Origin of the sequence: Prevotella brunnea (assembly GCF_008016795.1) — a bacterium.
Classification (GTDB): domain Bacteria; phylum Bacteroidota; class Bacteroidia; order Bacteroidales; family Bacteroidaceae; genus Prevotella; species Prevotella brunnea.
This window is the reverse complement of record NZ_SDIK01000055.1, coordinates 1-52686: the sequence shown is the minus strand read 5'-3', so window position 1 is coordinate 52686 and position 52686 is coordinate 1. Positions and strand designations below refer to the sequence as shown.

Annotated in this window: 42 protein-coding genes, 1 tRNA gene and 1 pseudogene; 28 read left to right on the top strand and 16 right to left on the bottom strand. The window is 45.8% G+C overall.

Annotated features, from left to right (window positions below):
* Positions 1–403: 403 nt before the first annotated feature.
* The 8 genes from ETF27_RS07595 to ETF27_RS07560 all read right to left on the bottom strand — a co-directional run bounded on the left by ETF27_RS07595 (position 404) and on the right by ETF27_RS07560 (position 9519).
* Positions 404–2326, bottom strand: a complete 1923-nt coding sequence (locus ETF27_RS07595; protein WP_130830542.1) for a 4-hydroxy-3-methylbut-2-en-1-yl diphosphate synthase — start codon at positions 2324–2326, stop codon at positions 404–406.
* Positions 2327–2399: 73 nt separating this feature from the next.
* Complete coding sequence (purE, locus tag ETF27_RS07590) at positions 2400–2906, bottom strand: 5-(carboxyamino)imidazole ribonucleotide mutase (protein WP_130830543.1); 507 nt, start codon at positions 2904–2906, stop codon at positions 2400–2402.
* A gap of 10 nt (positions 2907–2916) precedes the next feature.
* On the bottom strand, positions 2917–3534 hold the full coding sequence (locus ETF27_RS07585) for a phosphatase PAP2 family protein (RefSeq protein WP_147785656.1): 618 nt from the start codon (positions 3532–3534) through the stop codon (positions 2917–2919).
* A 5-nt stretch (positions 3535–3539) separates the two neighbouring features.
* Positions 3540–5051 (bottom strand): RNA polymerase factor sigma-54, encoded by a 1512-nt coding sequence (gene rpoN, locus ETF27_RS07580; protein ID WP_147785655.1) that lies wholly within the window; start codon positions 5049–5051, stop codon positions 3540–3542.
* A gap of 45 nt (positions 5052–5096) precedes the next feature.
* A complete protein-coding gene (locus tag ETF27_RS07575; RefSeq protein ID WP_147785654.1) occupies positions 5097–5744 on the bottom strand; it encodes a hypothetical protein in 648 nt (215 codons plus the stop codon).
* A gap of 256 nt (positions 5745–6000) precedes the next feature.
* Positions 6001–6318, bottom strand: coding sequence for a hypothetical protein (locus tag ETF27_RS07570; RefSeq protein ID WP_025875786.1), 318 nt, complete (start codon positions 6316–6318; stop codon positions 6001–6003).
* Positions 6319–6978: 660 nt separating this feature from the next.
* On the bottom strand, positions 6979–7173 hold the full coding sequence (locus tag ETF27_RS07565) for a hypothetical protein (RefSeq protein ID WP_147785653.1): 195 nt from the start codon (positions 7171–7173) through the stop codon (positions 6979–6981).
* 63 nt (positions 7174–7236) lie between these two features.
* Positions 7237–9519: a hypothetical protein gene (locus ETF27_RS07560; protein ID WP_147785652.1), complete on the bottom strand. Its 2283-nt coding sequence runs from the start codon at positions 9517–9519 to the stop codon at positions 7237–7239.
* 966 nt (positions 9520–10485) lie between these two features.
* On the opposite strand from ETF27_RS07560, the gene ETF27_RS07555 reads away from it, so the two are divergent.
* The 6 genes from ETF27_RS07555 to ETF27_RS07535 all read left to right on the top strand — a co-directional run bounded on the left by ETF27_RS07555 (position 10486) and on the right by ETF27_RS07535 (position 16454).
* Positions 10486–11523 carry a leucine-rich repeat domain-containing protein gene (locus ETF27_RS07555; protein ID WP_181951344.1) on the top strand — a complete coding sequence of 346 codons (1038 nt, stop codon included), beginning with the start codon at positions 10486–10488 and terminating at the stop codon, positions 11521–11523.
* 66 nt (positions 11524–11589) lie between these two features.
* Positions 11590–11886, top strand: a complete 297-nt coding sequence (locus ETF27_RS11305; RefSeq protein WP_181951345.1) for a hypothetical protein — start codon at positions 11590–11592, stop codon at positions 11884–11886.
* Positions 11887–11928: 42 nt separating this feature from the next.
* Positions 11929–12612, top strand: coding sequence for a DUF4903 family protein (locus ETF27_RS07550; RefSeq protein ID WP_130830549.1), 684 nt, complete (start codon positions 11929–11931; stop codon positions 12610–12612).
* A 195-nt stretch (positions 12613–12807) separates the two neighbouring features.
* Positions 12808–14865 carry a TonB-dependent receptor plug domain-containing protein gene (locus tag ETF27_RS07545; protein WP_130830664.1) on the top strand — a complete coding sequence of 686 codons (2058 nt, stop codon included), beginning with the start codon at positions 12808–12810 and terminating at the stop codon, positions 14863–14865.
* A gap of 3 nt (positions 14866–14868) precedes the next feature.
* Positions 14869–15573 (top strand): HmuY family protein, encoded by a 705-nt coding sequence (locus ETF27_RS07540; protein ID WP_130830689.1) that lies wholly within the window; start codon positions 14869–14871, stop codon positions 15571–15573.
* Positions 15574–15581: 8 nt separating this feature from the next.
* Positions 15582–16454: a hypothetical protein gene (locus tag ETF27_RS07535; RefSeq protein WP_130830688.1), complete on the top strand. Its 873-nt coding sequence runs from the start codon at positions 15582–15584 to the stop codon at positions 16452–16454.
* Between the two features lie 589 nt (positions 16455–17043).
* Here ETF27_RS07535 and ETF27_RS07530 read toward each other — a convergent pair.
* From ETF27_RS07530 to ETF27_RS07520, 3 genes are all read right to left on the bottom strand, one after another.
* Positions 17044–17511: an RNase H family protein gene (locus tag ETF27_RS07530; protein ID WP_130830551.1), complete on the bottom strand. Its 468-nt coding sequence runs from the start codon at positions 17509–17511 to the stop codon at positions 17044–17046.
* A gap of 12 nt (positions 17512–17523) precedes the next feature.
* Positions 17524–19341 carry an arginine--tRNA ligase gene (gene argS, locus ETF27_RS07525; RefSeq protein WP_147785651.1) on the bottom strand — a complete coding sequence of 606 codons (1818 nt, stop codon included), beginning with the start codon at positions 19339–19341 and terminating at the stop codon, positions 17524–17526.
* 192 nt (positions 19342–19533) lie between these two features.
* Positions 19534–19809, bottom strand: a complete 276-nt coding sequence (locus tag ETF27_RS07520) for an HU family DNA-binding protein (RefSeq protein WP_130830553.1) — start codon at positions 19807–19809, stop codon at positions 19534–19536.
* Between the two features lie 198 nt (positions 19810–20007).
* Between ETF27_RS07520 and ETF27_RS07515 the strand changes: the two genes are divergently transcribed.
* From ETF27_RS07515 to secDF, 3 genes are all read left to right on the top strand, one after another.
* Positions 20008–20949: a rhomboid family intramembrane serine protease gene (locus tag ETF27_RS07515; protein ID WP_130830554.1), complete on the top strand. Its 942-nt coding sequence runs from the start codon at positions 20008–20010 to the stop codon at positions 20947–20949.
* Between the two features lie 36 nt (positions 20950–20985).
* Positions 20986–22128 carry an endonuclease/exonuclease/phosphatase family protein gene (locus ETF27_RS07510; protein ID WP_130830555.1) on the top strand — a complete coding sequence of 381 codons (1143 nt, stop codon included), beginning with the start codon at positions 20986–20988 and terminating at the stop codon, positions 22126–22128.
* Between the two features lie 273 nt (positions 22129–22401).
* Complete coding sequence (gene secDF / locus ETF27_RS07505; RefSeq protein ID WP_130830556.1) at positions 22402–25434, top strand: protein translocase subunit SecDF; 3033 nt, start codon at positions 22402–22404, stop codon at positions 25432–25434.
* 333 nt (positions 25435–25767) lie between these two features.
* Here the strand turns inward: secDF and ribD are convergent, their stop codons facing one another.
* Positions 25768–26784, bottom strand: coding sequence for a bifunctional diaminohydroxyphosphoribosylaminopyrimidine deaminase/5-amino-6-(5-phosphoribosylamino)uracil reductase RibD (gene ribD / locus ETF27_RS07500; protein ID WP_130830665.1), 1017 nt, complete (start codon positions 26782–26784; stop codon positions 25768–25770).
* Positions 26785–26810: 26 nt separating this feature from the next.
* On the opposite strand from ribD, the gene prmC reads away from it, so the two are divergent.
* The 13 genes from prmC (at position 26811) to ETF27_RS07435 (ending at position 41911) form a co-directional block, all read left to right on the top strand.
* Entirely contained in the window at positions 26811–27668 is an 858-nt protein-coding gene (gene prmC, locus ETF27_RS07495; RefSeq protein ID WP_130830557.1) for a peptide chain release factor N(5)-glutamine methyltransferase, read from the top strand.
* Positions 27665–28159: a regulatory protein RecX gene (locus ETF27_RS07490; protein WP_130830558.1), complete on the top strand. Its 495-nt coding sequence runs from the start codon at positions 27665–27667 to the stop codon at positions 28157–28159. Before prmC ends, ETF27_RS07490 begins: the two co-directional genes overlap by 4 nt.
* Positions 28125–28847 (top strand): ComF family protein, encoded by a 723-nt coding sequence (locus ETF27_RS07485; protein ID WP_240048153.1) that lies wholly within the window; start codon positions 28125–28127, stop codon positions 28845–28847. The genes ETF27_RS07490 and ETF27_RS07485 overlap by 35 nt, the downstream gene beginning before the upstream one ends.
* A gap of 34 nt (positions 28848–28881) precedes the next feature.
* Positions 28882–29514 (top strand): orotate phosphoribosyltransferase, encoded by a 633-nt coding sequence (gene pyrE, locus ETF27_RS07480; protein WP_130830559.1) that lies wholly within the window; start codon positions 28882–28884, stop codon positions 29512–29514.
* Positions 29515–29530: 16 nt separating this feature from the next.
* Entirely contained in the window at positions 29531–29944 is a 414-nt protein-coding gene (locus tag ETF27_RS07475) for an SRPBCC family protein (protein ID WP_130830560.1), read from the top strand.
* 193 nt (positions 29945–30137) lie between these two features.
* The gene (locus ETF27_RS07470; protein WP_147785650.1) at positions 30138–30713 is read left to right on the top strand and encodes a hypothetical protein; all 576 of its coding nucleotides are present in this window, start codon (positions 30138–30140) and stop codon (positions 30711–30713) included.
* 95 nt (positions 30714–30808) lie between these two features.
* Positions 30809–30894: transfer RNA gene (locus ETF27_RS07465), tRNA-Leu, on the top strand.
* A gap of 49 nt (positions 30895–30943) precedes the next feature.
* Entirely contained in the window at positions 30944–31936 is a 993-nt protein-coding gene (locus tag ETF27_RS07460) for a TlpA disulfide reductase family protein (protein ID WP_193557208.1), read from the top strand.
* The gene (locus ETF27_RS07455; protein WP_147785648.1) at positions 31936–33483 is read left to right on the top strand and encodes a YifB family Mg chelatase-like AAA ATPase; all 1548 of its coding nucleotides are present in this window, start codon (positions 31936–31938) and stop codon (positions 33481–33483) included. The genes ETF27_RS07460 and ETF27_RS07455 overlap by 1 nt, the downstream gene beginning before the upstream one ends.
* 760 nt (positions 33484–34243) lie before the next feature.
* Positions 34244–35860, top strand: coding sequence for a thiol-activated cytolysin family protein (locus ETF27_RS07450; RefSeq protein WP_130830564.1), 1617 nt, complete (start codon positions 34244–34246; stop codon positions 35858–35860).
* 119 nt (positions 35861–35979) lie between these two features.
* Positions 35980–38172: a C10 family peptidase gene (locus ETF27_RS07445; RefSeq protein WP_130830565.1), complete on the top strand. Its 2193-nt coding sequence runs from the start codon at positions 35980–35982 to the stop codon at positions 38170–38172.
* A gap of 408 nt (positions 38173–38580) precedes the next feature.
* Positions 38581–39315: a helix-turn-helix domain-containing protein gene (locus ETF27_RS07440; RefSeq protein ID WP_130830566.1), complete on the top strand. Its 735-nt coding sequence runs from the start codon at positions 38581–38583 to the stop codon at positions 39313–39315.
* Between the two features lie 514 nt (positions 39316–39829).
* Entirely contained in the window at positions 39830–41911 is a 2082-nt protein-coding gene (locus ETF27_RS07435; RefSeq protein WP_130830567.1) for a TonB-dependent receptor, read from the top strand.
* Positions 41912–42115: 204 nt separating this feature from the next.
* Here the strand turns inward: ETF27_RS07435 and ETF27_RS07430 are convergent.
* Together ETF27_RS07430 and ETF27_RS07425 are read right to left on the bottom strand one after the other, a co-directional pair.
* A pseudogene (locus ETF27_RS07430) lies at positions 42116–44547 on the bottom strand (TonB-dependent receptor).
* Between the two features lie 336 nt (positions 44548–44883).
* Positions 44884–45045: a hypothetical protein gene (locus ETF27_RS07425; protein ID WP_240048152.1), complete on the bottom strand. Its 162-nt coding sequence runs from the start codon at positions 45043–45045 to the stop codon at positions 44884–44886.
* Between the two features lie 216 nt (positions 45046–45261).
* On the opposite strand from ETF27_RS07425, the gene ETF27_RS07420 reads away from it, so the two are divergent.
* Genes ETF27_RS07420 through ETF27_RS07400 form a run of 5 tightly spaced genes read left to right on the top strand, consistent with a single transcriptional unit; the run spans position 45262 to position 50148 of the window.
* Positions 45262–46209, top strand: coding sequence for a lysophospholipid acyltransferase family protein (locus ETF27_RS07420; RefSeq protein WP_130830667.1), 948 nt, complete (start codon positions 45262–45264; stop codon positions 46207–46209).
* Positions 46210–46224: 15 nt separating this feature from the next.
* Positions 46225–47139 (top strand): glycosyltransferase family 2 protein, encoded by a 915-nt coding sequence (locus ETF27_RS07415; RefSeq protein WP_130830568.1) that lies wholly within the window; start codon positions 46225–46227, stop codon positions 47137–47139.
* Positions 47140–47148: 9 nt separating this feature from the next.
* The gene (locus ETF27_RS07410) at positions 47149–47922 is read left to right on the top strand and encodes a DUF5672 family protein (protein WP_130830569.1); all 774 of its coding nucleotides are present in this window, start codon (positions 47149–47151) and stop codon (positions 47920–47922) included.
* 22 nt (positions 47923–47944) lie between these two features.
* A complete protein-coding gene (locus ETF27_RS07405; protein ID WP_130830570.1) occupies positions 47945–49135 on the top strand; it encodes a glycosyltransferase in 1191 nt (396 codons plus the stop codon).
* The gene (locus tag ETF27_RS07400; RefSeq protein WP_130830571.1) at positions 49132–50148 is read left to right on the top strand and encodes a glycosyl transferase family 90; all 1017 of its coding nucleotides are present in this window, start codon (positions 49132–49134) and stop codon (positions 50146–50148) included. Before ETF27_RS07405 ends, ETF27_RS07400 begins: the two co-directional genes overlap by 4 nt.
* Here ETF27_RS07400 and ETF27_RS07395 read toward each other — a convergent pair.
* Positions 50129–51817 carry a phosphoethanolamine transferase gene (locus ETF27_RS07395; RefSeq protein WP_130830572.1) on the bottom strand — a complete coding sequence of 563 codons (1689 nt, stop codon included), beginning with the start codon at positions 51815–51817 and terminating at the stop codon, positions 50129–50131. The two genes, ETF27_RS07400 and ETF27_RS07395, sit on opposite strands and share 20 nt — an antisense overlap.
* A gap of 227 nt (positions 51818–52044) precedes the next feature.
* A complete protein-coding gene (locus ETF27_RS07390) occupies positions 52045–52338 on the bottom strand; it encodes a hypothetical protein (RefSeq protein ID WP_130830573.1) in 294 nt (97 codons plus the stop codon).
* Between the two features lie 62 nt (positions 52339–52400).
* On the opposite strand from ETF27_RS07390, the gene ETF27_RS07385 reads away from it, so the two are divergent.
* The coding region (locus tag ETF27_RS07385; protein WP_147785646.1) for a hypothetical protein at positions 52401–52686 on the top strand (286 nt) is incomplete at its 3' end.

Here is a 52686-nt window from a genome sequence, read left to right as displayed (position 1 = left end):
CGACGGCTTATTTCAACTATTTTATCATGGTCGAGAGATTTTATCAGCTGACCATATACCGGCTGTCCGAAGAAATGTGTACTTTTGCCCATGTTATCTGAGTTTGGAAACAAAAGCAAAGATAACAAAAAGGGCTGATACCTCGTGAGAAGTGTCAGCCCTAATTCATAAAAAATGTGGGATGTTTAGCGGACAGTAATAAATATCAATAAATAACAGCGGTGCTCTCTGAGGGTTTCTGTGAGCTTGTCGTTTTGGTGTCGTTTTCATTTTATGCACGCAACAAACTCTTGAGAAACTGTGGCAGAACAAAAACAAAAGCAGATGACAAAACTCATGGGCGACATGAGATGGTGTCATCTGCTTTCGTGTTTCGTAAGGCGGTATGAAAGAGAGTCGGAGCTTATTTCCGGTTCTTGTCAGCCAATTTCTCTCGGTCGGACTTTATCAGTGCCAGCAAACGCTCCACAGCCTCTTCCTCCGGGATGTTTCGTTCCACACATTCTTTCTTCCGATAAAGGCTGATTTTCTTCGGACCGGCTCCCACATAACCATAATCGGCATCAGCCATTTCGCCCGGACCATTCACGATGCACCCCATGATTCCTATTTTCAGTCCTTTCATGCCTTGGGTGGCTTCCTTTATTCGGGCAATCGTTGTGCGAAGATCGTAGAGTGTTCTGCCACAGCCGGGACAAGAGATGTATTCCGTTTTCACCATGCGCAGTCTGCCTGCCTGCAAGATACTGAATGCGGTTTGCTCCACGTCTGCCTGCGAGAGATTGCCTTCGTTCATCAGCCACAAACCATCGGTGAGTCCATCAATCATCAGTGCGCCCATGTCGGCAGCCGCTTCTATTTGGAACTGTTCTTTCGCCGACACCCCATCCGATGGCTCCGTGGTTACAGAATGTCTGTACATCTGTGCGAAGACCACCGGGTTGGTTGCGCCTGCCGCCATCATCCGGTGCACCAAGGCACGCTGTTCGGCAAGCCGGTTCTGATGATTGCTCACGCAGATGACCACCACTTCGGGATGGTATTTCAAACAAGTGAGAAACTCTTCCTCCGGTGTGCCATACTTTAAGACGAGAAACTTGATTTTAGATTTTACTGTTCCGATGAACGGGATGGCAGGTGTTGGGAAGATGGGGTAAACATTTGCCGGCGGAAGTTCGCCTTTCGTCGCCAACTCGATGTAATTGTTGTAATCGAGGATGTAGTTTTGGTTCTCCGACAATCGTTCCGGGAGCATGTCGTTTACATAGATGTAATCGGGACGCGGAAGGTTGGGAGCGACAACGGTCGGCATCTGCTTCCCAGTCGGAAGGTTGGCAATGACAACGGGAACGTTCTCGCCACCGATATTGCCGACGGAAAGGGTCTTTCTGCGCTGTGGATGCAGATAATCGAAGCCCTTGTAAACTTCGGCAGGCACGAGAATATGCCCTTGCTTTTTTCGGATGTGTCGCACGAGGTGGGCAGCAACGGGAATTTCCTTTTCCGGTTCTTCGCTCAGAGATACGCGAATGGTGTCGCCGATGCCATCGGCGAGCAACGCTCCGATGCCCACTGCGCTCTTGATGCGTCCGTCTTCGCCTTCACCGGCTTCTGTAACGCCGAGATGCAGCGGATAGTGCATATCCGCCTTATCCATCTCTGCAATCAAAAGGCGCACCGAACGCACCATGACGACGGTGTTTGAGGCCTTGATGGAGATGACTACATCATCGAACTGCTGCTGCTTGAAGATGCGGAGGAACTCCATACAGCTTTCCACAATGCCTTCCGGCGTGTCGCCGTAGCGCGACATGATTCGGTCGGACAAACTACCGTGGTTCACACCTATGCGCACTGCCGTGTGATGCTCCTTGCAAATCTTGATAAACGGTGTCAGCCGTTCCTCTATGCGTTGCAACTCGCCGGCATATTCCTCTTCGGTGTATTCCAAGTGCTTGAACGTTCGACCAGGATCCACGTAGTTTCCGGGATTGATGCGCACCTTCTCGGCATACAACGCTGCCACATCAGCCACGTTCGCATTGAAGTGCACATCGGCACAGAGTGGTGTTTTGTAACCATCGGTACGCAATTGTGCGCTGATGTGTTTCAAGTTCTCTGCCTCGCGCTTCCCCTGTGTAGTCAATCTCACAAGTTCTCCACCGGCGTTGATGATGCGTTCCGCTTGCACCACGCTCGCTTCGGTATCATCGGTTGAGGTGGTAGTCATGGATTGCAACCTGACGGGATTGTTGCCGCCGATGTTCAAGATGCCCACCTGCGCCACCGTACTCTTTCTTCTCTCGTAATGAAATAAATCTATCATGCTTTCCGCGTGCTGACCTGCCTGAATTGTTGAACTTTCAACCTACTCGCGCGGTAGAACTTCCGGCAGCGACTTAGCACTTAAACTTATAATCCTTGATTTCCGACAATTCTTTGTTTGCCTTTACTATCTTCTCGCCCAATTTGGACTTCCATGTGGCAACCTTTTTCGCCACTTCCTCATCGGCGAGTGCTATCATCTCTGCGGCAAGAATGGCTGCGTTTTGTGCTCCATTGACCCCTACTGTGGCTACGGGAATGCCGGGAGGCATCTGAATAATGGAGAGCATGGCATCCAGTCCGTCGAGCATTCCTTTGATGGGCACACCGATGACAGGCAGAGGGGTGGATGCAGCGATGACACCGGGCAGAGCTGCGGCCATGCCTGCTCCGGCAATGATCACTTTAATGCCTCGTTCTTGTGCCTCCTTGGCAAACTTCTCCACTGCTGCGGGGGTGCGATGCGCTGAAAGTGCGTTCACCTCGAACGGTATTTCGTATTGTTCCAACCACTTACAAGCCTTTTCCATGACAGGAAGGTCGCTTGTTGACCCCATAATAATACTAACTAAAGGTTTCATTTTTTTATGTTTAAATGATCATTATCGTAAAGAATGCACTCGCGATACCCAGAAAGAAACCCGCCGTTACTTGCATCAGCGAATGTTGGCGCAAGATAATGCGACTGGAACCGACAACTCCCGAGACGAGGACGGCAAGACAAAACCACCAAATGGGATTGAAACTGAGTATCATCGAGAAAGCCACCAATGCTCCCAAGACCCCACCTATGGCTGCCGTATGTGTAGAAATCTTCCACCAAACGTTGATGATGGCGCACAACACCTGAATCACCAATGCCACCACGAGTACCGATGTGATGAGATGAGGGAGGTGTAGCAGACTCATGATGTAGAAACAGCAGAAATAACAGAGAACGGATATGACGTAAGGTATCATTCTTCGCTCTTTCTGTCCCAACTGAATGAGTGTCCAACCGTAATATTGTCGATACATATGGATGAGTAATGTGGGGATGAGCACCGTGAAAAGATAGACCATCAGCACAAGCGAAATCTTGAATTGCCATGGGAATGTGCTGAGATAGGAGAAGCCAAAGATTGCCAGTATGCCCACAATGGGCAGATAGAATGGTGTGAATAACATGCTCACCACCCTGGCAGTCAATATGATTTGTTTCTCTCTCATGTTCTTTACTCTTTGCGCAGTCTTGCCACCGGAATGCTCATTTGCTCGCGATATTTGGCTATTGTGCGTCGGGCAATGGGGAAACCTTTCTCTTTCATCACCTTGGTCAAAGCCTCATCGCTGAGTGGTTTTTTCTTGTTTTCCCGGTCAATAACCTCTTTCAGTGCGACTTTTATTTTTCGTGTGGACATCTCTTCGCCTTCTTCCGTGGTGTAGCTGTCGGTAAAGAAGAAACGGAGAGGGAATGTTCCCCAACGTGTTTGTGCATATTTGATGTTGCTGACGCGTGAGATGGTGGAGATATCCAGTCCGGTTCTTTCGGCGATGTCCTTTAGAATCATGGGCTTCAGGTCTGCCTCATCTCCGTCTTGGAAGAACTTTCGCTGAATGTCGATGATGGTTTTCATCGTTAAGTAGAGCGTGTTGCGTCGTTTTCTGATTGCCTCTATGAAGCCTTGGGCTCTATCCACCTTTTCCTTTACATAGAGCAGTGCCTCCTTTGCCTGTTTGTTCATGCTCTGTTTGTTTTCCTTGTAGCCTGCCAACATTTCGTTGAAGCTCCGAGACACGTGCAATTCCGGCAAATGTCCGTGGTTGAGCGTGAAGCTGATGGTTCCGTCGTCCTCTGTATCTACGATGAAATCGGGCGTTATCTGTTGCACATTTCTTCCCATTGTCTCTCCCATGGAGGAGCCGGGCTTGGGATTGAGCTTCAAAATCTCGTTCTGCAAAGTCTTTACTTGGATGTCAGAGAGCGAGAGGGCACTCTTTATTTTGCCCCAATGTTTCTTTGTGAAAGCATCGAAATGGTTGGTGAGAATTTCCCGGATGTACTGATACAGCTGCTCATCGGCTTTCCATTGTCCGGTTTGCAGCTTTCGTTCTACTTGCAGGAGCAGGCATTCCTGTAAGGTGCGCGCGCCTATTCCGGGAGGGTCGAAGTCTTGCAGGATATGCAATGTGCCGTCTATTTCTTCCTCCGTGCAATCTATTCCGTGATAGATGGCAAGTTCATCGGCAATGATATCCAAATCTTTTCTTAACAAGCCGTCATCGTCGAGACTTCCGATGAGGTATTCCATTATGCCTCGTTGCTTTTCGGTCAGCACTCTTTCGCCCACCTGTTCATTGAGTTTGTCGATGAACGATGTGGTGTCGCCATAGACAATCTCCTCGTAGTCGGCATTGTAGTTTTGCCTACTGCCTTCAAAGGTGGGCAGGTCTTCATCGGACTGCAAACGTTCCAGCGCGGTGTCGAGTGCGTCTTGTCGTTCTTCCTCTTCCTGTTGCGAATCGAAATCATCGCCCGTCGTTTCTGCTGTTTCTGCGTTCTCGTCGAAATCGCTTTTCTCATCTCCCCTTTCCAAGGCAGGGTTGTCGTCGAGTTCGGCATTCACGCTCTCTTCCAATTCGGTCAATGGCATTTCGAGCAGCTTCACTTGCAACATCTGTTGTTGGGAGAGTCGCTGCACCTGTTGTTGCTTTTGTTCTTGTACCTGTATTTGTTCTTGAGCCATTATAACCTGAATTACGATGCAAAATTACGAAAAAAGAAACACATTCTATCTGAAATAATCGCGTAATTGCGCTGCCAAAGCCGAAAGTTTTTGTGGATTGTCGTTTCCATATCTGTTCCATATCTCCTGACAAGGAGGCAAAAGGGGTGAAATGAGTAAGTCGTCGCGGTTCAGATAGGGGTCGCAAAATCGGAAGACATCCATGATTTCGACTATCAATCTCGTGCTCAGTCTCATCATTTTCGCCAGTTCCCGCACCTCCGGGGTGGCTTCTGCCATCGTAATGGGGGTGAGTCGGAAATAGAGTTCGAGTATCATGATGAGCATTACCGGCTTCAGTGCCTTGTTTTGTGGCAGGGGCAGGAAATCGGTCTCAAAGGTATGCTTCTCGTCCACGTCCTTATAGAACAGTGTTGAATTTCCAAACCCTTTCATTTCCCTTAGCCGTTTCACGTCTCTTTTCAGCTTTTTAGGATTTTCGGCATAGGTGTCCCATATCAGTTGTATGACAGGCGTGCCACGTTGCCTCAACAAGAACTGTTGCTCGTAGAGATAGTGCGGAGGAATGTGCAGCTCCAAACTTACCTTTACCAAGTTTCTCGAGTACATGGGCTTCATGCCCACCGGCTCTCGTAAATACACTTGCAGCAGCAAAAGCCAGTATTCGTCAGACCATAAAGGATGCGTTGCCATAAGCAAAATAGGTATCTTCGTTTCAACGCAAAGATACCTATTTTTATTGTAAAGCCCAAATTTTTTATCGGTTATCTCTCCATGATCTCTCTCTTAAGGAACGCCGAATCAGAGGCAGGGACATTTGGGGGCAAAAGATACATTGTCATTCCTCTTTTGAAGAGCGACATACGCATAAAATAAAAAAGAATGTGTGGAAAGTAAGCGATAATGAAACGCGAGACCGTCTGCAAACGCCTGCCACAACTTCATGGAGCTAATTGGAAAGCTTTCTGAGTTTGGAGCGAAGTTTTAATGCTTTCTCAACCTCTTTCAGTTCTTTCTTACGCTGCTTGCGAAGTTTGTTCAGTTCTTTGTATTCTTTTTGTTTGGCTTTATATTCTTTTTTAGCGTTCTTGAACTCGTCTTTTGTCTTGTCGGCTCTACTTTTCACATCATCGTACTGCTGCCTTTTTTGTTCAGCCATTGCCTGAATCTGTTCCGCGGATAAGGTGCGATAGTTTATGCTTTGCGCGTTGAGTTGATTGCCACCAACGATGGTGAAGAATAATGCAAAGATGAAATATTTCTTCATGTCTTTTGTTGATTAATGAGCCGTAACCTCGATGCTGTTTTTTTCATGTCGCAAATTTGCTTTTGCTCCAAAAACAGCCCTTGTCGCGCCTCTTTCGATAAAATAGTGTTTCTGTTGATGTATGCAAAGATAGTCATTATAATGAATTAAACAGCGAAAAAGATACGTTTTTTTGCGAATAAGCTTCAATTTTATGATAAAAATCAAGCAAATGGAATTGCTATTGAAAAAAATCCTCTTGTCATCTTACCCGTGTATGGCAATGAAAAGTCCTTTATCTTGTCCCAATAGTGTTCTAATCACCATGAAATTACATTACAAAAAACTGCCTCCGAGGCGCACTTTGCAATCTATTGATAATCAGAACGATACGAATTGCGATTTAAAAGCTTAGCTTTTGCACTCCGATACATGACCTTTTGCAGTGCAAAAGGTAAGCTTTTGGAACGCAAAAGGTAAGCTTTTGACAGATGAATGAAGAATTTTTAGGACATTATCGAACTTTTCCCATGTCGTCGGGAAAACATTTTGCAAGATGCATCTTCACAAAAAGCAAATACAACAATACACTTGCATAACAGTTGAGGCAATAAAAAAGAAACAGTCCGGAAAGCTTGCATAAGCTTGCACCGGACTGTTTCTTCTTCTATTTATCGGAGTCTATGACTCAAGCGTTGTCTCTTTGGAGTCTATGCCGCCATCCCAGTTATCTCCGGATTCATCTATGGGGGTTGATGGTTCATCACCCACCTGACTATTAAGTGAATCTGCTGCCAATGGAGCCTCTGTTTCCATGCGGTATGTCATGGTTTGTGGCGCAATATATCTTTTTTCTTTTCTTGTCATGACTTTCAATGTTCTTAAAGTTTCTTATAAATACTTATAAACTATTCTCACATAGGTGCGTTACCGCATTCCTTAGTACTTCACTACCAATTTCTTTCCTTTGGCAATGTAGCAACCTGCCGGCAGTCCTTCGGTGGAAGTTGCATTCTTCCGCACGAGTTGTCCGCTGACTGTGTAAATATCGCCAAGCGGTTCTGCCTCTTCCACTGCCTCGATGCCATTGATGCTCGTTGGTGAAACAATGTTGTCATCCACCATCAGCCGGTAAGATTTGGCTCCGCTCTGTGTTTTGTCGTTTACTATCCACCAATGGAAGCCTTTCGACCATATCGGGGTCGTGCGTTTCCACCATTTATTGTCTTTCAAGGCAAAGTTGCCCACCTTCACGGCATTGTTTGTTTTCGTCAGTGTGCCTTCTATGTGTAGTTTTCCAAAGGTGTACTTCGTCTTTTGGTCTGTGGTCAGTGTGTTGATGATACTCGTCTCCGGCTTATCCATCGAAGTTCCTTGTATAAAATAGGTACGCATGTTGTCCGCCAATTGTTTTTCGACGCCGTCGTAGTCTATGTAATTCCGCATCCATGGACGCAGTGTCGGTTCCATGTCAGGTTTGATGAGACAAGGGGTATTAGCCTCTATCGCCACGGAGTCATAATGTTCCGCATCCATATTCACTTTCGAGAAATAAATGGTGTTGTCATCATCACCTTCCGCTTTTTCTCTGAGCACGGCAACCTCTGTGTTTGGACCAAACCCGACTTTCACTTGACCGCCGTTAAGCGTTACCGGCGACACAAAGGTGTTCCATTTGTGAGGTTTAAGGCTCGCATGGAGCAACAAAGTTTCATATTCCCGGTTCTTCATGTAGTCGATGTTTTCAGCATCCTCGTCAAGCAGGTAAGCACTTTCACCGATGTATTCCAACTTAAACTTGTCGAACGACAGCCAATACTGGTTCAATCTTGTGTTATCGTTCATGTTATCTGCCACAATACCGATATTCAGGATATGAGGAGAACCGGTTTCGTCTTCCCCACTCCATGGCAAATAGATGTAAAGTTCGTTAGGATATTTGCCTTCCTTGAACTGTGTGCCTGACCAAATGTAATCTCTGTTTGCTCCGTCCGTGAAATTATTTGTAGAGAAATCTTGATCGGTGCCGATTTCCTTCAATGGTTTCTTAACAAACGTTCTCGCCGGTATGCCGGATTCATCGACAAAAGGATTTTTATAGTCGTTCAGATAATTACCGTATGATGTATAATAATTCACATCAGGATCAGCCATAGGAACTTTATACACTGTTGTAGGCGACACGAAAGCTGTGAGATAAGCGGAGCTTTTCGTTCCGTCTGAATTTGTTACGGGGCGATAGAAACCTTGGCATGAAACTTTATACCAACCATCGAAAGGCAAATTGACAGCCTGAACGAACATACCCGATTTACCTGCCGTATGATTGGCTACGGAACCCGTTGCCCGGGTGACGTTCACACCCAGCAAATCGGCATATTTTCGTCCCATCTCAATTTTCTTGTTGGCAACAGAATAACTTTGAGCGTAATCAGGCAACAAGTCCTTGTTGAAACAATCAAGACGCTGATTGCCCTGCGTATTGATATTCATGTTGCCGCCACTCACCGTAAGGTAATATGGTTGCCAATCATGATACATGGGTTTCTCCCAAGAAAAGGTCGGTCTCCAGTCGCGTTGGAAATCAGGGTTGTTGATGTAAAATGAAGCCGACTCTCCATAATATATTCGCGTCCATAAATCGAACTCGCGTAAAATCTCGTGCAGCGGAACCAATTGCCATTGTGCGTAGTAATCATTGGGGTCTGCCTCTGTGCTCTCTGACAACTCCAACGTTTTTGATTCGGTTGCTCGAAGTGGATGATAAGTCCCGTCAGAGTTGTAGTAATAAAGGTTATAGACATGAGTGTACTCATCGTAGCCCTCAACCGGAACAGCTTCCCAAGGATAGGATGCGCCATTCAATCGGTAAAATCCCGGGAGTGTTTCGCCGGGAGCACCCGTCATGTCTTTGCTGTATTGCATACTTGAACGTCCGTTCATTGGGCAAAGGAAATGAACTTTGTTACATTTCTGACCTCCGACAACATGTTGTCCTTGTTTCTCTTGTACGCCATTCATGTGGAACGGATAGTAGGGCATGTTTTCCAAAATCATTTCCACACCGTTGTTTCCACCTTGCGTCACATACAAATCGGCAGCGATGTTGTACAACACAAAATAGTTCTTAGGTCCAGCCGCAGATTCAGCTGTAGCCTCAAGACCACCATAATAAATGGCAGGAGCAGAACCTCCTTGCGCTTTTACGGACATTATGCTCATCCCAAGCAGAATGCCAAATAAACATTTTCTCAATAACATCATATACATTAGGTTTAAAAATAGATTTTTTTGCGTTAAGAATAGCATCAACGCACAGAGCAGAATCGTCAAAGAGTTCCTATTGTCATGGAAGAATAACTTGCACCGTTAAGGTGTTATCCGAATTGTCAAGTATTCAAGAACTCGAAAAGCAGCCTCTGAATGGCAAAAATGTCTATGTTAGATGATATTGGCTGCAAAGGTAAATCTTATTACAAATAATAACAAATTCGGGGGGGGTATTTGTGATAATTTAACATATAACCCTTGTATAAATCTTATGGTTTAACGTATGTTAGTATAAAAGAAGATGTATTTGTTAAGAAATGCGTACCCAAGCCTACTTGCCTTAATTCAAAATCGGTCATTAAGAATTCACGGTGTTGCATGGCAGTGAGAAGAGCTTTATTTTGTCCCGATGGTGTTCCAATCACCATGAAATTATATTACAAAAAACCGCCTTCGGGGCACACTTCGTAATCTGTTGATAATCAGAACGATATGAATTGCGATTTAAAAGCTTACCTTTTGCAGTGCAATACATGACCTTTTGCAGTGCAAAAGCTAAGCTTTTGGAACGCAAAAGGTAAGCTTTTGACAGATGAATGAAGAATTTTTAGGACATTATCGAACTTTTCCCATATTGCGGAGGAAGGATTTTTGCGTTGTCAATGTCCCCCCAAAAAAATAAAACAGCTGCCTGTCTTTTGTCTTGCCCCGACGAGCTGGTGCTGATATGAGTTCACGGCGTATGGCTTTTAGTTGGTAAATTGCCGAATAACAATCCTCTGTAATTGAATGTTTCCAATGACTGATTTGGGACAAACAAGGATTGCATAAACCAAAAAGAAATCATAAAAAATAGGTATTGCGACATTCAAACCATACTCCGACCTTTGCTGCCAATTAAATTAATTTATTATCAATATGAAAAATTATAGAAAAAACCTATTGCCGGTATTGGCATTTTTTGTCATGGGGCTTTCCTCTTGCAGCAGCGATGATGCTATACAATATAGTGCAAATGCCCTTAAAAACACAGAGTTGATGACAGTGTTGAAGTCGAAAGGCTATCAATTTGACAAGGACGGCAAGCTGGAACTCAACGACTTGGCGAACAACACCACAGCGCTTGACCTCAGTGGCACCAACCTAAAGGACTTAAGCGGTCTTGACATCCTGCCAAACCTGAAGGAGGTGAAACTCTCCAACAACGGATATAAGATGGAGTTCGACTTCTCACAACTGCCGGCACAGATTACCGGGGTAGATTTGACGGGCAACGAAATTTATGAGTTCAAGGGGCTGACAAAAGAGGACGCAGAGGGCAATATCACCATTTTGCACAACCTTAACAAACTTTATCTGCCCAACAGTGCAAAATATAACGAGGATGAAATCGTGTCCTTTTATAAGACTGCGAAAGATGTTGATATGCAGATGAGCGATGAAAAAGGAACTTTGCAGAAATACAACACTCTGCGCACTATTCCAAACGTCGGACTTCGTGAAAGCTTGAAATCAATGTTTTCAAATCTCTTTGTTAAAGATGAAGCAGGTAATGATGTGATTGATATTTCAAAACGCCTTGTTAGTCCAGAACAAAAAGTACAATCTTTAGCATTTTACCCAGAGGTAGATGACTTGGATGGAGTACAATACATTATTCACAATAAAGGGTATGAAGGAACTGCTATTGGTATAGGCCCCTCTGAAGAATCTGGCAAGTACACATCCATACCTTATTTGAGAATCCCCAAGAGCGTACAAATGTTGGTGTTAGACCGCATAGACACACCCAATGGAATTATTTTGGATGATGCCACAAATCTCCGCCTATTGGGTATCTATGAAAATCCAGGTATAAAGGAGATTGATTTTTCTAAGTCTAAGGCTTTTGGTCAAAGGGGAATAGTAAAAGATATGCTCGGATTTGAGTTTTCATGGCTTGGTATAGAATGTTGAGACAAACTTGAGAAGATAACGATTCCTGAGAAAGCAAAGTATGCCGATGAAATAGGATTGCTATCTTTGAAGAATTTACAGGAGATAAACTTAGGCGGAATAGAAGGGGTTCTCAATCTTAAACTTATTTATCTGCCCAAGTGCAAAATTACCTATCCTAACTTTAAAGTTTTCATAAAAGTTGAAGATGTTGATATGGAAAATGGTCAAACTGTATTCTCCACAACAAAGGATGTCTATGACAACACCAATGGCGCCGCATTTGTGAAAAAATATCGTAAAAACCTTAGTAATGGCTATGGTATAAGATATTACAACAACTTCAATACAGAGTTTATACCGATTTTCGATTGGACGAAATAAGTGTGTTTTTTCATTATTATTAACTCGGTAATTTTTATCAAAATGAAAAAAGCATTATCGTTTATTGCACTCGTTGCAGCAAGAATATTCTTGCTGTGTTCTGTTGCGCTGTTTACTTGTTCTTTGTTTTCGTCATGTAGCGGCGATGAGGAGAATGGTAAAAAACCGGTGGAGGATAACCTTATCCTTAAAGCAAAGGATATTTTGAAAGATAGTATCGTAGTTCGTTCCAAGGCTATGATGGGACCTGTTGATAAGACGCTTCTTCCTGAAGGGTGTCCCTTGAAATATTATTTTTCATGGGACTTGAAGTCGGAGACTCCCCTGAACATCAAACTCAAAAATTTCTCGGTGGGCAATATGCCCGTACAGGTGTGGTTTAACATCTATTGCAGACTTATTCCACTTAACTCATGGGAGAAGGACGAATACAAAGGCGATGGCTGGATAAAGTTTACCGGTGTGAACGGTGATGTAACATATACTCCAAACCAGCATGATGTAAACGGTGAATATACTGACGGTAAAGGCGGAGCAGGAACTGTTATAGGTTATCTGAACGTGAACACAAAGCAGATAGAATTCTCCACCAATTTCAATGTCATGTTGATGCAGAGTTTTGTTTTTTTACAAACCATAGACTATTCGAAAATGGATACTTACGAGGAAGACTTTGCCAAATATGAGGCGGATTTAAAAGCTTATAAGAAAGAACATGGATTATAAGACACATATAATCGTGTGAATCTCCCTAAAGAATATGAACACTTCATTCGGATATCTCTACATAAAAAAAGCATCCTCTCATTATGTACAAAGTTATGCTTTTGCAGGCTGTAGGTTTAGGGGATTAAAATAGTAATAGTGAAAATAAGAATCATACATTTATCGTTTGTCCTTGTGCTGATAGGTTGGGGTGTAATGCCTGCCTCAGCACAGGATAAACAGAAAACGAAGTTAGACACGACGAAGACCATGCGGTTGGACAATGTAGTCGTTATGGGATCGCAATCAGCACGCCCCATGAAACTTTCGCCCATCACTACTCGGGTGCTAAGCGGAAAAGGATTGGTGGAGAGCGGTTACAGCGATTTCCAACAGGCACTGCAACACGAGACACCGGGACTAAGCATACAGAAAGTAACATTCGGAAGCGAAATCAACCTCGACGGTTTGGATGCCCGCCATGTGCTTTTCCTCACTGACGGCGAGCGCATGACGGGCGATATGGCAGGCAACCTTGACTACGAGCGTTTCAACCTTCATGCCATCGACCGCGTGGAAATAGTAAAAGGAGCAAGCAGCACACTCTACGGCAGCCGGGCTTCGGGAGCGGTGATCAACATCATCACAAAGAAAACAAACGAACCCTTTTCCTTTGACGCAGGTTTTCGTTGGGGACAAATGAATGAAAGAAATTTCAAAAACCCCAAGAAAAAGGATTTTATCTATATGTTTGAAAAGAATGCCGACCGTCCCAATCTGCAAGGATGGCTGTCGGCAGGGTTCAAGCAAGGCGCCTTCACATCACAAAGCGATGTATGGTATAGCGAGAGCGATGCTTTCTATCTGTATCAGGCCAAGAACGACCGCAAGGTCTATACGAAAGAGGCAAACCCTTTCTTGGAAAAGGACATCATTTTGGAAAGCACTTTTCCTCGTCCACCTATGGGAATAGAGGGACGTGAGCATATCATCGCCTCGCAAAAGCTCTATTTCGAGCCCTCAACGAATTTCAAGGCGCAAGCATACGGCTCAGTGTTTTTCATCAATCAGTATGATTTGGTGCAAGATCTCGTACTGACACAGGGACGCGATTACACGTGGGGGGCAAAAATGAGTTACACATTGAGAAATTGGCTCACGCTAACGGCGAGCCTTCACAAAGATTATTACGACCGCTTCAAACGCCATGAACGCCGCAATGAGCGCAAACCGGTTTACCACTCACGCATCTTCCAACCACGACTGACACTTAGCAGCAACTATTTCGCCGGACACGCGCTCATCATGGGCATAGAATATTGTGGCGACCGGCTGACGAGCGATCGCTTCGTAAATCACAAAATGACGTCGCGCACGTTGAAGGAGACTGAGTTTTACGTGCAGGACGATTGGACGGTGAACGACCATTGGATGATATCTGCAGGCGTGCGCACCAATTTTTCAGAAGCATTCGGATTCATGTATATGCCCAAAATTGCCGCAAAATTCTCACCCAACGACCATTGGGCAATACGTGCCAATTACTCCATGGGATACCGCTCGCCGAGCATCAAGGAACTGTTTTTCAACTGGGACCACTTGGGAATGTTCATGATCAAAGGTAACGAGTTCTTGAAACCCGAGAAGAGCAACTACGTGTCGGCAGGCGTGGAGTACAGTAACAGCCATTTCTTCTTCAACGGCACACTCTACGGAAATTTCTACCGTAAAAAGATAGAGGGAATATGGCGCATTTACGATATGCAATACAACTTCGAGTATGCCAATTTGAACCGCCAAACAATGGCCGGAATCGACCTGTTGGGACGTTGGACACCGGCAGATTGGCTCACGTTGAATGCCTCCTATTCGTATGTTCACGTGAGCAAGGAGAAAGGACTGCGCATCAACACCACATCGCCACATGCAGCAACAGCAGGCATAAAATACAGTTGCCGCAAGAAGAACTATCGCCTTGATGCCTATATGAACGCACAAATCATGGGAGAGAAACAATACGACGTGCAGGATCGTGTGTATGTGGAGAAAGAAGGTAGGTCGTATGATGCTTATTTTCGTTGCACGCTGCCCACTTATGTGCTATGCAACCTGAACGTGGCACAGACTTTCAAGGAGAAAATCAGACTTTCGGTGGGCATTGACAATATATTCAACTACAAACCAAAGACATTAGGGTCGGGATTGACTGCATTCAGCGTGCCTGCCACTGCCGGGGCAAGGGCATACATACAGTTGGAACTTAAAATAAGATAAAAGATGAATACAAAAATACTTCCGTTACTTCTGTTTCTCTCCTTGTCCATGAGTTCATGTTTGTCGTATGATGCCGAAGAATTCAATGGTAAGATTCTGCCACGTGTGGCGGGCTATACGACCGGAGTTACCAATGATTGGATATACTTCAACCTGCGCACCGGCGAGATATTCAATCGCAATGCTCCCAATCAGGACATCAAGGAGGGACAGCAAAAAAGCAGACTGGATTGGGATATAGCCATCTGTGGCTATCACATTCGCACCAACGGCGGTACAAGTGGCAATGGCAAGGGTGGTGCCATAGACCTTGGATTCGGCAACTACGACCACTGGCAGCGTGTGGAGCAACTGCCTGACCCTCAAGAGTGGATAGCCGACAACGACACCACGGTGAAGATAACTTATTCGCAAACAGATTGGTTTCGCTATGTGAACACCCATGGATTTGACCCGAAGGAGAATCCATGGTTCGACCCCAACAATGGGCCGCAACGCACACTCACGAGTGCAAACCCGGTGTTGGAAAGAAACATGTTTCTCGCAGGTCCGCCGATGACCTATACCCCTTCATATCACGTCTATGCCGTGCGTACCGCTGATGGCAAACGCTATTTCAAATTGCAGATTATCAGTTGGTACAACCAGCATACCGAAATAGACGACACGGGCGGACAGATAAGTTATTATTGTGATGAACTGAAATAAATATTCAAATGGAAAATAAAAAGAAAATCTATATTTGGCGTACTTTCATCTCATTTCTCTTAGTACTCTTTGCCATGCCCTTAGGTCATGCACTGATGATATTGATGGAGAAATTCATGAATGAAGAAGCCATGCACATAGGTGGTTTTGCGTTAGGAGCAATAGGACTGGTCATGGTGGTAATGGGCGTACTTGTGAAAGGCGACACCCGACAGACCTTATGGGGATTCTTCGGCGGATTGCTTTTTTGGACGGGTTGGGTAGAGTTTCTCTTCCTTTATTATGCTCGTCGGTATGGTGTTCAGCCGGAAATAGAAAACGGTGTGGTGGTGACGAAGCCCGAATATCTCATCATGCCGGCATCGTTTGGCATGTGGATAATGGTGATGACAATGTATGTGTTCTGTACAAAGAATGGATGCGACTTGATAACATGGATACAAAAGGTGTGTTTCCGTAGCAAACGGAAGGAAATAGCTGTGCAACCCATGACACGCCACACGAGCATCGTAACATTCATGGAGCTGAACATGATTCTTTGGGCTATGTATTTACTGCTGATGTTCTGCTACGACAAGACGTTCCTTGGCGATCACCACCCCATAACATTTCTTGTGGGAGTGGGCTGTCTCGTCGGCTCAGTCTTCATGCTGCGCCACCAGCTACACATCGCTGCATGGGGTGCAAACATTCGTATGGCGATTGCCACGGTCATAGTGTTTTGGACTCCGATTGAGATTCTTGGGCGCATCAACTTCTTTAAGGAGTTTTGGGTAGAGCCGGAGAAGTATGCATGGCAATTGGCGGTCATCCTTATAGTTTTTCTCTCATTGGGTATTTATCTTTGGTTCAAAGGTAAGCAACGAAGGATAACCAAATAACGATAAAAGGGACGGGAAGAAGAAGAAAAGATTCTCAATTGCGCAAAAACTGCCGACCGTAGCAACAGTCACGAGAGAAAACAATTCAGCTACCGAGAATTACCCACAAAAAATCGTTATCTGTCTCAAAACCGGATAACGCCATGGTGAGCAGGTGTTCAACATTAAGCGTACATATCATCCTTCGTTTCTTTATCTTACTTTGCCACAATCTTTCCGCCTTTTATGAATAGAACCAATAGCATCCTAAATGTTCTTTTTTTTGTTCCATCTACTAAAAGCTTAGCTTTCACTTTTTAAAAGCTTAGCTTTTGCATTGCAAAAGGTCATGTTTTGGAGTGCAAAAGCTAAGCTTTTAAATCGAGATTAATAACGTATTGATTATCAGTAAGATACAAAGCGAGTTTTTATCCCTGTTTTTATCATGCAATTTCGTTGGTCAGGTAGCATGTTCGCCATCAAGAATTCGTTTGCCTTCGCCTGAATGTGCCATCGCTAATCCATAAGCCGAAAACGTGCATTGGAAGATAAAACATCGCGGTTTTTCCATTTTCCATCGCGTTAATCCATCGCACAGGCCGGCAACGAATCACACGCCTTTTCTACCGAAATCGGCAGGTATCTCGCCCCACCTTTTCGTCTCCCATTTTATCATGGGTACAAGCACCGCGTGCATTTGCAACCATTTCTCAGCTCGTGCGATGATGTTATGCAATTCCGCCGTTTTCATGTTGCGTTCCAATTTGGTCTTACATTTCTTTTTTTTCACCCATGTTATGGCATTGTAAGAGTCGCTATAAATCACCTTATCGGTGATGCTTTGTTTCTCCATCAGCGCGAGCGCGTGCACGATGGCAAGGAACTCACCGATGTTATTCGTACCCCACGTTGGTCCGAAATGAAAGACTTGCGCTCCCGTTGCCAAATCAACGCAGCGATACTCCATGGGACCGGGATTGCCCGAGCAGGCGGCATCCACTGCCCATGCGTTTGCTTTCACTTCAAGTGGCAAGGGCAACACAGTGTCGTGGCGGTTGTTCGGAGGATTTTGTAACATAACCTGAAACCATTACATCCGTTCGGGAACCTCTATTCCCAACAATGCCATGCCGTTTTTGATAATCTTGGCTACATCGTGGGCAAGAACCAGACGCACGCTCTTTTCTTCCTCGCTTTCGGCGTTGAGAATGCTGTAGTCATGATAGAACTGATTGAATTCCTTGGTCAGCTCGTAACAATAGTTGGCAATGCCACTCGGACTGTAGTCTATTCCCGCTTGTGCCACTGCCACGCCAAAATCGTTCATTTTCTGGATGAGCTGAATTTCTTTCTCGTTCAAAGGCGCATCATCGGGCAGTGTGGCAGGCACCGTGAACTTCGTTTCCGCAGCTTTGCGCAGGATGCTTCTGATTCGGGCGTAAGTATATTGAATGAATGGACCCGTGTTGCCATTGAAGTCAATCGACTCCTCCGGATTGAAGAGCATGTTCTTGCGTGCATCTACTTTCAGAATAAAGTATTTCAAGGCACCCAACCCCACGACACGAGCAATCTCGTTCTTCTCTTCCTCACTCATATCCTTAAATTTTCCAAGTTCATCCGATGTCTTGCGAGCATCGGAAATCATGGCTTCGATGAGGTCGTCGGCATCTACCACGGTTCCCTCGCGACTTTTCATCTTCCCGTTGGGAAGTTCCACCATGCCGTAGGAGAAGTGGACAAGGTCTTTTCCCCATTTGAATCCCAACCTATCGAGAAGGATGGAGAGCACTTGGAAATGATAGTTTTGCTCGTTGCCCACCACATAAATCATCTTGTCGATGGGATAATCCTTGAAACGCATTTCCGCCGTACCGATGTCCTGAGTCATATAAACCGAAGTGCCATCGCCTCGGAGAAGCAACTTCTGATCGAGTCCTTCATCGGTGAGATCAGCCCATACGGAATTATCTTCCTTACGGATAAAAAGCCCTTTCGCCAAGCCCTCTTCCACCTTTTTCTTTCCTTCGAGATAGGTATTGCTCTCGTAGTAAATTTTATCGAAACTCACGCCCAGAGCTTTGTAAGTTTCGTCGAAGCCCGCGTACACCCAACCATTCATTGTTCGCCAAAGATTGCGAATGTCTGAATCTCCGGCTTCCCATTTCACGAGCATCTCGCGAGCTTCCTTCATCAATGGCGACTCTTGTTCTGCCTTGTTCTTGGCTGTTTCTTCGTCCATGCCCAGCGAAGTGTATTTCTCCATCAACTCTTTCTGTTCGGCACGATAATGTTTGTCAAAAGCCACATAGAAATCACCAATGAGGTGGTCGCCTTTCTTTCCTGCTTTCTCAGGAGTAACGCCCTCACCCCATTTCTGCCACGCCAACATGGACTTGCAGATATGGATGCCGCGGTCGTTCACAATGTTGGTCTTTATCACCTTGTAACCATTGGCTTCCATGATTTGCGCCAATGCCCATCCGAGCAGATTATTGCGTACGTGCCCCAAATGCAGGGGCTTGTTCGTGTTGGGCGAAGAATACTCCACCATTGCCAACGGACTGTCCGCCGTTAAGCGTTTCTCTCCAAACTTCTCGTCGGCATGAATATCATTGAGCAGTCCAATCCATGCTGCCGGAGCAACAACGAGGTTAAGAAAGCCTTTCACAACGTTAAAACCCTCCACTGCCTTACAGTTCTTCTTGAGATGTTCTCCCAGTTCTCTCGCCGTATCTTCAGGCTTCTTTCGCGAGGTTTTCAACAATGGAAAGGTAACGAGCGTAAGGTTTCCCTCAAATCCGGAACGGGTTTTTTGCAACTGAATCATTGTCGCGGGCACTTCCGTTCCATATAGTTCTTTCACGGCTGAAAGTGCCGCATGAGTTATCTGTTCTTCTATCTTCATGTTCGTAAATGATTATATGCCTGCAAAGGTAATAAAAAAAAAGAAAAAAGTCCCGGCTCACATATAAAGATAAAGGAGCGGACATATTTCAATTGGGGGCATCCCATGCTCTGCCTCGGGTGTTTCGTGCCGGGGACAATAAAAAAAGACGCTCCCTACGGAACGTCCTTTTCATTTTTACGCTTACTTTCGTTAAGCGTTTACTGCGTCTGCCAACTCGGCACCAGCCTTGAACTTGGCAACTTTCTTAGCGGCAATCGTAATTTTCTGCTTTGTTGCCGGATTGATTCCTTCATGAGCCGGACGCTCCGTAACAGAGAATGTACCGAAGCCTACCAACTGAACCTTGTCACTTGCAACCAATGCCTCTTTAATGGCAGCTGTTGTTGCGTCCAATGCTTTCTTTGCGTCAGCCTTGCTCAAACCTGCGCCGGCTGCAATCTTCTCAATCAGTTCTGATTTGTTCATAACCTTAATCTTTTTTATTAAATATATATAAATTATCTACTTTCTTTGTTGCAAATATACTTGTTTCATTTCGTAATACAAACAAAAAGCAAAGAAAAGTGAAGAAATTACTAAAAAAAAGTGCTTATATGCGCGATTTATGCGCGATAACAGGAAAATTTCGTAATTTTGCGTGCTGAAATAGAATGTTATCAAATTATGCGTAATCTACCAATTGTAACAAAAAACTTGCTGATCATTAATATCCTGATGTTCCTCATGACGATGGGAACGGGAAGAATGGGGATAGATCTCAACAAGATATTCGGACTGCACTTTTTCCTCGCAGAGGATTTCCATCTGTGGCAACTATTCACTTATATGTTCATGCACGGCGGTTTCATGCACATCCTGATGAACATGTTTATGTTGTGGATGTTCGGAATGGTGGTTGAGAACGTTTGGGGGCCAAAGAAATTTCTGTTTTATTATTTGATCTGTGGAGTTGGAGCCGGAATTTGCCAAGAATTGGCTCAATATGGTTCATATATGATGGAAGGACTCTCTGCCTATCAATATGTGAACATAAACGGCATGAGGATGATCATGGGCGATTATCTGAACCTTTGGACTACGGTGGGGGCATCGGGTGCCATCTATGGTGTGCTGTTGGCATTTGGAATGATGTTCCCCGAAGAACGAATGTTCATCATTCCCATTCCCATTCCCATCAAGGCGAAATGGATCATCATTGGTTCCATCGCCATTGAGCTGTTTTCCGCTTTTGGAACAAGCAACGATGGTGTGGCACATCTCGCCCACTTGGGAGGAATGCTTTTCGGATTTCTACTCATCAAGTATTGGCAGAAACACCCATACGCCGGAGATGACTTTGGAATGAACAGAGGTGAACAGTTCTTTAACCACCTGCGCAACAACTGGGAACAACGCAAAACCCGAACGACCGGCAAGCGACAAGGTAGCGATTACTCGGATTGGCACACGAAGAACACGCAACAACCTGAAAGCGACTGGGATTATAACACACGAAAAAAACGCGAACAGGAAGAAATTGACAAGATTCTCGACAAGATTCGCAAGAGTGGATATGACAGTCTGACAAAAGAAGAAAAACAAAGACTGTTTGACAACAGCAAGTAAGCACGAGTCTCTCTATACCAAAAATATCGAAAAGCAATGTTTTTTCTCGGTAAAGACAGCAAAGCGGAAAGTGGTACACAAAGAAAAAACCACCGATGGTTCTTATTCCTGCTCTTAAAAGTTCTCAACGTGCTGACAATCATCGCCATGATGATGGTGGGTTTCTCCGACAGAATCAATCCGACGGAACACGCCTTATGGTCCATTCTCGGACTGGGGTTTCCCATTCTCTTGATTATCAATCTGGGATTCCTTGTCTTTTGGGTCTTTTTTCGCGCGAGAATGGTTTGGCTTCCCTTACTCGGACTGTTAATGTGCTATGTGCCCATTCGCAAATACACCCCTTTCAACCCACCAAAGGATCCCCCTTTCAAATCATTGAAAGTGCTTTCCTACAACGTTTTCATGTTCGCTGTTGAGGATTTGGATGAGAATGAGGATAATCCGATTGTGAATTATATCCTCGACAGTAAAGCCGACATCGTTTGTTTGCAGGAAGCGGACACGATGGGTGTGAAACGAAAAAATGTTTTCAAACGTTTCAGGGCAGCATTCCCTTATTGCGATGCTGAGAAAGCTCCCATAAAATATGGGCAAACCATGATCTTGCTGAGTAGATTCCCCATACTCCGAAAAGAAAGAATAGCATACGAATCGGAAGGAAACAGTAGTTTCGCGTATATCATTGATTATCATGGCACGGAAGTGCTTGTTATCAACAACCACTTTGAGAGCAATCGCATGACTGAGGAAGACAAAGAGAGCTATAAGAGCATCGTGAAAGATCCTTTGAACAACTTAGACGCACCGGAAGTCCCCACGCGATTGATCGACAAGCTTACCACCGCTGCCACCTTGCGTGCTCCACAAGTGGAAACCGTGGCAGCATACGTGAAGAAATATCAAAGCCGACGAATGCCCATTATCCTCTGTGGCGACTTCAATGATAGCCCGATAAGCTACGCCCACCACACGATAGAGAAGCTTCTGACCGATTGCTATGTATCCTGCGGTAATGGTCCGGGAATATCCTATAACCGGAGCGGAATGTATTTCCGCATCGATCATATTTTTTGTTCGGATGATTTCAAGCCTTATGGAGCGAAAGTGGATAATAAAATAGCGGCATCCGATCATTATCCTATCTACACATGGCTAAAATTCACGCCAAAACCTTAAAAAATAGAGAATAAAATCGTTTAAATTTTCTAAAACGTGAAAAAATAACTATCTTTGCACGTCTATATATTGAGTAAAGAACAAACAAAAAGAAGCGAGCCATCAACCGGGGAACTGTTGATAACAATGCAACGGTCAGAGATTTCCCTAAGCTGAAAGGCAAAAAATCAAAGGACAATCAGAGGAAGCGCGAAGGGCAAAAGCCCATTGGTTGTCGAAAAGTCGGAAGGCTGATTGCGATGAAAAAACAATAAATCAAATCAAACAAATAAAATGCAAAACAAAGGATTAGTAATTTGTGTTGCCGTCTTGCTGACGCTTGCAAGCATTTTCTACTTGTCTTTCACGGTAGCAACAAGCTACTATGACAGTCAGGCGGCAAAGATTAAAGACCCTATTGCGCAACAGGACTATAAGGACTCTGTGAAGTACATGGGTATTTACTCCTACCAAAAGTGTCTTGAAACACAGATAGGTCTCGGACTTGACCTTAAAGGCGGTATGAACGTTATCCTTGAGATTTCCGTTCCCGACGTAGTGGATGTGCTCGCCGACCACAAGACCGATGCAGCCTACGTAAAGTCGATGGAAGAAGCAAAGGAACAGGAAATGACCAGTCAGGCAGACTTCATCTCTCTCTTCATTGATGCATACCACAAGAATGCTCCGGGACACAGACTGGCAGAGATATTCGCCACACAACAGCTCAAAGGCAAGGTGAACACCCAGAGTACTGACAAGGAAGTGGAAGCCGCGCTTCGCGAAGAAATCACGGCAGCCATCGACAATTCCTACAACGTGGTGCGCAACCGTATCGACCAGTTTGGAGTGGTTCAGCCCAACATTCAGAAACTTGAGGGTCAGGAAGGCAGACTCATGGTGGAAATGCCGGGTATCCGTGAACCGGAACGTATGCGCAAACTCTTGCAAGGCTCCGCTAATCTTGAGTTTTGGGAGACATACAACAACCAAGAAATCGCACCTTATTTAACACAGCTTGACCAACGGTTGGCTAACGGCGATACAAAGGTGGAAGACAACGACACTGCCAAAGCAGAAGCAAGTGCCCAGACCAAGGCAACCCAACCCACATCAAAACTCTCGTTGAAAAGAGATAATAAACTTGTTGCCAAAAGTACCAATGCTCAGATGGCAGCAGCAAAGAAGCGCAACCCCTTGTTATCAATGTTGCAGCTCGTTCCGGGCGATGCGTTAAGCATGGTGGGCTATGCCAGCGCACGTGATACGGCAGCCATAAACAAAATTATTTACAGCCGTTTGGCAAAACAGGTATTGCCTTCCGACTTGCGTCTGCTTTGGAGCGCGAAGCCGGCAGATGGTGTGCAACAGAAGAATATCTACGAATTGCATGCCTTGAAAATAACCACCGCCGATGGTCGCGCACCGTTGGAAGGTGATGTGATAACAGATGCCAAAGACCAGTTCGACCAATTCGGGCGTCCGGAAGTAAGCATGAGCATGAATGCCGACGGCGCACGTCAATGGGCTAACCTGACAAAGACAAACATCGGCAAAGCCATTGCCGTTGTTCTCGATGGGCTTGTTTACACTTCACCGCGCATCAAGCAGGAGATTGATGGCGGTCAGTCGTCCATTTCCGGATCGTTCACCATAGAAGACACGAAAGACCTTGCCAACACCCTGAAATCTGGTAGAATGCCTGCTCCGGCACGCATCGTACAAGAAGAAGTGGTAGGTCCTACACTGGGTGCACAATCCATCCGTCAAGGTCTGTGGTCGTTTGGAATTGCTTTCGTACTCCTGATGATTTACATGATTGTCATGTACGACCTCATCCCCGGTATGCTCGCCAACGCTGCGTTGCTTGCCAACCTCTTCTTTACGTTAGGCATCCTCGCCTCATTCCAATCGGCACTAACCATGCCGGGTATTGCCGGTATCGTGCTAACGCTTGGTACCGCCGTTGATGCCAACGTGCTCATCTACGAGCGCATCAAGGAAGAGATGCGAGCAGGCAAGGGCATCAAAGAGGCTCTGAAAGCCGGTTACAGCAATGCTTTCTCTGCCATCTTCGACTCCAACCTCACCTCGCTCATCACCGGTGTCATCCTCCTTGTAACGGGTACGGGTCCCATCCGAGGCTTCGCCACCACTTGGATCATCGGTTTGGTTTGCTCTTTCTTCACCGCAGTGTTCGTAACTCGTATCATCTACGAGAACCGTCTGAAGAAAGACAAATGGCTCAACCAGAAATTCCATACTTCCATCAGCAAGAACATGTTGCAGAACACAAACTGGCACTTCATGAGCATGTACAAGAAGAGCTTCACCGCATGGGGCATTGCCATTGTTATCTGCATCGTTAGTTTCGCTGTTCGCGGACTGAGCCAGAGCATCGACTTCACCGGAGGTCGCAACTATGTCGTTACGTTGAATAAATCGGTACATGTCGAGGAGGTTCGCAAGGTATTGGAGAATGCGTTTGTCAATACCAATGGAGAGAATGCCGGCAAACTTGCCACCACCAATGTCATCGCCTTGGGAACGGAGGGCAACACCATCCGTGTATCCACTAACTACAATATCGATTCCAACGATCCGGCTGAAGACGACCATGCAGAGAACTTGCTCTACACCGCGTTGAAGAAAGGAAACTTCGTAAGTCAGAAAGACGTGGAAAGTTTCAAAAACCCGGACATCCGCGAGGGTGGATCCATCATCAGCTCGGCAAAGGTTGGTCCGTCGGTGGCAAAGGACATCACCCACGGTGCCATCATCAGCGTTGCACTTGCCATCGTGTTCATCTTCCTCTACATCCTTCTCCGATTCCGCAACATCGGTTTCTCTGTAGGTTCTATCGTAGGTTTGATTCTCGACACGACAATCGTAGTGGGCATTTTCTCACTATGCTATGGATGGATAGGATTCTCGCTCGAGATTGACCAGACGTTCATCGGTGCCATCCTGACGGTAATCGGTTACGACATCAATGATACCGTGGTTGTATATGACCGTATTCGCGAGAATCTGCGCAACAACAAGCATCGTCTGAACAAGACCGATATGCAGGCGTTATTCAACGATTCCATTAACCAGACCCTCGCACGTACCGTCAACACCTCTGTTTCCACCTTGATTGTATTAGTATCCATCTTTGTACTCGGTGGCGACAGCATTCGCAGCTTCTCGTTCGCGATGATTATCGGTGTGATCATCGGTACACTCTCTTCCATTTTCATTGCTTCGCCGGTAGCTTATTTGGTATTGGGAAAGAAAATAGAAAACCGCTTGGCGGTCGCTACGGCTGACGAAACGAAGAGTTAAGGGGCATAAACTTTATGACAAATAATCAAAAAAGGTCGGTACTTCACAGTAAGTGCCGACCTTTTGTTTTCCCAAAAATGAAAAAATGCGAAGGAAAAAAACGGAACAATTCTCTAAAAACACACAAGCGAAAAACGAGTCTATAAACTCTTGAAAATAAGTACTTTACGAGACAGTATTCAAAAGCTTAGCTTTTACACTCTAAAAGCTTACCTTTTAGCTGTCAAAAGCTCACCTTTTGCAATGCAAAAGGTGAGCTTTTGGAAATTGGTGGTGAACGTCGGTATCAAAACTGCTTTCTCATACCGGCAAAAAGCCATAAAAAGTATCTGTTCATTCACTTTCCGAGGTCTTCCGCCTATAGGTGATAATCGTATTCCCGAAGTTTCCCACTTGTGTGATGGTTAAATTCTTGGGCAACGTGGGTGCATCGGTTCCATCCTCCACAACGAAAGGGGCGGTTTCCACCCTTATCTCGTCCCATAAACCCCGGTCGATGAACGATTGAAGGAGTTTTCTCCCACCTTCCACAACCAGACTTTGCATCTCATTCTCGTACAGATGTTTGAGAAGCGAGGGAATGTTTGGGAAGACGTGTGCCGGATTCTGAAATGAAAGCGAGGAAGACAAAACAAACTTCTGCGGACTGTTACCACTCCATTCTCGCACGTTCAATCGCGGATGTTCCAACTCTTCGGTTATCCGTCCCACAAGTATGGCATCGTTCTCAGCACGCAGTTTGTGCACCAGCATTTTGGTGAAAGGTGTGGAGAGGAGCAGAGGGATATGCCGTAATTGCGCGCTCGTGCCGTTTTGTGAAGGTCGCGCGGTCGAATTGCCTATTTTGCCATTGACAGTCTGTGCCCATTTTAGTAGAATGTAAGGACGCTTATGAGTGTGAAAAGTGATGAATTTCCGATTCAGGTCCAAGCATTCTTTCTCCAGCACCCCCGTCGTAACTTCTATTCCCGCATCCCTGATGCGCCGTATGCCTCGTCCCTGCACCTCGGAGAAAGGGTCTATGCAACCACAGACCACACGTCTTACGCCTTTGCGAACAATGAGATCGGCACAGGGGGGTGTCTTCCCATAGTGCGAACACGGTTCAAGACTAACATAGAGCGTGGCTTTGTCAAGCAACGGTTCGTCTTCAGCACGCACTGAGGCGAACGCATTGACCTCCGCATGTCCCTCGCCGCAACGAATGTGGCAACCTTCGCCGATAATCCTGCCTTCTTCACTCACGATTACCGCACCGACCATTGGGTTGGGTCTTGCCGATAGCTGACCGTTTTTTGCGAGTTGCAAACAGCGTCGCATATACATTTCGTCTGTTTCCGTTTGTATCATATCCATTTATTTTCTACCTTTGCAAAATGTCATATCAGAAATTGTGCAAACGACTCACACCTCTTTATCCCGAAGGCGAGGCACAAGCCATCGTGCGCACCGTCTTGGAAGTCCGCTTCGGACTAACTCCAACGGATGTTTACGCAGGCAAAGTTAATGAATTATCCACAGACGACGCAGCCGAACTCGAAAAAATGATGCTCCGGTTGGAGCAATCGGAACCGGTGCAATACGTCTTGGGCGAAGCCGACTTCATGCACCGTGGCTTTCATGTAGAAAAAGGAGTGCTGATACCACGTCCTGAGACCGAAACGCTCTGCCGATGGGTGATGGAAGATTACGACCACCCTTATTGCGCCTTACGCCCCCCAAAACCATTAAGCATCTTGGACGTGGGCACGGGAAGCGGATGTATTGCCATTACGCTGGCATTAGACCTCGATAACTCTTCCGTTTCCGCATGGGATCTCTCCGGCAACGCACTGCTAACAGCTCGCAGCAACGCGTTGAGACTGGGAGCCAACGTAAACTTTCAATGTGTGGATATACTTCATCCAAGCAAGGGAAGCGAAGAGTTCGACATTATCGTAAGTAATCCGCCCTATATCTGTGAGAAAGAACGCGGAGAAATGGAACGAAACGTATTGGATTATGAACCGGAAGAAGCCCTCTTCGTTCCCAATGACGACCCACTGCGCTTCTATCGAGCCATAGCCGAATACGCATCGAAAACGTTAAGCAGGGGCGGAGCACTCTATTTCGAAACCAATCCACATTATATATATAAGGTGAGAGAAGCATTGACCGCTTTGGGATTCGTCGGAATGCAGCTGAGGAACGACCCATTCGGAAAACAACGATTCATTAAAGCCTTTCGACCATGAAACCAATGAAACCGATGACAGAAGCTGAAGCATTGAAAAAACTCGGCAACCTATGTGCCCGCGGAGAGCATTGCTCCGGAGAAATGCAGGAGAAGATGCACAAATGGGGACTGTCCACCGATGCGCAAGAACGAATTACAGACTATCTCATCGAGCACAAATACATCGATGATGAACGCTTTACACGCTTTTTCGTGCACGATAAAATCGCATACAACAAATGGGGACGAAAAAAGATAGAACAGGCATTATGGATGAAACGAGTGCCCGAACAGATTTCGCGACCTATTTTAGACGAGGTGCCGGATGATGAGTATCTGACCGTGCTGCGACCGCTTCTGAAAAACAAACTTCCGGGAATAAAAGCCACAACCGACTATGAACGTTCCATGAAACTTATAAAGTTCGCAATGGGGCGTGGGTTCACCATCGATCTCATTCGCAAGTGCATCGACGATGAAACAGAAATTGACGATGAAACCTTCGAATAGTTTTTTTGCTCGTTTAATCGACCTTATCGCACCACGTGCTTGTCCGGCATGCGGCAATAGATTAAGCATAACGGAACGAATGCTCTGCGCCAACTGCAACCTTGCACTTCCAAGAAGAAACTATTATCTTTCGCCTTACGACAATGAGCTTGCCAGACTTTTCTGGGGCAGAATCCCCATAGAGAAATGTGTCGCCTTTTGCCTATATCAACCACAGGCACTCTTCAGCCACCTTATCTATAAATTGAAGTATTACGACCATCCGGAGATAGGAACGGAATTGGGAAGAATGATAGCAGAAGAATATCTACCCACGGGTTTCTTCGAGGGCATTGACCTCCTGCTACCTGTTCCGTTGGCACGAAAACGCATTCGGCTCAGAGGCTACAACCAAAGTGTGGAGATAGCGCGTGGCATTAAGTCGGCAACTCACTTGCCAATTGTGGAGAATGCCGTAAGACGCAAGTCGTTCAAAGGTAGCCAAACAAAGAGAAACAGATGGGAACGCAATATGAACGTTGAGAACGACTTTGAACTGTTACGTGCCAAAACGCTTGAGAACAAACACGTGTTACTGATAGATGATGTCATAACCACAGGTGCCACCATAACAGCACTTGGCAAAGAAGTGATGAAAGCCCAAAACGTAAAAATAAGTATCTTGGCTTTGGGATTCACTAAAAGTTAACTATCTTTGCACAGAAAAGCAACTTAAAGAAACAATGGAAGACTTAAAAAAAATATTCGCAGGAAAACTCTTGAGCATTAAAGCCATTAAATTGCAACCCAACGATCCTTTCCTATGGGCAAGTGGATGGCACTCACCATTCTATTGCGATAACCGCAAAACGCTTTCGTATCACGATGTACGCTCCTTCGTAAAGCTGGAGCTCACCCATGCCATTATGAAGCATTTCCCCGAAGCAACCGCTGTTGCCGGCGTAGCTACCGGAGCAATAGCTCAGGGCGCACTGGTTGCCGACGAATTGGCAATGCCTTACGCATACGTTCGCCCGAAACCGAAAGACCACGGCATGAAAAACCAAATCGAAGGCGAACTGCCCAAAGGCGCGAAAGTAGTGGTGGTAGAGGATTTAATCTCCACCGGTGGCTCTTCGCTGAAGGCTGTGGCTGCTTTACGTGAAGCCGGCTTCGAAGTTGTAGGCATGGTGGCATCCTATACCTATGGCTTCCCGGTGGCAGAACAAGCTTTCCGCGACGCAAACGTGCAGCTCGTAACGCTCACCGATTATCACAACGTGGTGGAGAAAGCATTGGAAACGGGTTATATCAAGAAAGAAGATGTACCGATGCTCGACGAATGGCGCGTAGATCCTGCCAATTGGAAAAAGTAAAGCAAGGAAAAAACAGATGAGTAAGTTTGAAAGCAGCATAAAGCAAATCCCCTATTCGCAGCAAAGTGTCTATAAGATGCTGAGCGATCTGAGAAACATCGAACGGGTGAAAGGGGCAGTTCCGGAAGAAAAATTAAAAGATTTAACTTTCGACAGCGACACTATCTCCATCAGCGTGCCACCGGTTGGTCATGTGAGTATGCGCATCATGGAACGAGAAGAACCCAAAATGATAAAGTTTGCAAGCGAGAAATCGCCTATATCCTTTAATTTTTGGATACAAATCCTGCCCACCGGCGAAGCAAGTTCCAAGATTCGACTGACCATAGATGCCGAAATACCTTTCTTCGCTAAGGGAATGGTCGCAAAGCCACTACAGGAGGGAATAGAGAAAATTGCCGACGTGTTGGCAATGATTCCTTACGAATAGGCTTTCGCTTGCCGATAATCCTGCTATGGCATACATATCTCGCCACTTTGAGATACGTATCTCATTACCACCGACATACGTATCTCACCGGTAGCGGCATATATGTCTTGTCATCACAAAACCCTACGTATCTCACGGTATGAGCTACGCTTCTCGTTTCATACATTGATTGAAGACCAAATAACGCGACAATATGAACAGATTTTCATGGATTGAACTTTGCGTGTTGCTATTTCTCGCAGCTTGCGGCGACAATATAGATTTCGAATACAGCGATTATCACTGCAATCTCACCATTGACAATTCCACACACTTGGATGCCACACTCGCAAGTGCCATGAATGTGGGTTCTCCGGGCGTGTTCACAGTCATCAAACCCATGTTTAAGAATGGGGCAAACTATTTTAATTTTACCAATAATCATGGACTTTCATCAGAGAAACGGTTCAATGCCATCGACTTAAGGTTAGAGAGTCATCACCATGTAGGCATGAAACAAGGACTCATTGTTGGTTTCGGAAATTTAGAACAGCCGGCAAAGTTCTACGCTTACGACCTGCAATGCCCCAATTGTTTCCATCTCAAAACTTTTCCCATGCGCAGTTACGAGCTTACGCTGAACGAAGCCGGAACAGCTTTTTGCAAAACGTGTCGCAGAAGTTACAACATGAACACAGGAGGGAATATTGTTTCGGGCGACAAGGGAAAGTCCTTGGTGAAATATCGCGCCAACACCACCGGTCCGAACGGACTATTGCGCGTCTATTAGGGCTAACCCTGAATTGGTAGCAGAAAGGAATGTGATAAAAAAATTGCAATAATTTTGTCATATTCGATAAATTGCCTTATCTTTGCAAGCGGTTTGCCGCAATGGTGGAATTGGTAGACACGAGGGACTTAAAATCCCTTGGCCAGAAATGGCTGTGCGGGTTCGAGTCCCGCTCGCGGCACTTGCAAGTTCCAAGATAAGTTTGGAAACACTTCTTAAACCTTATTCACATGAAACGAATAGTTTTTTTTATTACATTCTTATTGCTATTGGTTTCTTGTGGTACTCGCAGTGGGCACTTCAAGATGGAAGGTCGCTTGTTGCACATCAATCAAGGAGAACTTTATGTGTATAGTCCCGATGGGGCTATCGACGGAATGGACACCATCAAGATACAGGGTGGACGATTTACGTATGAGATACCATGTCGATATGCGGCGACACTTGTGCTCATCTTTCCCAACTTTTCCACGCAACCCGTCTTCACCGAATCGGGAAAAGCCGTGGAAATGAAAGCCGATGCCTCACACCTGAAGGAGATGGAGATAAAGGGAACGGAAGCTAACGACCTGATGACACAATTCCGAAAACAAGTTTCGTCAGCTTCCCCGCCCGAGGAACAAAAGGCGGCAATACGCTTTGTGAAAGACCATCCCGAATCACCCGTCAGCGTATATCTCACCGAGAAATATCTCCTACAAAGCGAAGGAGCCGATTTCAAACAGGCAGCGCAACTTGTGAACCTCATGGCGAAGAAACAACTCAAGAACGGAACGCTCGCACGACTCAAAAACCAGTTGTCCGGATTGAAGAATGCCACAATCGGAAGTCAGCTGCCAAAGTTTTCAGCAAAAGACTTGAATGGAAAACTTCTCACAAACGCCGACCTGAAAGGCAAGACCATCATCTTCAACGCGTGGGCTACGTGGGATTATGAGAGCATGGAAACACAACGCCTCTTGGAGGAATTCTCTCAAAAAGGACAAGCAACCGTCATTGGCATCTGTGTGGACGCATCGCCCAATCAAGCTCGCGACGCGTTGAAACGCGACAACATAACTTTCCGGAACATTTGCGACGGACGAATGATGGAGGGAAAATTGTTCAAGACGTTAGGTCTGAATACCCTTCCCGATAATATCGTTGTCAGGAACGGCAGGATAACCGAACGAGGCGTGAATGCCAATACACTCAGACAACGGCTGACCAACCTTAATATATAATGCTTGTAAAAACCTATTGCGCGGCAGTGAACGGAATGGAGGTAACAACCGTTACCGTTGAGGTAAGCATCACGCGTGGCGTGCTCTATCACTTATCTGGATTGGGCGATACCGCCGTGAAAGAAAGCCACGACCGCATTGCTGCTGCCTTGCTGAACATAGGCTATAAATTCCCCGTTGCCGACATCACCGCCAATCTCTCGCCTGCCGATTTACGCAAAGAAGGCTCAAGCTTTGACCTTCCGTTGGCTGTTGCCGTGCTTGCCGCCAACGAGAAAATGCACACCGATCGACTTGAGGAGTACATGCTCGTGGGCGAGTTAAGCCTCGACGGAAGCCTGCGCCCCGTAAAAGGAGCTTTACCCATTGCCATCAAAGCGCGTGCTGACAAGTTTAAGGGACTCATTGTGCCAAAAGCCAACGAGCACGAGGCTGCCGTAGTGGACTCGTTGGAAGTGTATGGCATGAATAACCTATCGGAAGTCATCGCGTTTCTCAATGGCAGCTACGATGCCACACCATGCGTGGTGGACACCCGAAAAGAATTTTATGAACATCAGTCCACCAACGACTTGGATTTTGCCGACGTTCGCGGACAAGAGAACGTGAAGCGAGCTTTGGAGGTGGCTGCCGCCGGCTCACACAACGTCATTATGGTGGGTCCGCCGGGAAGCGGAAAGAGCATGATGGCAAAACGATTGCCCTCCATTCTGCCACCCCTGTCGCTCACGGAGAGTTTGGAAACCACCCAAATTCATTCCATTGCCGGAAAACTGAAAAGAGACTCCGGATTGATAACGCAACGCCCCTTTCGCAGTCCTCACCACACAATATCCGAAGTAGCCCTCGTGGGAGGCGGAATGACACCCATGCCGGGCGAAATCACACTTGCACACAACGGCGTGTTGTTCACCGACGAGTTACCGGAGTTCAACAAACACACGTTAGAGGTGCTTCGACAACCTTTGGAAGACCGCTCCATCACCATCTCGCGAGCCAAATACACCGTTACTTATCCCTGCAGCTTCATGTTCGTGGCAAGCATGAACCCCTGTCCGTGTGGATACTACGGAGACCCCACGCACCATTGCGTCTGTACGCCGGGACAAATCCAACGCTATCTCTCCAAAATCTCCGGACCCTTACTCGACAGGATAGACCTCCAGATAGAACTAAGTGCCCTGCCGTTCGCAGATATCAGCAAAGCCGCACCGGGCGAATCGAGCACGTCCATTCGCCAACGCGTCATGAAAGCACGCGCCATCCAAACCGAACGCTTCAAGTCTTATCCCAAAGTTCATTGCAACGCACAGATGACCGAACGCATGATACATCAGTTTGCCGAACCTGACGAACAGTCGATAGCACTACTTCGTTCCGCCATGGAGCGTCTCAAGCTCTCCGCCCGCGCCTACAACCGCATCTTAAAAGTGGCACGCACCATTGCCGACCTTGAAGACTCGGCTGTCGTACAGGCTTCGCACATTGCCGAAGCAATAGGCTATCGCAGTTTGGATCGGGGCGATTGGGCGGAACGCGAGCTCTAATCTCCGCTCTTGTTCCATTAATTACGGTTCACAGACAACGGGGGCTGTTATTTCCGATTTTTGTTTTATTGTAAAGATTATTCACAAACGTCGCGCAAAAGCTTAGCTTTTGTAACACAAAAGCTAAGCAAACGCACCACAAAAGCTCACCTTTTACGCTGCAAAAGCTAAGCTTTTGCAACCCAATTCTTATCAGGTTGAAAATCAGAAGATTACAAATCCGTTTATATTCTCGTTTTTGTCATTCTTTTTCATCTTAAATTCTCGAATTAAAAGCGGACTTCTTTTTCCCGAAAAACAACGTCATGCTTCCTTTCCCGATTTTATTTTTCTGCATATTTTTAAGACTTTTATGTTATAAAGAAACAAAATCTAAAATCTCATCGTAGCAACGCAAAATAATGTAAGTTGCTTATACTTAAACGATTCCGAAGTAAACGCACTCCACACGATACCCCCAAAAGTCATTTTTTTTGTTTTTCTCAAAATATTTCTTGATATTTTTTTGGTTAATTTGTACCAAATTATTATTTTTGTAGCGACATTTACGAGTAAAAAGAATTAGATTTATAGCATAACTAACAAATAATAAGGTAAAAAAGCAGAAACGTCTGCCATTAAAAGACCAACTTTGGGAATCCCAACGAAGCGGGTTCGTCAGCGCACCGGTTGGAAATCAACTCAAAAGGTAACAAAACTATTCATGGAAAAACAGATGCGCTGTTGTTTTTTCCGTGGATGACTCAAATCAAATCTCATAATGAAAAAAACTAACTTATCTTTTTCAAGAGTTTGGTTGCCATTGGTGGCAGCTTTGGTTTTAGGGAGTTGTTCGAATTACGATGAAGAGTGGGAGAAAGACGACCCCGCCCCCGACAACTCTTTCTCGTTCAGTAATTACAAACTTGGTGAGGGAATGGTGCGCTCAGGCGTAACTTCTCCCAATCTTCCCAATGTTCCGGGAGGCGAATCCAGTACGTACGACTTCGAAAACGGCATACCGGGGATTAAGATTACCCGCACCACCTATCATCAGTCGGGCACGGCTTACAACGAGTTCATGATTTTCAACCCTGCCTCCACCTCCATCTATCCCGGTCATGTGTTCGTGGGAGGTAGTGTTACCAGCGGCGAGTACACTCCCGTGAAGGGACAGAAAATCGTTCCCATCACCATTTCCAACACACTTGTACCGCTCGCTGCCGGTACGTTGCAGTCGCGTCCGCTGGTTGATGTGTCGTGGAGCTCTTATCAGGACATTTTGAAGGATTGGCTTTCTTATGGTGCGCAAGATGCGGGTGCCATGACAGAGTATGAATATCATCAGGTAACACTCGACAAGTCGGGGTCCGTTCATCTTTCAGGCTCGATAGGTTCAACCGCAAAGCTCACTTGGGATTTGAGCAACTCATGGCAGCGCAACAAAACCCATGTGCTGCTGAAGTTCATCCAAAAAGTATATAGCGTCTCCATGGATATGCCGGAGGGCTGTATCCTCGCTAATGCGCCCGAAGTGGCAAAAAACTTTAAGGGAACCGTTCCCGTTTATGTCAGCGACGTTTATTACGGACGTATCGCTTACATGCTTGTTTCCAGCAATTACAGCTATGACGAGGTAACAGCGGCACTCGGTTTGCTTCTCCCTGACTGGGCTAACCTCAATGTTTCCTTGCAAACACAGTATAAGAAAGTGCTTGACGAGTCAGCATTGCACCTGCTCTGCATCGGCGGAAAAACCGAGCAGCACGGTCGATTGGCAGACGGTGGTTGGGAAGGTTTCCGCAAGAGTCTCGCCGAACCAATGCCTATTTCCACGGCATGCCCCATCTCTTACACCTTGCGCTATGTGGATGACAATTCCGTAGCTCAAGTGCTTACCACTGACCGTTTCCCGATTATATCTTCCGTATTCGTTCCCGAATGTAATCAGATATCGTTCCGCATCACACCTACTGCTCTGGAGGCTGCCGCAGGAGCAAAACCCGACCTCTGCGTTTGGGGAAATGCCACAATGAAACTGCCTAACGGTCAGAAAGTAACATTGTTCAACACACCATTCTCTGATTATTACAAGATGAATGGTCCGAATATTTATACGCAGATAGATGCTCCTTCCACCACCATCACTTTGGACAGAAACGGCATGGATATGGAGACATTCCTAAATCAACAAGTAGAGATTACCGCATCGCTCGGCAATACCGTCGCGGCAGGTACGACAAAAGGCGACGACCTCGGTACGGAGACAGTTACCAAGTCGCTTAAAGACCTTATTTTCGCGGCCAAAGACTATCAGTTTGGAATACAGACCCGACGCAAGATAGCAACCGATTTCCATGGTTCCATCGTCTTTGACATCAGTTACGCCACGAAATAGCTTCACGCTATTCGAAGAAGTAATCTGAACGCAAGAACTTTCACTATTTCGAGAAGCGGAGTTAGCGCGACTCCGCTTCCGATTCAACCTTATTCTTCTTAATGATAAAACTCAAAACGATGAAAAAATTAACTAATCTTTTCTATGTGGTCGTTCTCAGCTGCTTATTTATTCTTGCCGGCTGTCAGACCGATGACATTCAGCCTGCCAACACGAGTAATGAAAGTAACTTCGTCCCGGCAAACGAAGCATTGGAAATAGCAGGCGAGTTCCTAACCAAGAACAGCGATGTGGCAAAGGTAAAGACCAGAGCCGGCGGTTTGCCCGAACTCAAAATCGTATATACCGATGCAATTTCCGGTACTCGTTCGGATGCCAATCAGCAACCTACTTATTACGTAATCAACTATGGCGATGAGGGATATGTACTCGTTTCCGCATCGAAAGGAACTTATCCCGTGTTGGGTTATTCCACCGAAGGCAAGTTCGATCCTGACAAAATACCTTCCAACATGAAAGACCTGTTGAACGGATATGCCAAGGAAATACGCTTTGCCAACGCACACGTGAAAATCGACAATCAAATAAAGCAGATGCGCAGCTCTGCCATCGCGGGCACTTACAGCGTCATGAACGCACAAACTGCCGTCCGCCCTTTACTGGCTGATATCCATTGGAATCAGGCTCCTTATTATAACGCCTATTGTCCGTACAATTGTCCGGTGGGATGTGTGGCTACGGCAACTTCACAAATCATGCGTTTCTATGAATATCCATCACGTGGTACGGGCTATCACTCCTATAATTCAAGCTATGGAACATTGTCGTTTAATTACAACTATGACTTAAATTGGAACAATATGCCAAAGTCCGTTCTCCGCGGTCCGAACGATGACGTGGCAAGTTTCTGCTATGGTGTAGCAGTAGGTCTGAACATGGGCTTCTCTCCTTCGGGTAGCGGAACCTATCAGCAGCAAGTGCCCGCCATGCTAAAGGAATATTACTCTTATCCGGCAGCCGTTACAAGTCTGGAACGCTCCGATTATTCCACCACACAGTGGGAAAGCATCGTCCGCAACGAACTTGACAATGGCAGACCCGTACAATATGCCGGTAGTGGTAATGGTGGCGGACACTCTTTTGTGTGCGATGGCTACAGCTCCAATGGGTATTTCCACATCAATTGGGGATGGGGCGGCTATTCCGATGGGTATTTCCTGCTCAATGCGCTTGACCCAAGCGGATTGGGTATCGGCGGTGGTTCGGGAGGCTTCAACTATTGGCAGACCATTGTCGTGAACTTCGCACCTCCGGGATACAATGGTGGTGATGACGGTGAAGACCCAACACCCGATCCCAAACCGGCGGATGATTATGCTCCATCTTTCTCCGATTATTTTAACTCGACCTACATCTATTATGTAAGCATCGGAAACATGGAAAACTATAGCAACGCTTCATCCTATACCTTCTTTAAGGACAAGAAGACAGAGCTTGAGGCAGGCGGAAGCTATTACATAACCTTAATGCCACGCTTCTCCAACGGGACATATCCCATGTATTGGTGTGTTTGGGTGGACTTCAACGGCAACAAGATATTCGAGGATAACGAGCGAGTGTTGGCTCAATACATGAATTCCGCAAACTATTTCTATCGTATGTTTAAGGTTCCGGCTAATGCCGTCAAAGGTGAGACACGCGTTCGCGTAAGTGCGAAGTGGGGCAGCTATCCCAAACCGGACGAGCACTTTACCTATGGTGAGGTGGAAGACTACACGGCAGTCATCACACAGCCGTCATCGCCGGCACCGAAGCCTGACCCTGACCCCGATCCGAAGCCGAATCCTGACCCGAAACCGGATCCGAAACCGGATCCGACACCAAATCCCGGAAACTATTGCTCTATAGCCGCAGCCAACTACTCGGCAGCCTACATCAGTCAGGTGAGTCTTAGCACCATGACCAAGACCTCGGGGGCATCTCCCTATAGCAATTTCACATCGAATATTGCTTACAGCAGTCCGGGATATTCTTTCCAATACACGCTCAAACCGGGCTTCAGCGGTTCCAATTCAAGAAGGATGTACTGGCGAGTTTATGTGGATTTCAACAACGACGGCATTTTCTCTGCATCGGAGAAGAAAGTGGAACGCTACTCTTACTTTGCATTCTCCGGATACATTCTCGTACCTGCAAACACCCCCAAAGGCAACTATCGCATTCGTGTCATAGCCAGTCCCGATGGATATCAAGACCCATGCGGAAACTTTGCTAACGGAGAAGTGGAAGATTATACGCTACAGGTGAGATAAATCATAGCCAATTAAGGTAATGCCTCAGAAGGATTACCGCTTTGCGATAAGCACACAGCAACTGAGTTTTGGTTGGCTGTGTGCTTTTGGCCTTTTCGCAACTCCGTTTCCATTGCAAAATTGTGAATTGGATGGGCCGTTCATGCTTTGCCGTTTATCTTTTCCATGCCCATCCCGACTTCTATCAGCAAGTGTTTTATCCCATCGTTAGGCAATTGTTCATGACTGCCTCTGGGTTCCAATTGCTTTTTCATACGGTCGTCCTTGTCACGGTCTTATATCTCATGCCCATCCTCATCGACCAGCTCAGGATTCGCATGTGGGGTTTATTCTCCCGCTTATTCTTGGGTAAATAAACGAAATTTGCTATCTTTGCTCTCACGAAATCCGAACAATTAATGATTGCCTATGAAACCATGGTTTGTAGTTTTTGTTTTCATGATTCTCTTGTCCTCCGCTGTTCTATCAAGTATTGATAGGTATAATTATACCGAACAGACGATTATCAATGACATGAATCAGGCATTGGAACAAACATTGTCTGCTAAGCGAGAGGCATGGATTACGCCCGACACCATCAACGATTACAGGCGAAACCTGAAGATTGATGCATTGCGGGCCGAGTCATTCCTTTCCTATGCGCAGCCGAACGCTCCGAAAGCGCTGTGCAGCAAAAGGATAAAATGGAGGGGAAAGGACAGGGAAGTAGCTTTTCAGAGCTACGCTACCTGTTCTTTTGCTACCGTCTGGGGATTGTCTGACCAACGTATTCCCTACCTTTTGATATGCCTCTCCTCCTTGTGGCTGCTTGTTTCTCTCAAGATTGTCAGACGTAAGAAAGCAGGGATGACAGTGTTCGGCGAATTGGTCTATTCACAATCATCGGCACAGTTCTATGACTCGCACGATAATCCCATACCATTGACGCCTTTGCAGTCGGAGTTGATGCGGTTGTTCCTGTCCAACGACCAGCATACGGTGTCAAAAAAGGAAATCTGCGATCGTTTATGGCCCAAGAAACCCGATGCCAGTGACACCCTTTACACACTCATCAGGCGAATAAGGCCTGTGATTGAAGAGCGGGGCAAGGTGAAAATAGTCAACGAAAGAGGAAAAGAATACCGGTTAGAGAAGATGGATTAAAAGCGTATTTGTAACCATCTGATATTCAGACGCATAACCTTTAACTTCCAAAAGGTCACCTTTTACCCTTCGATAGATGACCTTTTACATTGCGATAGGTGACCTTTTGCGGTGCGAAAGCTAAGCCTTTTGAATTTCACAGTGAAATTATCGCTCCGACAAAGGCTGTTCGTCACGGCTGTGCGATGTGGAATCATCCCCAATTGTTCATTCCACTGCGATTTCTCTATTCGCTGATAAGCAAATCGTTTCCTAACCGATTTCATTCGTTTGCCAGCATTTTCTCTGTCGTTCCCTTTCGCCTTAGTCTGCCATGTCTTCAATAGAACGGCAAGCAAGCTGATCGGTAATCAAACAAAAACACTACATACTCTTACGAACCGATTTTGAAAAATGAGCGAAAAAGTCTGAAGTAAGGTCCCGACTGGACATTGTCAGACAGTTGTCAGACAGTTTTCGGGCAACTTTTGAAGTTCTTCGGCTATCTTTGCCGCAACTAATCAAAATGTCAAAGATGAAGAAAAGTATTATTTTAGTATTGATGTTTGTTGCGGTGACAGGCGCAAGAGCTCAGGACGAGCGCACGACGGCAGCGGATAGTCTGGTCGGTGATGTGGCGGAAAAGGTCGTTGAACTGGGCGAGGTTACCGTTGAGCATGCGAGAGTTGTCGAAAAGGCAGACGGAAAGCTCATTATCCCTTCGTTGTCGCAACGCAACTCCACCACCAATGGCTACGACCTGCTTTCAAAACTGAATCTACCGAGAATAAGAGTAGATGAGGTTATGCGAACCGTCACTGCGTTGGGGAATGAGGGAGCTGTGCAAATAAGGATTAATGGCATCGTAGCCACCAAGGAAGACCTGATTGGGCTATCTCCGAAACTTGTGAAAAACATCGATTTCATCGACAATCCAGGTGTTAGATATGGGAAAGAGACGGGTGTTGTCATCGATATCCGGACTTATCGGCATGATAGTGGAGGGGTGGTTGGTGCAGACCTTTCCAACAGTTTCACGGCTTGGAATGGCAATAACTCTGTTTTTGCGAGGGTTAATCATGGAAAATCGGAATGGGGGATCAACTACAACCTTACCTATTGTGATTTCAAGGGTGCGAAACTGACAGAAATCGCCAATTATCTGTTGAATGACGGTTCTGTCTATCATATAGAAAGAGCGACCTTAGCCTCGCGGAATAGAACATTCGACCACACATTGCAATTGAAATACAGTCTTGCCGACTCTACGAGCTATGTCTTTCAAGTATCGTTGTCGGCCAATCTCAACAAAATACCTAATGACGACGAAAGGCAAAGCATTGTGGACGGACTCCAAAAAATGATGGCCACCCGACGGAACAGTTCAAACAGCAACTCGCCGGTTCTGGATCTGTACTTCTATCACAGGCTGGGTGAACATCAGAGCTTGACGACGAATGTCGTCGGGACAGGAATCACGACCGAGAATGACAGCTATCAGGATGAGGGAGTACCCTACTCCTACAACGTGGATGGGCGGACATGGTCGCTTCACTCCGAGGCGATCTATGAAAACAGGCTTAAACCGTTCACAATTACCATGGGGCTCGCACATGGCATCAAATACACGAGGAATGAATACAAGGGCGACGTGCAGTCGTTGAATCAAATGCACAACCATGATCTTTATCTTTTCAGCGAGGTAAAAGGAATGAGCGGCAAGTTGTCGTACGTTGCTGGGCTTGGCGTTACGAATCAACGGTACAGACAATCGGCCGACAAATTCAATTATTGGCTTTTCCGTCCCAAACTTACGCTCAGCTACCACTTGGCAGCCCCTTTGAGCCTGCGATACTCTTTTGAGATCTACGAGCACGTTTCCAAAATTGCCATGATCAGCAATACGATGATTCGCGAGAATAGCAGAGAGTGGCGGGTGGGCAATCCCAACATCGAACCGAACAAAGTGGTGGAGCAAACCTTGTCGTTGAGCTACAATAAGCCCCGGTTTACCAACACATTCGACATCGCTTATCGAAATAACAGTCATCCCAACATGTCTAAATATATCCGGACTGCCGATAACCAGTTCCATTATCTCCAAGCTAACCAAAAGCGGATAGAGATGTTCTACCTTCAGAATGCGATGAGCTGCGACATCATTCCCGACAAACTGACTTGCACTTTGACAGGGGGCGTTTTCCGGTTCCTGAATAAAGGTGATGAATACAAGCACTATCTTACGAGCGCTTTCGTCTCTGGCAGTTTGAATGCCTATCTGGGGCGGTGGGTTATCAGTGCTTATGCCGACAATGGATGGAAGTTTGTGGAGGGAGAGACACAGGCCCACCACGGCAGTTATGTGTTTTTGAAGGGTGCTTACAGAGTGGGAAACCTGATTTTGTCGCTTTATTGGCAAAATCCGCTCATCTCCCATCCGCGATTGGAAGAGAGTGCGATACTCAATCGATTCGTTTCTAAAAAACAGTTGTTCAGGGGAAACGACAACGGTAATCTCTTAAATCTCAGTGTTTCGTGGAAATTCGAATACGGACGCAGATACCGCGACGTACAAAAGAAGCTCGGACACAGAGATACGCAGACTGGAATCATGTAGAAAGTTGAGGCTCTGCGGACCGTTTCTCTGCCGACAAGTCGAAATCTTCCAGCCAATCATTCCGCATAGGTGGGGGAGTTAGCGTGCAACTGGCGCTTTCGGGTTGTTGTTACACGCTTTCAGCCTTCCGTTGACAAATAAAACTCCCTTGAATATCTTGCAATTCAGGGGAGTTACAGTAAGACTGTGTTAGCTTTTGACCTATCAGATGGTGATGCTTACGCCACCATACCACGTTGCTCCATATACCGGAGCATACATGAATGCTGCGTCGTCGCCATGCTTTTCGTCTTGAACGTAGCTGAAGATATTCTTGCCTCCAACGTAGAAATTGAACGAACCGACGCGCTTTGCCACACGGCAGTTGAAGAGCATGAAAGTGTTTGTCTTCTTGATTTTTGATTTTTCAGGTGCATCTTCAGAGTTATAGTCTATAAACATCTTGCCTTGGAGCGAGCCAGTGAGCGAGAACGACCATGTGCCCGGTGTGTAATCTAAATCAATATCGGCAGTCATGGCTGGGAAACGGGAGATGTTCTTGCTGTCCTTGGCATACTTCAGACGGTCGGGATTGGCCTTAACTTCCTCGCTTTGTGGGTCAGACCATTCGGGACGCTCATGTTTGAACTTGCCTTGGTTGAAGGTCCAGCTCATGCCAGCAGAGAAATCCTTGAAGAGAGTTGCCTTGGCGCTGAGTTCTATACCTTGAACGAAGGCGTCATCAACGTTCTCCCATTGATAGGTGTAGCCCAATCTCTTCACTTCTTCACTGGCAGGAGCGAACTGTATCTTGTCTTTCAAGTCTGTTCGGAAAACGTTCAGGCTCAATTGGTAATTTTTACCATAGTAATCAGCCGACAGATTGTAGCTGACAGAGTGCTCACCGTTCAGACTGGATGACTTCCAGACACGTGGAGAGCCAGAACAGAGGTGCAGATCCTCAGAGAATCCGTAAGGAGCGCGGAAGCCTGTGCCGAAGTTTGCACGCAAAACCAATGATGGGTTCACCTCGTATTTGATGGCTAATCTTGGATTGAAGCTTGTCTTATCGAACTTAGTCTTTGGGAAAGTTCCATCGAAGACTGTCTTGCTTGATGTGTATTCCTCGCCCGAATGGTGGGTGTCGAGGCGTAGTCCAGGAACAACCGTCAGGTTAGGCAGGATGTTCCATTCGTCTTGGATGAACACTCCCACTTCGTTGGCATGCTTTTTACCGATTGATGTGTAAGCCTCGCCATAATAAGTGCTTGTGTTGTCGTCTATGCAATAGAGCCCTGTCTCGTTCAGTTTTGTGAAATAGCCCTGTACTCCAGCAAGCAATGTGTGATTGCCGATGATGCTTGTGAATGTCGCAGATGGCGTAAAGGTGTTCTCTTTGGCAATATAGGGACGCATGTCCTCAACATTGGGGCTTGCTCCGTCGTGCGATGCCTGATAGCTACCGAGGAATGTGTCGTTGGTAGCGTTGCGTTTGTGGTGAACATAGGCAGCTGCGAGGTTGAATTCGGAGTGCGCTCCGATGGGCAATGTATAGGCCAAGTCGGCTGTAAGACGGTTGGTCTTGATGTTTTCCGTGCCTGCCGAAAACGGGTTCAGGTAGAGGTCGTTGGTCATTGTGCCACCGTATCGCTGCTCGTCGAGCGCCTTTCCACGAATGATGAGTTTGTCGTTCTTCGTGAATGGGTTAAAAATGTAGAGGCTGCGTCCGACGTTATTCATCAAACTATATACTCGGTCGGAAATGCCATCTTTATGTTTCACCTCTTTGCGGACGAGACCTTCGCTGGTCTGATCAACCGCATCCATCTGCGTTCGCTGAGCCGTTACCATCAGACCGATGTTCTTGAAGCGCATCGAACCTGTTCCTTTGTAGTTCTTGTAGCCCCAGTTTCCAAACTGTGCATCAGCGTTGATGTAAGGTTCGAAGGTCGGTTCCTTGGAGATAATGTTGATGGCACCCGCAACGGCGCTGCTTCCGTACAGTGCCGAGCCAGCGCCTTTCACTACTTCCATGCGATCAATATCGTTCGTTCCTATCTGTTGCAGTCCATAAACCCCTGCAAGACCTGAATAAACAGGCTGTCCGTCGAGCAGAACCTGTGTGTGCTCGGCACCCAGTCCCTGCATTCGCACCATGGAGAAATTGCAAAACTGGCATTGTTGTTCCACTCTGATGCCCGGAACTCCCTCCAAAGCCTCAAAAAGATTTTGCGCGTTCCTGCGTTTCAGGGCATTCGAGGTGAGCACTTCCGTCCGAATGGGCACATCTTTTATGAAATGCGATGTGCGTGTGCCTGTTACAACCACTTGACTCAATTCCAAAGCGTCTTTGTCCAATTGGAAATACACTTCCGTTCCCTTTCCGCTCTGCGCAGTAATCTCGATTTCTTGTTCTTGATACCCATCAAGATTGGCAACGACAATCAGTCTGCCTATGGGCAAATCCGCCATCTTGAAATGCCCGAAGCGTCGCATTTCGTTTGCAGATTGGTTCCTTTCACGCTAATGGTGGCGTAAGGCAGATGCACTTTGGTTTCCTTTGCTTTCACGTCGCCGAACAGCATGGCATCCGTCTTCTGAGCCATCGAATTCATGGCGCACAATGCTGCGGCAAATAAGATTAGTATTTTCTTCATTATTCTAAATTTAGTTCGGTGCAAAGGTATCTACTTACGCGTTACTCCACAATAGTCATTATCGGGTAAAAAAAAAGTTTCGGAAAGGTATGGAGTAACGATTGAAGATGAATAAAAATACTTAATTTTCGGTAAATTCCTTGCTCTGACGGCGCGATATATCATACAGGTTAATCGTATAATGGTTTTCCATCATAATTTTCCTCTATAAAGTCTGAAATAAATTTCTGCCAAAATAACTAAAACAGCCGTTTTTCAGGACAATTTCACATGACAGATTCATACAGATTCCTTTCCGAATTTGCATAAATCATAATGAAACTTTCCTTTTCGAGCTTAGTGTTCACACCGAGTTCCATAGTCGTCCATGTCGTTGGTTAGCTTGCCCGGCTTACGCACGTTCTCGTTATCAAGGTCGCAGATGCGCCGGTCGTACTGCCACAACTGCTGTATGCGCTCCGGTGGAACAAAGCTCACGCGAACCAGCTCCTTGAACATACACTCGTGCTTTTCATCCCCACCCCCCATACGTGATATTTGAGCATCAAATCACGTATTTAGAACTAAGAATTTATGTTGGTCTTGACACTTTTTATCGTCAAAAAGAAATGCGATTCGGGAATTTATTTCCCATTTTTTATTCCCACCGGCTTATATATCGCGATTTTTATGTAAATTTGCAGTTTAATACAAGTGGTATCAACAGACTTCCCGATGAAGAAGATGCTCAACAATATTGCCTACGGATTGGCTTACGGCTTCTGGTTTCTGATGTCGTTGCTGCCATTCCGCATCCTCTATCTCATCTCCGATTTCCTTTATTTGATTGTAGCGCGAGTGATGAAATACCGATACGAAATTATATGGAAAAATCTCCGTGAGAGTTTTCCGGAAAAAAGCGATATGGAGATTCGGAAAATCCAGCGCGAATTCTATCGATGGTTCTGCGATTATGTGGTGGAAACCGTCAAACTCATGACCATGTCGCGGAAAACACTGCAAAAACGCATGAAGTTTACGGGCATGGAGCAGTGCATCAAGGTGTTCCAAGAGGGTGGCTCTTGTGCCGTCTATCTCGGTCATTATTGTAATTGGGAATGGATTTCCACACTTCCCATTTGGCTTTCCACCGAAGTGAAGTGTTGCCAGCTCTATCATCCATTGGAAAACAAATGCTTCGACCGGTTGTTCAAGGTCGTTCGCGAACGTCAGAAAGCCGTCTGCATTCCCATGCAAGAGTCATTAAGAAAGATCTTGGGATTCAAACGCGATGGAAACCCCATGGCAGTGGGCTACATTGCCGACCAAGCTCCATTGTGGTGGAACATCCATCATTGGGTAGATTTTCTACATCACGACACCCCCGTGCTCACAGGGACGGAGCGAATAGTGAAGCATGCTGACCAAGCATGTTTTTATGGCTGGCTCACCCGACCAAAAAGGGGCTATTACGTTTGCGAGATGAAGCTGATAACGCTCACCCCGAGCGAAGAGAATGAGTTCGCCATTACCGATGCTTATTTCCGATTGCTGGAGGAGAACATAAAGTATGCCCCCGCCTTTTATTTATGGAGTCATAACCGCTGGAAACGCACCCGTGAGGAATTTGAGCGTGATTGGGAAGTAGTGGACGGAAAAGTGCTGAGGAAACGAAACGATTAATCTTTTGAGAAAAATATGAAAATAACGGCAGTAGTAGTAACATACAACCGATTGGAATTGCTTAAGAAAGGCATTGACAGTCTGAGAGGGCAGCAGCGGCTCACCAACATCCTTGTGATCAATAATGGGAGTACTGACGGAACCGACAAATGGCTTGCCGAACAGACCGACTTGGACGTCATAAACCAAGAGAACGTGGGTGGTTCGGGTGGTTTTTACACAGGTATAAAAACGGCTTACGAAAGAGGTGCCGACTGGATTTGGTGTATGGACGATGATGTTTTCCCACGCGAAGATTGCTTGGAAAAGTTGCTTCGGCAAGTAGAGGCTGACGAAGCTGCCGGAGGAAATCGCCGATTGGGCATCTTGAGCCCACGAAGACTCATGGAGGGAGCCGTTTTCACGCATGAGTTTCGCAAATTCGATTTCTCCAACCCTATCGGAAGCATGCATGGGAAAAAGCTGACTGGAACAGAAACGGAAGTTACGGAGATAGTTGGTTGCGATTTTGAAGGTCCATTCATTCGTCGCGAAGTGGTGGAAGCCATCGGTTTGCCCAACAAGGATTTATTCATTTTCTGCGATGATACCGATTATTGTTTGCGTGCGCATCTCGCCGGTTTCAAGTTGCTTTATGTCCCAGACGCCTTGATGGATAAACACAAGTTTTTCTCAAACGACTCGTGGGCAGAAAGGAATAAAAAGAAGAAGTGGAAGCGTTATTATCAAGTGCGCAACGAAGCTTACATGAATCATCATTATGGAAAAAACGTGGGTGTTCGTTATCTTAGAAGTTGGTTGGGAGGCATGGGATATGTCATTCCGGCGTTGCTGACAATGCCTTTCTCCAAAGCTTGGGAACCCAAAGACCTCATGATGCTACATCGCGCTTATTATGACGGAATAGCCGAAAAACTCGGAAAAAGATAACCACAGCGTATGCAGAAGCTTGTAAAAGTAGTGATCCCAATTTATCGGTCCGCGCTGAAGAATTATGAGCGGGCGGCTTTGGACAACAACCTAAGGTTGCTGAAAGATTTCCCGATAACATTCTTAAAACCTGAAGGTGTGGATATGAGAGCGTTGAAGGAAGCATATCCTCAGGTGAGCATGACAAATGTAAGCGATGAGTGGCTGGGCACAAAGCGAGGCATACAAGGATATAACGAAATGATGATGTCGGAGAAGTTTTACGACCTCTTTTCCGATTACGAATACATCTTTATTTGCCATATCGACGCATGGTTGTTTCGCGATGAATTGGAGATGTGGTGTCAAAAGGGCTACGACCACGTGGCGGCTCCGTGGCCCATGCGACCGCGTTACGGACGTTTCCCCCTGAAACAATATCTGCGACTGAAGTTATGGCTGAAACCAAAACGCAAAATCATCCATTGTCAAATGTTCGGACGAATAGGAAATGGAGGGCTGTCGCTCCGAAGAGTGAAGGTCTTTCGTCAGGCGTGCATTGATTTTACAGAAACCATAGCCTATTATAACAGTCAGTCGGGCGCGCTGTACAACGAAGATTTATTCTGGGCTTTAGAGCCGAAATTGCACCTTCCCTCAGTGGAAGAGGCGTTGAAATTCTCGTTCGACTTAAAACCGGAGTTGTCGTATGCGCTGAATCATCACGAATTGCCCATGGCTTGCCATGGATTTAACAAACCTGTGCGCATTAAATTTTGGAGGCAGTTCATCCCCGGACTATGAAAAAAAATAAAACAAGATAAGAATGAAGATAGTACACATCAGTATGGCAGACTTTAATGGTGCCGGACTTTGTGCTTATCGCATTTGTAAAGCGCAGAGAGCTTTGGGAATGGATAGCCGAATGGTGGTGTTAAAGAAAAAACATAAGGATGATTTTATTGAAACTTGTGGAGAAATGACTTATTTCCTACATAGCGTTCTGCGCAAGATAAAGAAATTATCGGGTATTCACGACGACCTAAATGCCTGTAGGGAATTGGGAAAGATACACAATGCCGTCTATACACTTCCTATTTCGCCAATCGATTTGACAAAAGTAAAAACCATTCGGGAAGCTGACATCATTCATCTGCATTGGGTGGGAGGTTTCTTGGATTACCGAACGTTCTTTGAAGCTTTCAAACGGAAAGTCATCGTAGTAACCATGCACGATGAAAACCTGTTGTACGGATTGGCAAACATAGAGAAGCAATGGTTGCCGGACAACCCTTTGGAACAAAAATATTATCGGTTGAAATACAAAGAGATACAAAAGGTAGATAGATTCGGAGCTGTGTTTCTCTCAAGGATGGGCTTCCGTCTTTACGGAGAGCACGAAATGCTGGCAAAAGCCAAGAAAAGAATTATCTATAACATGGTGGATAACGCTAAGTTTCGACCTTTCCCCAAGTCGGAAGCACGCAGGCGTTTGGGATTGAGCGAGAACGATAAGCTGTTCGCTTTCTGCGCTTGTAACATAAATGAGCGGAGAAAAGGTCTTGCCGAACTTTCTGAGGCGTTGCTGCACATAAACCCGGATTATAAAGTTCTCGCAATAGGAAAGAACAGGGGGGAGATAAAATGGGCAAACGTTAAGGAGCTTGGCAGAATCTCCGAACCGGAGGAAATGTCCCGGGTATTCTCTGCAGCCGACTACTTTTGCATGCCCAGTTTTAAGGAGAACTTTGCACAGGCACCACTTGAGGCTATGGCGTGCGGATTGCCGGTGATTGCCTTTCCATGCAGTGGAATGGAAGAGTTGATAACTGAAGAAAATGGGGTGAGATGTGATGATTTCACGGTAGAAGCGTTGGAAAATGGAATCCGAAAAGCAATGACAACGCAATATGATGGGACGGCGATACGCAAAGACATGATGGAGCGTTTCTCGCCCGAAAAGATAGCCGGCGAATACATCAACTTCTATGAAGAAATAATAAAAGAAAAGGCATGAGCATACTCCCGCGTAAGTTTTACTACACGTTGCATAGTGGCAAAAACTCAAAACTCGCTTATTACATCAATTCATACATCGCCATTAATCTGCCGCATGCTTATCTCTCGTTTTTATACCACAAGGAAATGAGCGCATTAGAGAGAAGAAGCGACCGGGAATACATCATGGGGCGAGTGAACTATTATAATCGGTTATCACCCGATGTGCCATTCGATAAAGAGCGGTTTCTTAACGAGTCCGTGCAACTGAAAGACCAACCTATCACCGGACAGAAGGTTTATTATCTTGACTCCTATCGCTATGCTCGCTATTTCCCAGCTTCGTTGCGCTGGAGGCTGCTGCCCGGCGATATTGTTCATGTGCCGGAAGTGCCCAGTATCACGAAAAGTCGCCCCATATCGGAAGCGAATTTCAACTCGGTGGTGATGAAACTCGACCGTGTGCGCCATTTCTTGTTCGTGAAAGACAGGAAGAAGTTTTCCGATAAAAAAGACAAAGCCATTTTTCGGGGACTTATCGGGCAAGATGGAGGTACGGACTTGAAGCGCAACCGTTATGAGTTCGTGCAACAATATTTCGGACATCCCATGTGCGATGTTGGCGTAATAGACCCACAATATCCGAAATGGAACAAGGGAAAGCTTACCATAAAAGAGCATCTTGACTATAAATTCATCATGGCTTTGGAAGGGAATGATGTGGCAAGCAACCTGAAATGGGTGATGTCGTCGAACTCCATTGCCGTCATGCCTCGTCCGACGTGTGAGACATGGTTCATGGAGGGAACGCTGAAGCCTGATTACCACTACATTGAGATTAAGCCCGACTTCTCCGATCTTGAGGAACGGCTCAATCATTACATCACCCATCCGGATGAAGCCGAAGCCATCATCGCTCATGCTCACGATTTTGTGGCACAATTCCTCGACAAACGGCGCGAAAGGCTGATCTCTTTATTGGTTTTAAGGAAGTATTTTGATTTCACCAACGCTACTTGCGCGAACTTGTAGATTTATTCTTATATACCTTTTGTCCGCAATAGCGTATCCTAAGCGCGTGGAAATGCGGATTGATAACACTTCGTTCCGGTTTGAATTCCAAGGTTTTGATTTTCATGATATCAAGGAGTGTGTGTATCATGTCATCGGTCATAAAAGGTCGATGGGCAGCTTTTTCTATCCGTTGGGTCAGTGCGGGATAAGCCACGCGGAACTTTTTCGAGGTATATATCATCATTGGAATTTCCACCATGCGTCTGTTGATGCCCAAATCGCTGTGTCCGGCAATCTTCTTATTGATTTCTTGTACGTCTTCTCCGTGGTCTGAGGCATAGACAACTATCGCGTTTTTGTTTTCAAATCGTTGAATGATGGCATTCATGATGCTGTCGTTATATCGAACTGCGGTATCATATTCCGCACGAGTTTGCCTTATCTCCTTGTTTTCTCCCGTTTCGTCTTTTGCGTCAAAGGATTTGAATGTTTCCGGATAGCGATGTCGGTAGTGTTGATGAGTTCCCAAAAGGTGCACCACGATGAAATTCTTTTTACCGCATTTCTTCAGGCATTTGTCCAGCAGTGGCAACACCGCCTCATCGTAAGGCGCGTCTATTGTTACACTACCGGAACTTCTGTAACGGGTGAATTCCTTGTCGTCGCATCGTTCGGCATAGACGCGCCCATTGTTACCATATATCCCGGAATACTCTTGGTTGGATATCCAAACCGTGTGGTAACCTGCTTCGTTTACGATACTGAACAAATCGGTATATTGAAACCAATTTCCTTTTGCTCCTTGCCTGTAGAACGTGAACAATTTGCCCAAAACTTCCATTGTGTGTGCGTTGGGACTGATGACATCGGTGAATTTAATGAGTTCGCCTTTTCTTTCGCGTTCCGACATGTAAGGTGTGGTGTTGAGTCGGTAGTCGTATATGCTCAGGTGATGGCGCGACGTGGATTCGCCCAAGATATATACCACGTATGGGATGGAGCTTTCGTCATACAATATTCGCGGGCGTGTGTTCCCACTTCTTATCATACGCTCAAAATGTTGCAGGTTTCGATAGCCGTCATATAGTTGCATGCTCGTTCGCAATACCGAGCAACACTCATAAGTAAGGCTTTTCAGAGTTTTATCTTTATGTTTGAAAACATCTTTCACGATATTCGCCATCGTGAACAACGAGGCAAACATGATACAAACGCTAATGACAGATATGGTATAGCGCAATTTCTTGAGTCGGTAAATTTGTAATATGACGATGTATAATAAGCCTGCTCCGACCAACACTGCTAAGATAATCCATTGGTTCATAAGGTTTGCCTTGGCGTAATCCCACATCTCGTCAGGTGTGGTGGCAATTAATATTTCCATGATGGCTTGGTCGGGGAATCCATCATAGAAGTAAGCGAAATAAAGGTCTGTGATGAGAAGAAACACGGAAGCTCCAACGAGAATCCTTCTTACGATACTGCGCAAGCCCAGCCACGGTATCAGCTCGGTGAGTGCCGTAACACACGATATTGTAAAGCAGATATAGAGGAAGTAATGAATAGCCCTTCCAATGGAATGGAAAAGAGTAAGTCCTGTCAGGTTCAGCAATAGCATGGTCAAGACAAAGACAAAGTTTCGATCAACGAAGTGTTTTGTTTTCTCAAATATATTTTTCAGTTTCATGTTTCTTGTAAAAACTCATTGATGCACGGAGAACTCTCCTCCTCCATAGTGCAGTAACCTTGCCTGAAGCGGTAGAAAGCAGATTTCCATTAATCGTAATCATGTGTCCAAGATATAACTTATAGTGGCTGAAGTTGCTACCGCTTGCCCTTGTGTAGGATAATTTGCGTATTATCTTGATTAGGGCGTGCAAAGGTAATGTATTTGAAAAGAGTTTCCAAATATATTCAGATATTTTTTAAATAGGTGTTCAAACAAAATAAAGTCTGCTCTCCTTCAGAGCGGATTGCAGTAATATCTTTATTGCCGATATCTCTTTCATAAAGTACTCTTGAAAGATGCTTTTCTGTTTCTTGTAATTTTGTTCGAGCTTTGACACGTTCAATCTTCGGTAATCTTTGTTCTGTCAGCCCGGCTTTTCGTGTTCGTATGGCAAAATAGGTTTGTGCAAAAGCTATTTGTTCCTTACGTGGAGCTCCATTTTCTGCAATGAGATAACAGACATATCGGGTTAATAACATGTCGTTGTGTCTTATACGGATTTAGCTTGTCACAATTCTGACTATAAAAAAAGTAAGAAATTATGACAAAACGTAAAACCCCGCGCGAATTTTCGTATTCGTTCAAGCTGCAAGTGTTAATTGATTATTATTCTAGCGGTTCTTCTCAAGCGTCCATATTGCGTAAGTGGAATGTGTCTAGTGGTTCAATGTTCCAATGGCTGAAACGTTGGCCCGTTGATTCAAAATCGTTATCTTTGCCCTCGGAAGTAATCGAGAGGTATCGTATGGCTCATAAAGAAACGAATTTGACAGACAATGAGATATTGCGCCAGAAGATAGTGAACCTCCAACACGCATTGTCTTTGG

Excerpts from the sequence above, each read along its gene's own strand:
- ETF27_RS07575 (WP_147785654.1), bottom strand. The coding sequence starts at position 5,744 with ATGGCAACGCATCCTTTATGGTCTGACGAATACTGGCTTTTGCTGCTG.
- ETF27_RS07455 (WP_147785648.1), top strand. The coding sequence starts at position 31,936 with ATGCTTGTAAAAACCTATTGCGCGGCAGTGAACGGAATGGAGGTAACA.
- ETF27_RS07515 (WP_130830554.1), top strand. The coding sequence starts at position 20,008 with ATGCGTAATCTACCAATTGTAACAAAAAACTTGCTGATCATTAATATC.
- ETF27_RS07570 (WP_025875786.1), bottom strand. The coding sequence starts at position 6,318 with ATGAAGAAATATTTCATCTTTGCATTATTCTTCACCATCGTTGGTGGC.
- ETF27_RS07520 (WP_130830553.1), bottom strand. The coding sequence starts at position 19,809 with ATGAACAAATCAGAACTGATTGAGAAGATTGCAGCCGGCGCAGGTTTG.
- ETF27_RS07510 (WP_130830555.1), top strand. The coding sequence starts at position 20,986 with ATGTTTTTTCTCGGTAAAGACAGCAAAGCGGAAAGTGGTACACAAAGA.
- ETF27_RS07390 (WP_130830573.1), bottom strand. The coding sequence starts at position 52,338 with ATGTTATTAACCCGATATGTCTGTTATCTCATTGCAGAAAATGGAGCT.
- ETF27_RS07470 (WP_147785650.1), top strand. The coding sequence starts at position 30,138 with ATGAACAGATTTTCATGGATTGAACTTTGCGTGTTGCTATTTCTCGCA.
- ETF27_RS07585 (WP_147785656.1), bottom strand. The coding sequence starts at position 3,534 with ATGAGAGAGAAACAAATCATATTGACTGCCAGGGTGGTGAGCATGTTA.
- ETF27_RS07410 (WP_130830569.1), top strand. The coding sequence starts at position 47,149 with ATGCAGAAGCTTGTAAAAGTAGTGATCCCAATTTATCGGTCCGCGCTG.
- ETF27_RS07425 (WP_240048152.1), bottom strand. The coding sequence starts at position 45,045 with ATGTTCAAGGAGCTGGTTCGCGTGAGCTTTGTTCCACCGGAGCGCATA.
- ETF27_RS07530 (WP_130830551.1), bottom strand. The coding sequence starts at position 17,511 with ATGTTACAAAATCCTCCGAACAACCGCCACGACACTGTGTTGCCCTTG.
- secDF (WP_130830556.1), top strand. The coding sequence starts at position 22,402 with ATGCAAAACAAAGGATTAGTAATTTGTGTTGCCGTCTTGCTGACGCTT.
- ETF27_RS07595 (WP_130830542.1), bottom strand. The coding sequence starts at position 2,326 with ATGATAGATTTATTTCATTACGAGAGAAGAAAGAGTACGGTGGCGCAG.
- ETF27_RS07405 (WP_130830570.1), top strand. The coding sequence starts at position 47,945 with ATGAAGATAGTACACATCAGTATGGCAGACTTTAATGGTGCCGGACTT.
- purE (WP_130830543.1), bottom strand. The coding sequence starts at position 2,906 with ATGAAACCTTTAGTTAGTATTATTATGGGGTCAACAAGCGACCTTCCT.
- ETF27_RS07490 (WP_130830558.1), top strand. The coding sequence starts at position 27,665 with ATGAAACCAATGAAACCGATGACAGAAGCTGAAGCATTGAAAAAACTC.
- ETF27_RS07560 (WP_147785652.1), bottom strand. The coding sequence starts at position 9,519 with ATGAGCATAATGTCCGTAAAAGCGCAAGGAGGTTCTGCTCCTGCCATT.
- ETF27_RS07540 (WP_130830689.1), top strand. The coding sequence starts at position 14,869 with ATGAATACAAAAATACTTCCGTTACTTCTGTTTCTCTCCTTGTCCATG.
- argS (WP_147785651.1), bottom strand. The coding sequence starts at position 19,341 with ATGAAGATAGAAGAACAGATAACTCATGCGGCACTTTCAGCCGTGAAA.
- ETF27_RS07485 (WP_240048153.1), top strand. The coding sequence starts at position 28,125 with ATGAAACAGAAATTGACGATGAAACCTTCGAATAGTTTTTTTGCTCGT.
- ETF27_RS07535 (WP_130830688.1), top strand. The coding sequence starts at position 15,582 with ATGGAAAATAAAAAGAAAATCTATATTTGGCGTACTTTCATCTCATTT.
- ETF27_RS07400 (WP_130830571.1), top strand. The coding sequence starts at position 49,132 with ATGAGCATACTCCCGCGTAAGTTTTACTACACGTTGCATAGTGGCAAA.
- ETF27_RS07435 (WP_130830567.1), top strand. The coding sequence starts at position 39,830 with ATGAAGAAAAGTATTATTTTAGTATTGATGTTTGTTGCGGTGACAGGC.
- ETF27_RS07445 (WP_130830565.1), top strand. The coding sequence starts at position 35,980 with ATGAAAAAATTAACTAATCTTTTCTATGTGGTCGTTCTCAGCTGCTTA.
- ETF27_RS07555 (WP_181951344.1), top strand. The coding sequence starts at position 10,486 with ATGAAAAATTATAGAAAAAACCTATTGCCGGTATTGGCATTTTTTGTC.
- ETF27_RS07545 (WP_130830664.1), top strand. The coding sequence starts at position 12,808 with ATGCCTGCCTCAGCACAGGATAAACAGAAAACGAAGTTAGACACGACG.
- ribD (WP_130830665.1), bottom strand. The coding sequence starts at position 26,784 with ATGATACAAACGGAAACAGACGAAATGTATATGCGACGCTGTTTGCAA.
- ETF27_RS07460 (WP_193557208.1), top strand. The coding sequence starts at position 30,944 with ATGAAACGAATAGTTTTTTTTATTACATTCTTATTGCTATTGGTTTCT.
- ETF27_RS07415 (WP_130830568.1), top strand. The coding sequence starts at position 46,225 with ATGAAAATAACGGCAGTAGTAGTAACATACAACCGATTGGAATTGCTT.
- ETF27_RS07450 (WP_130830564.1), top strand. The coding sequence starts at position 34,244 with ATGAAAAAAACTAACTTATCTTTTTCAAGAGTTTGGTTGCCATTGGTG.
- ETF27_RS07395 (WP_130830572.1), bottom strand. The coding sequence starts at position 51,817 with ATGAAACTGAAAAATATATTTGAGAAAACAAAACACTTCGTTGATCGA.
- ETF27_RS07550 (WP_130830549.1), top strand. The coding sequence starts at position 11,929 with ATGAAAAAAGCATTATCGTTTATTGCACTCGTTGCAGCAAGAATATTC.
- ETF27_RS07420 (WP_130830667.1), top strand. The coding sequence starts at position 45,262 with ATGAAGAAGATGCTCAACAATATTGCCTACGGATTGGCTTACGGCTTC.
- rpoN (WP_147785655.1), bottom strand. The coding sequence starts at position 5,051 with ATGGCTCAAGAACAAATACAGGTACAAGAACAAAAGCAACAACAGGTG.
- ETF27_RS07440 (WP_130830566.1), top strand. The coding sequence starts at position 38,581 with ATGAAACCATGGTTTGTAGTTTTTGTTTTCATGATTCTCTTGTCCTCC.
- pyrE (WP_130830559.1), top strand. The coding sequence starts at position 28,882 with ATGGAAGACTTAAAAAAAATATTCGCAGGAAAACTCTTGAGCATTAAA.
- prmC (WP_130830557.1), top strand. The coding sequence starts at position 26,811 with ATGTCATATCAGAAATTGTGCAAACGACTCACACCTCTTTATCCCGAA.
- ETF27_RS07475 (WP_130830560.1), top strand. The coding sequence starts at position 29,531 with ATGAGTAAGTTTGAAAGCAGCATAAAGCAAATCCCCTATTCGCAGCAA.